The sequence below is a fragment of the Nonomuraea sp. B1E8 genome, from assembly GCF_039871515.1.
In the GTDB taxonomy this organism is placed as follows: domain Bacteria; phylum Actinomycetota; class Actinomycetes; order Streptosporangiales; family Streptosporangiaceae; genus Nonomuraea.
Genome location: NZ_JBDPLS010000006.1, coordinates 56,905 through 114,329 on the forward strand (window position 1 = coordinate 56,905; position 57,425 = coordinate 114,329).

49 protein-coding genes (2 of these 49 only partly in view) are annotated in these 57,425 nt (G+C 68.2%); 24 read left to right on the plus strand and 25 right to left on the minus strand.

Going from position 1 to position 57,425, the window contains the following annotated elements; all coding sequences use genetic code 11:
- Positions 1-727: the 5' portion of an RNA polymerase sigma factor RpoD gene (rpoD, locus tag ABGA98_RS20940; protein ID WP_347620040.1), read on the minus strand. Its footprint begins 410 nt before the window's first position; 727 of the gene's 1,137 nt are visible here — the first part of the coding sequence; it begins with the start codon at positions 725-727; its stop codon lies off the left edge, out of view.
- Between the two features lie 465 nt (positions 728-1,192).
- Positions 1,193-3,994, minus strand: a complete 2,802-nt coding sequence (gene dnaG / locus ABGA98_RS20945; RefSeq protein ID WP_347620041.1) for a DNA primase — start codon at positions 3,992-3,994, stop codon at positions 1,193-1,195.
- A gap of 182 nt (positions 3,995-4,176) precedes the next feature.
- Here dnaG and ABGA98_RS20950 point away from each other — a divergent pair, with 182 nt between their 5' ends.
- Positions 4,177-5,058, plus strand: a complete 882-nt coding sequence (locus tag ABGA98_RS20950; protein WP_347620042.1) for a peptidoglycan DD-metalloendopeptidase family protein — start codon at positions 4,177-4,179, stop codon at positions 5,056-5,058.
- Positions 5,059-5,118: 60 nt separating this feature from the next.
- On the opposite strand, the gene ABGA98_RS20955 is transcribed toward ABGA98_RS20950, so the two are convergent.
- A complete protein-coding gene (locus ABGA98_RS20955) occupies positions 5,119-6,339 on the minus strand; it encodes a deoxyguanosinetriphosphate triphosphohydrolase (protein ID WP_347620043.1) in 1,221 nt (406 codons plus the stop codon).
- An 80-nt stretch (positions 6,340-6,419) separates the two neighbouring features.
- On the opposite strand from ABGA98_RS20955, the gene ABGA98_RS20960 reads away from it, so the two are divergent.
- The gene (locus tag ABGA98_RS20960; RefSeq protein WP_347620044.1) at positions 6,420-8,477 is read left to right on the plus strand and encodes a M48 family metalloprotease; all 2,058 of its coding nucleotides are present in this window, start codon (positions 6,420-6,422) and stop codon (positions 8,475-8,477) included.
- Positions 8,478-8,895: 418 nt separating this feature from the next.
- Here the strand turns inward: ABGA98_RS20960 and ABGA98_RS20965 are convergent, their stop codons facing one another.
- The gene (locus tag ABGA98_RS20965) at positions 8,896-9,324 is read right to left on the minus strand and encodes a nuclear transport factor 2 family protein (RefSeq protein ID WP_347620045.1); all 429 of its coding nucleotides are present in this window, start codon (positions 9,322-9,324) and stop codon (positions 8,896-8,898) included.
- Positions 9,325-9,598: 274 nt separating this feature from the next.
- On the opposite strand from ABGA98_RS20965, the gene ABGA98_RS20970 reads away from it, so the two are divergent.
- The 4 genes from ABGA98_RS20970 to ABGA98_RS20985 all read left to right on the plus strand — a co-directional run bounded on the left by ABGA98_RS20970 (position 9,599) and on the right by ABGA98_RS20985 (position 12,055).
- On the plus strand, positions 9,599-10,483 hold the full coding sequence (locus tag ABGA98_RS20970; protein ID WP_347620046.1) for a sulfotransferase: 885 nt from the start codon (positions 9,599-9,601) through the stop codon (positions 10,481-10,483).
- Positions 10,484-10,535: 52 nt separating this feature from the next.
- Complete coding sequence (locus ABGA98_RS20975; protein ID WP_347620047.1) at positions 10,536-11,102, plus strand: GNAT family protein; 567 nt, start codon at positions 10,536-10,538, stop codon at positions 11,100-11,102.
- Positions 11,103-11,142: 40 nt separating this feature from the next.
- Complete coding sequence (locus ABGA98_RS20980; protein ID WP_347620048.1) at positions 11,143-11,541, plus strand: hypothetical protein; 399 nt, start codon at positions 11,143-11,145, stop codon at positions 11,539-11,541.
- A gap of 94 nt (positions 11,542-11,635) precedes the next feature.
- Complete coding sequence (locus ABGA98_RS20985) at positions 11,636-12,055, plus strand: ester cyclase (RefSeq protein ID WP_347620049.1); 420 nt, start codon at positions 11,636-11,638, stop codon at positions 12,053-12,055.
- Here the strand turns inward: ABGA98_RS20985 and ABGA98_RS20990 are convergent.
- The 4 genes from ABGA98_RS20990 to ABGA98_RS21005 form a co-directional block, all read right to left on the minus strand.
- Positions 12,052-13,422, minus strand: a complete 1,371-nt coding sequence (locus tag ABGA98_RS20990) for a condensation domain-containing protein (protein WP_347620050.1) — start codon at positions 13,420-13,422, stop codon at positions 12,052-12,054. The genes ABGA98_RS20985 and ABGA98_RS20990 overlap by 4 nt on opposite strands.
- Before the next feature lie 177 nt (positions 13,423-13,599).
- Positions 13,600-14,412, minus strand: a complete 813-nt coding sequence (locus ABGA98_RS20995; protein WP_347620051.1) for an ABC-2 family transporter protein — start codon at positions 14,410-14,412, stop codon at positions 13,600-13,602.
- Positions 14,409-15,209 carry an ABC-2 family transporter protein gene (locus tag ABGA98_RS21000; protein WP_347620052.1) on the minus strand — a complete coding sequence of 267 codons (801 nt, stop codon included), beginning with the start codon at positions 15,207-15,209 and terminating at the stop codon, positions 14,409-14,411. Before ABGA98_RS21000 ends, ABGA98_RS20995 begins: the two co-directional genes overlap by 4 nt.
- Positions 15,210-16,190 carry an ATP-binding cassette domain-containing protein gene (locus tag ABGA98_RS21005; protein ID WP_347620053.1) on the minus strand — a complete coding sequence of 327 codons (981 nt, stop codon included), beginning with the start codon at positions 16,188-16,190 and terminating at the stop codon, positions 15,210-15,212.
- Positions 16,191-16,561: 371 nt separating this feature from the next.
- Here ABGA98_RS21005 and ABGA98_RS21010 point away from each other — a divergent pair, with 371 nt between their 5' ends.
- The 6 genes from ABGA98_RS21010 (at position 16,562) to ABGA98_RS21035 (ending at position 24,322) form a co-directional block, all read left to right on the plus strand.
- On the plus strand, positions 16,562-17,509 hold the full coding sequence (locus ABGA98_RS21010; protein ID WP_347620054.1) for a PHP domain-containing protein: 948 nt from the start codon (positions 16,562-16,564) through the stop codon (positions 17,507-17,509).
- Positions 17,506-19,161, plus strand: a complete 1,656-nt coding sequence (locus ABGA98_RS21015; RefSeq protein ID WP_347620055.1) for a carbamoyltransferase N-terminal domain-containing protein — start codon at positions 17,506-17,508, stop codon at positions 19,159-19,161. The genes ABGA98_RS21010 and ABGA98_RS21015 overlap by 4 nt, the downstream gene beginning before the upstream one ends.
- Positions 19,162-19,219: 58 nt before the next feature.
- Positions 19,220-20,362, plus strand: a complete 1,143-nt coding sequence (locus ABGA98_RS21020) for a PLP-dependent aminotransferase family protein (protein WP_347620056.1) — start codon at positions 19,220-19,222, stop codon at positions 20,360-20,362.
- A 300-nt stretch (positions 20,363-20,662) separates the two neighbouring features.
- Entirely contained in the window at positions 20,663-21,802 is a 1,140-nt protein-coding gene (locus ABGA98_RS21025; protein ID WP_347620057.1) for a radical SAM protein, read from the plus strand.
- Positions 21,799-22,866 carry a Gfo/Idh/MocA family oxidoreductase gene (locus ABGA98_RS21030; RefSeq protein ID WP_347620058.1) on the plus strand — a complete coding sequence of 356 codons (1,068 nt, stop codon included), beginning with the start codon at positions 21,799-21,801 and terminating at the stop codon, positions 22,864-22,866. The genes ABGA98_RS21025 and ABGA98_RS21030 overlap by 4 nt, the downstream gene beginning before the upstream one ends.
- Before the next feature lie 112 nt (positions 22,867-22,978).
- The gene (locus ABGA98_RS21035; protein ID WP_347620059.1) at positions 22,979-24,322 is read left to right on the plus strand and encodes an HAD-IA family hydrolase; all 1,344 of its coding nucleotides are present in this window, start codon (positions 22,979-22,981) and stop codon (positions 24,320-24,322) included.
- Between the two features lie 57 nt (positions 24,323-24,379).
- Here ABGA98_RS21035 and ABGA98_RS21040 read toward each other — a convergent pair whose 3' ends face one another.
- Complete coding sequence (locus ABGA98_RS21040; protein ID WP_347620060.1) at positions 24,380-25,222, minus strand: LLM class flavin-dependent oxidoreductase; 843 nt, start codon at positions 25,220-25,222, stop codon at positions 24,380-24,382.
- A gap of 86 nt (positions 25,223-25,308) precedes the next feature.
- Between ABGA98_RS21040 and ABGA98_RS21045 the strand changes: the two genes are divergently transcribed.
- Together ABGA98_RS21045 and tyrS are read left to right on the plus strand one after the other, a co-directional pair.
- Positions 25,309-26,187 carry a sugar phosphate isomerase/epimerase gene (locus ABGA98_RS21045; RefSeq protein WP_347620061.1) on the plus strand — a complete coding sequence of 293 codons (879 nt, stop codon included), beginning with the start codon at positions 25,309-25,311 and terminating at the stop codon, positions 26,185-26,187.
- Positions 26,188-26,264: 77 nt separating this feature from the next.
- Positions 26,265-27,416 (plus strand): tyrosine--tRNA ligase, encoded by a 1,152-nt coding sequence (gene tyrS, locus ABGA98_RS21050; RefSeq protein WP_347620062.1) that lies wholly within the window; start codon positions 26,265-26,267, stop codon positions 27,414-27,416.
- Here the strand turns inward: tyrS and ABGA98_RS21055 are convergent.
- Both ABGA98_RS21055 and ABGA98_RS21060 read right to left on the minus strand, forming a co-directional pair.
- Entirely contained in the window at positions 27,361-28,425 is a 1,065-nt protein-coding gene (locus ABGA98_RS21055) for an aminotransferase class I/II-fold pyridoxal phosphate-dependent enzyme (protein WP_347620063.1), read from the minus strand. The genes tyrS and ABGA98_RS21055 overlap by 56 nt on opposite strands.
- Positions 28,422-29,768 (minus strand): nucleotidyltransferase family protein, encoded by a 1,347-nt coding sequence (locus tag ABGA98_RS21060; RefSeq protein ID WP_347620064.1) that lies wholly within the window; start codon positions 29,766-29,768, stop codon positions 28,422-28,424. Before ABGA98_RS21060 ends, ABGA98_RS21055 begins: the two co-directional genes overlap by 4 nt.
- Before the next feature lie 35 nt (positions 29,769-29,803).
- Between ABGA98_RS21060 and ABGA98_RS21065 the strand changes: the two genes are divergently transcribed.
- Complete coding sequence (locus ABGA98_RS21065; RefSeq protein ID WP_347620065.1) at positions 29,804-30,496, plus strand: nucleoside monophosphate kinase; 693 nt, start codon at positions 29,804-29,806, stop codon at positions 30,494-30,496.
- 51 nt (positions 30,497-30,547) lie between these two features.
- Here ABGA98_RS21065 and ABGA98_RS21070 read toward each other — a convergent pair whose 3' ends face one another.
- Both ABGA98_RS21070 and ABGA98_RS21075 read right to left on the minus strand, forming a co-directional pair.
- Entirely contained in the window at positions 30,548-31,912 is a 1,365-nt protein-coding gene (locus ABGA98_RS21070) for a hypothetical protein (protein WP_347620066.1), read from the minus strand.
- Positions 31,913-31,966: 54 nt separating this feature from the next.
- Complete coding sequence (locus ABGA98_RS21075) at positions 31,967-32,236, minus strand: acyl carrier protein (RefSeq protein WP_347620067.1); 270 nt, start codon at positions 32,234-32,236, stop codon at positions 31,967-31,969.
- Positions 32,237-32,649: 413 nt separating this feature from the next.
- Between ABGA98_RS21075 and ABGA98_RS21080 the strand changes: the two genes are divergently transcribed.
- Positions 32,650-34,044: a condensation domain-containing protein gene (locus ABGA98_RS21080; protein ID WP_347620068.1), complete on the plus strand. Its 1,395-nt coding sequence runs from the start codon at positions 32,650-32,652 to the stop codon at positions 34,042-34,044.
- A 61-nt stretch (positions 34,045-34,105) separates the two neighbouring features.
- On the opposite strand, the gene gltX is transcribed toward ABGA98_RS21080, so the two are convergent.
- A complete protein-coding gene (gltX, locus tag ABGA98_RS21085) occupies positions 34,106-35,521 on the minus strand; it encodes a glutamate--tRNA ligase (RefSeq protein ID WP_347620069.1) in 1,416 nt (471 codons plus the stop codon).
- A 171-nt stretch (positions 35,522-35,692) separates the two neighbouring features.
- On the opposite strand from gltX, the gene ABGA98_RS21090 reads away from it, so the two are divergent.
- The 6 genes from ABGA98_RS21090 to ABGA98_RS21115 all read left to right on the plus strand — a co-directional run bounded on the left by ABGA98_RS21090 (position 35,693) and on the right by ABGA98_RS21115 (position 42,026).
- Positions 35,693-36,652: an LLM class flavin-dependent oxidoreductase gene (locus ABGA98_RS21090; protein ID WP_347620070.1), complete on the plus strand. Its 960-nt coding sequence runs from the start codon at positions 35,693-35,695 to the stop codon at positions 36,650-36,652.
- Entirely contained in the window at positions 36,649-37,314 is a 666-nt protein-coding gene (locus ABGA98_RS21095; RefSeq protein ID WP_347620071.1) for a nucleoside monophosphate kinase, read from the plus strand. Before ABGA98_RS21090 ends, ABGA98_RS21095 begins: the two co-directional genes overlap by 4 nt.
- Before the next feature lie 318 nt (positions 37,315-37,632).
- Positions 37,633-38,838, plus strand: coding sequence for a phytanoyl-CoA dioxygenase family protein (locus ABGA98_RS21100; protein ID WP_347620072.1), 1,206 nt, complete (start codon positions 37,633-37,635; stop codon positions 38,836-38,838).
- A 77-nt stretch (positions 38,839-38,915) separates the two neighbouring features.
- Positions 38,916-39,938, plus strand: coding sequence for a hypothetical protein (locus tag ABGA98_RS21105; protein ID WP_347620073.1), 1,023 nt, complete (start codon positions 38,916-38,918; stop codon positions 39,936-39,938).
- Positions 39,928-40,524 (plus strand): hypothetical protein, encoded by a 597-nt coding sequence (locus ABGA98_RS21110; RefSeq protein ID WP_347620074.1) that lies wholly within the window; start codon positions 39,928-39,930, stop codon positions 40,522-40,524. Before ABGA98_RS21105 ends, ABGA98_RS21110 begins: the two co-directional genes overlap by 11 nt.
- On the plus strand, positions 40,521-42,026 hold the full coding sequence (locus ABGA98_RS21115; RefSeq protein ID WP_347620075.1) for a class I SAM-dependent methyltransferase: 1,506 nt from the start codon (positions 40,521-40,523) through the stop codon (positions 42,024-42,026). The genes ABGA98_RS21110 and ABGA98_RS21115 overlap by 4 nt, the downstream gene beginning before the upstream one ends.
- A gap of 84 nt (positions 42,027-42,110) precedes the next feature.
- On the opposite strand, the gene ABGA98_RS21120 is transcribed toward ABGA98_RS21115, so the two are convergent.
- Complete coding sequence (locus ABGA98_RS21120) at positions 42,111-42,716, minus strand: hypothetical protein (protein ID WP_347620076.1); 606 nt, start codon at positions 42,714-42,716, stop codon at positions 42,111-42,113.
- 200 nt (positions 42,717-42,916) lie between these two features.
- Between ABGA98_RS21120 and ABGA98_RS21125 the strand changes: the two genes are divergently transcribed.
- Positions 42,917-43,642 carry a hypothetical protein gene (locus ABGA98_RS21125; RefSeq protein WP_347620077.1) on the plus strand — a complete coding sequence of 242 codons (726 nt, stop codon included), beginning with the start codon at positions 42,917-42,919 and terminating at the stop codon, positions 43,640-43,642.
- Positions 43,643-43,664: 22 nt separating this feature from the next.
- Here the strand turns inward: ABGA98_RS21125 and ABGA98_RS21130 are convergent, their stop codons facing one another.
- The 4 genes from ABGA98_RS21130 to ABGA98_RS21145 are packed head-to-tail and all read right to left on the minus strand — an operon-like array spanning position 43,665 to position 47,611.
- On the minus strand, positions 43,665-44,972 hold the full coding sequence (locus ABGA98_RS21130; RefSeq protein ID WP_347620078.1) for a M20/M25/M40 family metallo-hydrolase: 1,308 nt from the start codon (positions 44,970-44,972) through the stop codon (positions 43,665-43,667).
- Complete coding sequence (locus tag ABGA98_RS21135) at positions 44,969-45,718, minus strand: hypothetical protein (protein WP_347620079.1); 750 nt, start codon at positions 45,716-45,718, stop codon at positions 44,969-44,971. Before ABGA98_RS21135 ends, ABGA98_RS21130 begins: the two co-directional genes overlap by 4 nt.
- A complete protein-coding gene (locus tag ABGA98_RS21140) occupies positions 45,708-46,628 on the minus strand; it encodes a PfkB family carbohydrate kinase (protein WP_347620080.1) in 921 nt (306 codons plus the stop codon). Before ABGA98_RS21140 ends, ABGA98_RS21135 begins: the two co-directional genes overlap by 11 nt.
- A complete protein-coding gene (locus ABGA98_RS21145) occupies positions 46,625-47,611 on the minus strand; it encodes a Gfo/Idh/MocA family oxidoreductase (protein ID WP_347620081.1) in 987 nt (328 codons plus the stop codon). The genes ABGA98_RS21140 and ABGA98_RS21145 overlap by 4 nt, the downstream gene beginning before the upstream one ends.
- 1,220 nt (positions 47,612-48,831) lie before the next feature.
- Here ABGA98_RS21145 and ABGA98_RS21150 point away from each other — a divergent pair.
- Complete coding sequence (locus ABGA98_RS21150) at positions 48,832-49,812, plus strand: ParB/RepB/Spo0J family partition protein (RefSeq protein WP_347620082.1); 981 nt, start codon at positions 48,832-48,834, stop codon at positions 49,810-49,812.
- Between the two features lie 58 nt (positions 49,813-49,870).
- Here the strand turns inward: ABGA98_RS21150 and ppdK are convergent, their stop codons facing one another.
- The 6 genes from ppdK to ABGA98_RS21180 form a co-directional block, all read right to left on the minus strand.
- Positions 49,871-52,507, minus strand: a complete 2,637-nt coding sequence (gene ppdK / locus ABGA98_RS21155) for a pyruvate, phosphate dikinase (protein WP_347620083.1) — start codon at positions 52,505-52,507, stop codon at positions 49,871-49,873.
- A 292-nt stretch (positions 52,508-52,799) separates the two neighbouring features.
- A complete protein-coding gene (locus ABGA98_RS21160; RefSeq protein ID WP_347620084.1) occupies positions 52,800-53,969 on the minus strand; it encodes a HAMP domain-containing sensor histidine kinase in 1,170 nt (389 codons plus the stop codon).
- Complete coding sequence (locus tag ABGA98_RS21165) at positions 53,966-54,628, minus strand: response regulator transcription factor (protein WP_347620085.1); 663 nt, start codon at positions 54,626-54,628, stop codon at positions 53,966-53,968. The genes ABGA98_RS21160 and ABGA98_RS21165 overlap by 4 nt, the downstream gene beginning before the upstream one ends.
- Before the next feature lie 10 nt (positions 54,629-54,638).
- Positions 54,639-55,610 carry a trypsin-like peptidase domain-containing protein gene (locus ABGA98_RS21170; protein ID WP_347620086.1) on the minus strand — a complete coding sequence of 324 codons (972 nt, stop codon included), beginning with the start codon at positions 55,608-55,610 and terminating at the stop codon, positions 54,639-54,641.
- Complete coding sequence (locus ABGA98_RS21175) at positions 55,589-56,530, minus strand: VWA domain-containing protein (protein WP_347620087.1); 942 nt, start codon at positions 56,528-56,530, stop codon at positions 55,589-55,591. The genes ABGA98_RS21170 and ABGA98_RS21175 overlap by 22 nt, the downstream gene beginning before the upstream one ends.
- A protein-coding gene (locus ABGA98_RS21180) for a DUF58 domain-containing protein (protein WP_347620088.1) crosses the window boundary here: on the minus strand, positions 56,527-57,425 show its 3' portion. 76 nt of this gene lie beyond the right edge of the window; 899 of the gene's 975 nt are visible here — the last part of the coding sequence; the start codon falls outside the window, past its right edge — the gene reads right to left on this strand; its stop codon occupies positions 56,527-56,529. The genes ABGA98_RS21175 and ABGA98_RS21180 overlap by 4 nt, the downstream gene beginning before the upstream one ends.

The window sequence follows — 57,425 nt, forward strand, 5'->3', positions numbered from 1 at the left end:
GGCCGAGGTCCTGGTGGAGCTGGCGCTGCACGCGGACGAGCTTGTTGATCGTCTCCACCATGTGCACCGGAATGCGGATGGTGCGCGCCTGGTCGGCGATGGCCCGCGTGATCGCCTGCCTGATCCACCAGGTCGCATAGGTGGAGAACTTGTAACCCTTCGTGTAGTCGAACTTCTCGACCGCTCGGATGAGCCCGAGGTTGCCCTCCTGGATCAGGTCCAGGAACAACATGCCGCGGCCCACGTACCGCTTGGCGATCGACACCACGAGCCTGAGGTTGGCTTCGATGAGCCGCTGTTTGGCCCGGGTGCCCTGCCAGATGAGCTCTCTGAGCTCCGGGAAGGCCAGACGCGAGACCCCGCTGGCCAGCCTGTCCTCGGCGAACAGACCGGCTTCGATCGACTTGGCGAGCTCCACCTCCTCCTCGGCGGTCAGCAACGGGACGCGGCCGATCTCCCGCAGATAGATACGGACGAGATCGCTGGTCGGCGCCCGCTTGCCTACGTCTTCCTCATCGGCGCGGGCAGGCTCCTCGTCGCCCTGGGGCTCGAGGACCTCCACGCCATTCTCGGCGAGCATCCGCACGACGCGTTCCAACGCGTCGGACGGCAACTCGGATCGGTCGAGCGCGGCTGCGACGTCATCGACGGTTACGCTCCCGCGCTCCCTTCCTTTCGCGACGAGGTCCGCCACCTGATCTACCGATGGCGGTCCGCTTGGCAGCACCGATGCACCCACGGGAGACAGTCTGCAGTATTGGTTCCATCAAATGGCAGACCCATTTTTGTCACCGAAGGTAAGGCCGCTGTCCTTACCGAATTGAGATCGCCTAAAGGTTTGGGCCGAGTTTGATCAGGAAAGTAAAGTCAATTACGCGCTCTGGATTCACGCGCCCGGCGACGCCGCCAGCCGGACGCACCTCTTGCGCTGCCCCGGAGCGCCGCCCGCCGCGCTCCGCCGCCGATTGGACCGCGCCACATCCCCGGTCAACCGCCCGGCATTCCAGCCCCCGATCGCAGCCGAACCGTTATCTGCCCCCGCCGCCCCATGACGGGAGTGAGGCGTCCCCCGACCTCCCACGGGCCATGCGTGCGTTGCGCAGCCGCCGCGGTCCGCCCGTCCCGCCCGGACCGGTCGCCGCGCGCACGGACCGGCGCAGGTCCGGGCCTGGCAGGTGCCGGGGATGCCTGGTCAGCTGCCCGCGAGCCGGTCGCGCAGGACCCTGCGCTGCTGCTCCAGCGCCACCAGCTCCCCGAACAGCTTGTTGTACTCCTGCTGCTCCTCCACCGGGTTGAGCCGCTGGATCCGCGACTTCACCTGCGCGATGGCCCGATCGACCGGCATGGCCTCGACCGCCGCCATGATGTCGCCGGCATAACGCTCCTCGGTGTGCGTGTCCGTCTGGATCGCCTCCACCGCGAACCGGGTCACCAGCGCCCTGGCGCCCTCCTCGTGGGCGTGCTCGAGCAACCGGTCGACCCACTCCCGCCCGCCGGGCCCCGCCGCGGCGACGCCTCCGGCGGCGGCGATCACCTTGTGCACCGTCGCGTGGTCGGGAGTGGTGAACGCCTGCGCGTCGAGCGCGTCGAAGCGCGGCCCCAGCAACGCCGGCCGCTGCACGGCCAGCTTGAGCAGCTCGCCCTCGACCCGCACGCTGGGATCGGCGGGCGCCGCCCTGGGCGCCCGCCGGCCGCGGCCCTGCTGCGCGCCCGACACCTCGGAGATGCGCTGCATGACGAACCGCTCGTCCATGAAACCCAGCCACCGGTCGAGGTCGATGGCGTAGCGCTTGCGCAGCCCCACGTCCTTGATGCCGGCCACGATCGGGGCGGCCGCGTCGAGAGCGGCGATCTTGCCCTCGTTGCTGCGCAGGTCATAGCGCGAGATCGTGCTCCTGATCGCGAACTGGAACAGCGGCTCCCTGCTCGCGATCAGATCGCGCACGGCCGCGTCGCCCTGCTTGACCCGCAGGTCGCACGGGTCGAGCCCGTCGGCCTGCACCGCCACATAGGTCTGGGTGACGAACTTCTGCTCGTCGGCGAACGCCCGCAGCGCCGCCTTCTGGCCCGCCGCGTCGCCGTCGAAGGTGAAGATCACCTCGCCTCTGAACTCGGCCTGGTCGAGCAGGAACCGGCGCAGAATTTTGATGTGCTCCTCGCCGAACGAGGTGCCGCAGGTGGCCACGGCGGTCGGCACGCCGGCCAGATGGCAGGCCATCACATCGGTGTAGCCCTCGACGATCACCGCCTGGGACCGCTTGGAGATCTCCCGTTTCGCGAGATCGATGCCGTAAAGCACCTGGCTCTTCTTGTAAAGCGGCGAGTCAGGCGTATTCAGATATTTCGGGCCATCGTCGGAATCGAGCAGCTTCCGCGCGCCGAAACCGATCACGTCGCCCGTGGCGTCCCTGATGGGCCAGATCAGCCGCCCGCGGAACCGGTCGATCGGCCCCCGCCGCCCCTCCTTGGCCAGCCCGCCCTTGACCAGCTCGTCGGCCGAGAACCCGCGCCCCATGAGATGGCGGACGAGCGCCTCCCACTCGGCCGGCGCGTATCCCACCCCGAACATCTCGGCGTCGGCCCGCTCGAACCCCCGCTCCGACAGGAACCGCCGCCCGGCCGCCGCGTCGGGGCCCAGCAGCTTGTCGGCGTAGAACTCGGCCGCCGCCCGGTGCGCCTCGACCAGCCTGGCCCGCTCGCCGTGGTCGCGCCTCGGGACGTAGCCGCCCTGCTCGTACTGCAACTGGATGCCGGCCCGCTGCGCCAGCCGCTCGACCGCCTCGCCGAAGGGCAGGTGCTCGATCTTCTCGACGAACGTGATCACGTCGCCGCCTTCGCTGCAGCCGAAGCAGTTCCCGGTCAAAATATTGTCTTCCAGGACAAACGCGTGCCCATGGTCGACAGTGGCGCAGAACACTTCCTCAACCCGATCGGTTTCCTCGACGGACTGCACCACCCAACCGCGCCGCGCGAACGCCTTCGTTGTGCCGGTGAACCTCAACCGGTGCTCGTCGATCAGGAAAAAGTCTTCGGTGAGATCATCATTGATGATGTGCACACGGAAGATCGAACTGGGCTCCCTTCCCGGGAAGCCCTCTCTGACCTGCTCGGTGACGCCGTACGTGCCGATCCCGAGCTTGGTGCACGCAACTCGGACGAACTCCAGGGTCGCCTTGTCCGCGCAGTGCAACATGACCGTGCCGTCTTTGGCGACATGCCCGTCAGCGGCCAGGTAGCCCGCGAGCCAGCCGTACAGATAGGGCACGGACTCGTCGAGCGAGGGAAGCTCCTTGAAGAACCGCGGCAGGTGATGGACCAGGAGCTGCCTGCTCTTTCCCGACGACCCTCCCACGCTTTCCGTCACGTAGCTGAGGGGGAACCACTTGAGCAACTGGGCATCCTTGACGGCGTCGAGCGTTGCTCTGCTCCCCGTGGCCGCTCGTGTACCGTCACCGAAGGTGATCCCGTGCGCTATGCCGAAGGGCGACGGCGTCGTGCGCTTGATGCGGGTGCCCGGGAACACCGAGACCAGCCGATGACGCCGCTTCAAGTCTTTGGTGATGACCTCGGCGCGTTTGTCCTGTTTCCGTCCAGATCGTACGAACCAACGGTGCTCGGGCGTGGCGAAGATCTCCTTTCGCTGCCCGTTGCGGCTCAAGACGATCTTCATGAGCGGCTGGACGCCGAATGACATGAAGGGCGCGTCCACCCACGTGCCGTCGGACGCGAGCACCCGATGCGTCCCGCCCGCGAGCTCGGCGATCGGACGCACACCCTCCCAGGTCATGACCCTGGTCTCCGCCGCCAGACAGTAGAACATCCCGCGCTCGGGGGTGACGTTGAACGACGGGCTCTTCTCGTCGTGGAACGGGCACAGCCCTTTGAGGTTGCCGCCTCCGGCGTTGCGCAACTGGATGTGCTCGCCGATCACGTCGGCGATGGGTGAGCGCTCGCGAACGAGCGCTATGTCGACATCACGGATCCGTCCAGCCACGCCCGTGAGTCTATTCCGCCCCGCCGACGGTTCCCGCCCCCGCGGTGCGCATCCTGGCGCGTGCGGCCGGGGGAAGAGGGGCATTACCTGTGGGTTGCTAAAGCGGGAAAGCCGCTGTACGCGGACCCCTGGTCGGCTACAAAGGTAAAGGTCGTAGGGAAACGGTGACACGGGTGGAGACCATGCAATCGGGGCATATCGCGCGATGGGCGGCCGTCATGGGCGCCGTGCTGCTGACCGGCGCCTGCAGCCAGGCGACCGGGCTGGCCGGCGTCGGCGCCACCCTGCGCTCCGCCGTACCCTCCGGCCCCGCGACCGGCGCGGGCACGGCCGCCTCACCCGCGGACCCGACGCCGACCCCGACGGCCGGGAAGCAGGCCGGCGTGGAGCCGCCCGAGGGCGACGACCCGGTCAAGGTGCCGCCGCCGAAGTTGTCGAAATACACCTACACGTTCCCCGTCAAGGGTTGCGAGGTCACCTACTCGCGCAAGCTGCTCGTGCTGCCCAAGACAACGATCTGGGCGCAGGAGGGGTGCGCGTTCGTGGCGCCCGTCGACGGCGTCGTGGACGAGGTGAACACCAGGAACCGGTGGCGCCCGTCCACGGACGCGGGCGCCGACCGCGAGGGCAGGTTCGTCACGATCATCGGTGACGACGGCGTGCGCTATCTCGGCGGGCACCTCGACACGGTGGCCGGCGGCATCAGGCCGGGCGTCCGCGTCAAGGCCGGCCGGCTGCTCGGCCGGGTGGGCAGGTCGGGCAACGCCCGGGACACCGCCGCCAACCTGTATTTCGCGATCTCGTGGAAGACCGGCTCGACGTTCTGGTGGGTGCGCAGGGGCATGGTCAAGCCGTGGGACTACCTCGACGCCTGGCGTACGGGCAACCGCACGCTCTCCCCCAGGGAGGAGACGCTGAAACTGCGCGCGAAGCTCGGGGAGACGCCGCGCTGCACCGTGTTGTGCGCGTCGAAGAAGCCGAAGACGACGCCGCAGGCGGCCAGGAGCGAGCCGCCGTCCGTCGATGACGACGGTGACGGCGGCGTGGTCAGCGTCACCCCGTAGGCAGCTCCTTCTGGTCGACGACGGCGCCCGACCTGATGAGGGCCTGGATGTCGGCCTGGCTCACCGGGTGAGCCGCCTGTGCCAGGCCACCGCCGAGGTGTCGGTGAGCGAGGCGATCTGGTCGATCACGACCCTGACGCGGGCCGCGTCGTCCGGGGCCTCCTGGTACGCGGGCCGGAAGGCGGGCTCCAGCGTGCCGGGCGCGCCGCGGGCGATCAGCGCGGCCAGTTCGGTGATGAGGTCGCGCTGCCTGGCCTGGTTGGCGTGGTGGTCCCTCGTGGTCATGACGTAGTGGGCGACGACGCCCTTGAGCAGCGCGCACTCCAGCCTCGTGGCGGGCGGCACGACGAGGTCGGCGCGGTGGCGGCTGCCGTACACCTCCTTGGTGGCGGCCTGCGCGGAGCGGCAGAAGCGGCCGATGAGACCGCTGGTGAGGGCTTTGAGGCCGGCCAGGTCGGCGAGCGTGCCCGTGAAGCTGCGGGGCCAGAGCGGATCGGTGATCAGTTCGGCGAAGACGGTGTCCAGCTCGTTCAGGTCGGCGCCGGGGGCGTACCAGGTGCGGGTGATCTCGCACACCTGCCTGCGCTCCTCGGCGGACTGGAGCGCTTCCGGGGTGACGTGACCGAGGTGCAGGGCGTCCTCGAGGTCGTGCACGGAGTAGGCGACGTCGTCGGCCCAGTCCATGATCTGCGCCTCGAAGCTCACCCGTCCGTCCGGCGCGCCCTCCCTGATCCACTCGAACACGGGAAGGTCGTCGTCGTAGACGCCGAATTTGGGAGACTTGTCACACGTCCAGGGATATTTGATCGAGGCGTCCAGTGCCGCCCTGGTCAGGTTGAGACCGGCGCTCCTGCCGTCCTCGGTGAGCACCTTGGCCTCGAGCCGGGTGAGCAGGCGCAGGCTCTGCGCGTTGCCCTCGAAGCCGCCGCACGACTCCGCCAGCGCGTTGAGCGCCACCTCCCCGTTGTGCCCGAACGGCGGATGTCCCAGGTCGTGCGCCAGGCAGGCGGTCTCCACGAGGTCGGGGTCGACGCCGAGGGTGGCGCCCATCTCCCTGCCCACCTGGGCGCATTCGAGCGAGTGGGTCAGCCGGGTGCGCGGGATGTGCTGGCCGCCGCCGAAGGTCTCGCCGGGGCCGACGACCTGCGTCTTCGCGGCCAGCCTGCGCAGCGCCGCACTGTGCAGCACGCGGGCCCTGTCACGCTCGAACGCCGAGCGATCCGGATTGCCGGGAGGTTCCGGAACCCATCGGTCCTGGTCGTGTTGGTCGTAGTACGACATTGGTGCAGCGATTTTATCCAGTTTCCCGTCTCCGCTAGTGTCGAGCCTCGCGAGTACCCCTTCCCCGGGAGCCCTCCCCCATGACGACAGCGTTCCGAGCGGTGCTGGCTTTCACCCTGCTCGCCGGCTTCTACGTTCTGGTCGGTCTGATCCTCGCCGCGGCGGTCTTCTTCGACGTCCTCTTAGTGGTCGACTTCCACGTCAACCTCATCAAGTTCGCGGCCGTGCTGACCCTGGCCGCGCTCGCGCTGGTCCGGGCCTTGATCATGGTGAGCCGCCGCCGGGGCGGCGAGCAGCCCGGCGTCGCGGTCACGCGCGAGGACGAGCCGGTGTTGTGGCAGACGGTCGAGGAGCTCGCCCAGCGCGTACGCACCGCGCCGCCCGACGAGATCCGGCTGGTGGCGGAGGTGAACGCGGCCGTTTCGGAGGACACGCGGTTCCTGGGCATGAAGGCGACGCGGCGGCGCATGTTCGTCGGGCTGCCGCTGCTGCAGACGCTCACCGTGGACGAGCTGCGCGCGGTGCTCGGGCACGAGCTCGGCCACTACAGCGGCGCCCACACGCGGCTGGGCGCGCCCGTCTACCGCGGGCGCGTCTCGCTGATCGCCACCGTGCAGGGCCTGCGCAACCACCCGTTCGTCCAGCGTCTGTTCACCTGGTACGCGAAGCTCTACCTGCGGGTGTCGCAGGCCGTATCGCGCAAGCAGGAGCTGGAGGCCGACCAGTTCGCCGTCGCGATCGGCGGCCGGCAGGCCATGGCGGGCGCCCTGCACAAGATCCACACCACCGCGATCGGCTGGGACCTGTACGTCAACGCGTACCTGTCGATGACGGGCGCGGGCGGCACCAGGCCCGCGTCGGTGTTCGGCGGCTTCCACGCCTTCATGAGCGACGCCGAACGGCAGGCCGAGCTGGCCAGGCTGAGCGATCAGCCTGAGGAGGTCTCCCCGTACGACTCCCACCCGAGCCTGGCCGACCGCCTGGCCGCCATCGAGCGCCTGCCGGAGCCGCAGCAGGTGCCCGACCCCCGCTCGGCCCTGACCCTGCTGCGCGACCCGAACGTGGCCGTGCAGGCGGTCGAGCAGTCCATGTGGTCGTCCGAGGCGCTGCTGACGTTGCGGCCGGTCTCGTGGGAGGAGCTCGTCGCGCACGGCATGTACGCCACCCGCAACGCCGACGCCCTGCGCGACCTGGCTCTGGCCGGGCAGCAGGTGATGGGGGCGTCACGGCCGTACCTGGACGCCGCCTTCGAGGCGATCGCGCGGGGGCGGCAGGCGGAGCTCGAGTACAAGCTGCGCGAGCTCGGCTGGAACCCGTCGGACACCCTGCTGGCCGGGGTGCTCGGGCAGGCGCTCGAGGCCGTTATGATCCAGCTCGGCGAGGCCAGGTGGACGCTGTCCTGGTCGGGGCCCGCGCGGCTGCTGTTCGACGACGGGGAGGAGGTGGCGTTGTCGGAGTACGCGGCCCGGGTGGCGGCCGATCCGTCGGCGGTGGGCGGGCTGCGGCAATGGCTGGGCGACCACGGCATGCGCCACGACTACGTCCCCGTCGAGCAACCGCCCCCGCTGGGCGCCCTGCCCGCCGCGGAACCCGGTGCGGGACCCGCCCCCGGCCCTGCTGCGGGACCCGGTGCGGGACCCAGCTCCGGCCCCGCTGCGGGACCTCCCTCCGGTGCGGGACCCGCCTCCGGGCCCGTTGCGGGACCCGCCTCCGGGCCCGTTGCCGGGCCCGCCTCCGGGATCCCGGGCCCGCACGCTCCGGGGCCGTTCGCGCCGCCCTCCCCGGGACCATCCGCTCCCCCCGCCCCGGGAGACCAGTCCCCCCACTTCTCAGGACCCGTCCCCCCGCACGCCTCGGGCCCCGCCGTCCCCCACACCCCGGAATCCGAGACCACGCAGACCTGGGGACCGGCCACCCCGCACACCCCGGAGCCCGCCGTCCCCCACACCCAGGAGCCCGCCGTCCCCCACACCCCGGAACCCGCGACCCCGAACACCTGGGGACCCACCGCCCCAGAACCCGGGGCTCACGAGTCCGGCCCCGCCGCCCCGGACACCTCCGGAGACGCCTGGTTGTTCTCGGACGGAGAGCCGGTGCCGCACACGTTGGGCGACCCGAACCCGGACGCCCCCCGTTAGCGGGCCGTGGTCAGCGCAGCGGGCGTTCCAGCTCGGCCCGGACTCGGCGACCCAGTCGGCGTCCCAGCCTGCCCCGATCAGGCCGGGGGGACGCCGCTCCATCGGCCGGGCCCCGGCTTCGAGGACCGGTTTCCGTGTCCGGCCGGCGCGCAGGGGCCACTCCGGAGGGCACCGCCCCGGCAGTCGCGTGATCAGCGCCGGACGCCGTCGTTGTCAGGGAATCCTTCATTATTCTGCGGGTACCACGCCAGGAAGTGGCTTGGAGAACCAGTGGATACTTTCAGGGCTGGACGTTATTCTCATGGAATCCATGATCAGCCACGAGGCGCACCCCCGCCTGAACGTGCTCCTGCACACCGTGACCGTGCGCTGACACCCGCCGCGACCGGCCGCGAGCCCGTGAGCGGGCTCGCGGCGGTCAGGCGGCGCCCAGGGCGCGGGCGACCGTGAGGCTGTCCTCGAAAATGTGGTAACGGGTGATGAGGCCGTCCTCGACGGTGAGGTGCAGGGCGAACGGCGACGTGTACGCGACACCGCTTTCCCGCACGGTCTGCACGATCTTCCCGAGCACCACGGCGTCCGCACCGTCGACCAGGATCCGGGCGACCGACGTGCCGTTCAGCTCGGGCACGTGGTGCGCGTCCAGCGCGCGGAAGTGGTCCGCCACCTCGGCCCTGGTCGATCGCGGCCGGATCCAGGGCACTTCGGGATGCCCTTCCGCGGGCCAGCTGAGCCGCCAGTCGATCTGCTCGGCGAACATCCCGGCCGCGCCGTCGTGGTCGCCCCCGGCGATGCGCCGCAGCAGTTCCTGCACGATGTCACGGGTGTTCCGCATCTCGTACGTCATGCCGCACAGCCTGCCCGGCGCGGGGTAAGCCCGTCGATTACCCGCGAGGTAACCGTCAGCCATGGGCGGCACTGGGACGCCTCCCCGACCGCCCGCCGGCCGGCTCGCCACCGCCCGTCCCTGAGAATGCGCTGTGAACCTGCGCCAATGCCTTTCTGACCCCGCCCCCTTACGTTACTTTTGTCCGGCTACGGCGGCCGTTACCCCGGGTTTCGGCTGCTCATTCCCGGAGGGAATGAGGTAACGCGCGGTAACGAAAGGGCTGCAGGCGCGCATGGGCGTTGTGAGAACCGGCATCAAGCGAAGAATTCGGCTGCTGAACGAGGCGCTGCGCCCACCACGCCAGCTGTCGGCTCCAGAGCCGAGCCCGCTGCTCAAGGCCTCCCGCCCGCGTCCCCCGAAGCGCACGCACGTCGTCGACTACGCCATCCCGATCCTGCCGCGGCAGGTGGACTCCCCGGTCTTCGTGATCGCCTCGGTGCGCTCCGGCTCCACGCTGCTGCGCATGTTGCTCAACAGTCACTCCCGCATCCGCGCCCCGCACGAGCTGCACCTGCGCACCGTCGAGGTCCACCTGACCCCTGACTTCTCCGAGCAGTCCATGCAGGAGCTCGGGCTGGACAAGGTGGAGCTCGAGCACGCCTTGTGGGACCGCATCCTGCGCCTGGAACTGGAGCGCAGCGGCAAGGAGATCATCGTCGACAAGACGCCGGGCAACGTCTTCATCTGGGAGCGGCTGCACTACGCCTGGCCGAAGGCGAAGTTCCTCTTCCTGCTGCGCCATCCGGAGGGCGTGGTGTCGTCCCTGGAGAACCGCAAGACCAACACCTCCACCCGCGAAGCGCTGGAGGCGAACGCGCTGAAATACTTCAAGCCCCTGGAACAGGCCCGCCGTACCCTCGACGGCCTCACACTGCGCTACGAAGAGCTGACCGCCGAGCCGGAACGGGTCACCCGCGAGGTCTGCGAATATCTGGGCGTGGCGTGGGAGCCGGAGATGCTCGAGTACAGCAAGCACGACCAGGGCCGGTTCGTCCCCAACCTGGGCGACCGCAGCGACACCATCAAGTCCGGACGGATCCAGCCCGCCCGCACCTTCGACAACACCGCGCTCCCACCCGGGCTCGCCGAGTACGCCAAGGCCTGGGGCTACCGCTGACCTGGTGGAAAACCGGTATGACCGGCGGGCTGTCGTGTGGAAAGATCCGGCAATGCGCATCGAGTTCTCCCCGTTCTCGTCCGACGGCATCGACCCGCTGGTGGACTTCCTGACGGGAAACGACTGGCCCTTCCACGCGGGCACGCAGGACGCGGAGACGGTCAGGCGGCGGGCCGCCGACGGGCTCTACTGGAACGACGAGAACCGGACGTTCTGGGTGCTGGCCGACGGCGAGCGCGCAGGCCTGGTGCGGCTGCAGGACCTCGCCGACGACACCCCCATGTTCGACCTGCGGATCCGTGCGGCCCGGCGCGGTCAGGGCCTCGGCACGGCCGCGGTCGCCTGGCTGACACCATACGTCTTCACCGAGTTCCCCCACGTCATGCGGATCGAGGCCACGACCCGCCAGGACAACCACGCCATGCGCGCGATCCTGCGCGGCAGCGGGTACGCCAAGGAGGCGCACTACCGCGAGGCCTGGCCGAGCCGGAACGGCGGCACCCTCCACGACTCGGTCGGCTACGCCGTGCTCCGGCGCGACTGGCTCTCCGGCACGGTGACGCTCCCCGACTGGCACGACGAACCCGCGACCCGTCTGGGCGGCGAGCGCCCGAGTTGACCGACGAGCCGCCCAGCGGCCTGGCACGGAAGGTGAGGCGTTGCGCTGGTTCTGGTGGCTGGGGGCGCCGGTCCTCGCCGGGATGTTGCTGGTCCTGGCGGCGCGCGACATCGTGCCCGCGTACACCGCCCAGTTCGGTTCCGGCGTCCCCGGCGTCTTCACCGCCACCGAGCAAGATTGCGGCGGCCGGACGTGTACGTGGGTGGGCTACTTCGTCGCCGACGACTCGCCGGTCCGGCGTCGCGTCACGCTGGCGACGGGCGACGGCCTAAAGCGGGTGGGCGACAGCGTTCCGGCCGAGGACACCGGCAACCCGTACATCGTCTATCCGGTGACCGGCTCCTCGGACTGGCTGCTGATCACCCTTCTCGGGACGGCGAGCGTCGTGGTGCTCGGCTTCTGGATCAGGGACGTGATCCGCGCACTCCGCCGGCCGTGAGGGCGCTGCCGCGTCACATTCCGCGGCGATGCGTCGTCGGACTGGTGGGATACCGTCCAGCCGCCACCGGCGGCCCAGCCGATCCGAGGAAAACATGTCCAGCAACAGAGCGACGTTCCAGCGCTTCCACGAGGCGGTCAACAGCGGCGACGCGGAGCTCATCGCGACGGTGATCGACGAGGTCGTCGACCCCGGCCTGATCTTCCACGCGCCGGTGCCGACGGACCTGCCGGGGCCGCAGGCGCTCAAGCAGGTGTGGGCGGTGCTTCTTCGCGGATTCCCCGACATGCGCGTCGAGGTCGAGGACGTGATCGCCGAAGGCGACAAGATCGTCTCCAGGAACACGGTCACCGGCACCCACCGGGGCGAGTTCAGGGGCCTTCCGCCGACCGGCCGGTCCGTCACGTACAACGAGATCTTCATTTTCCGCTTCGCCGGCGGCCGGATCGCCGAGATCTGGGGCGTCGTCGACCTCCTGACGCAGCTGAGGCAGCTCGGCGCCGTCCCGTCCTAGCCCGGCCGCAGGGCATCGGAATCCCGCTCGGCCTCGTCCACCAGAGTCGCCTCGATGAGCCGGGCGGTGGCCTCTATCTGCTCGGGCGGAAAATAGCCGGTGTCGCCGATCACCTGGTACGAGACGCCGCGGAACACGCTCAGGAACAGCCTGATCCGCTCGTTGTCGAATTTGCGGTGCCATGTGAAGGAGCTGTCCTGGAGGAGGTCTCGCGGCCTTGCTCCCTCGGGCCATTCCGGCCCTCTCTGGTCGCCGGCGACGGCCGCACCATGGGAGACCAGGTTCAAGGTGACCAGGTCCGGGATGACGTTCGGCTGATGTATCTCGTCCAACACGCCTTTGACGTCGTCGGGGTCGTACTGACTGCATTGGTAGGCCCTCAACGCCGCCTGGTGCGCCGAGCGGACCAGCTGGGGAAACGGTGCTCCCCCGTTCTCCAGCAGCACCGGGGTGTTCTGGCACAGGTACAGGAGTGACCGTTTGACCTCGGGGGCGAACCGGTTGCTCACCCGGAGCAGAACCGGAAGCGTGTCACGACCCGCGTATTCGGTCAGGACGCGCGCCGCCGCGGCCAGGAAGACCGATGTCTGGCTCACCCCGTGCCGGGCCGCCAGCAACTGCGACGCGTACGAGGACGCCTTGGACAGGTAGGAGCCCTGCCAGAACCGTGGCGTCGCCGGCTCAGCGCGTAGGGTGAACGCTTCATCCCCCAGCGGGCATGTGCTCAGCACCTTGCGCCAGTGGGCCGGCACCCGCGTGCGCAGGCGGGGTGCGAGCACTTCCCGCTCGTAACGGGCCTGCTCGATGGGCTGCCTGGTCACCGGCGGCAACGCACGCGCGCCGGCCAGCAGCGCCGCGAGCTCTTCCTGCAGCAGCAGACTGGCCCAGCCGTCGACGACCAGATGCGACAGGCAAAGGACGACGGTCCGCACCCGGTCTCCTGCCATGGCCAGGCCCACGCGCAAGGGCAGATCCACTTCCAGGTCGAAGCGCCTGGCGCCGAGACCGGACTGCGCGTCGGACAACCGGCGCACCGCGTCGGGCCCCGCGGCCAGGGTGACCGGTATGGCGCCCTGCCCTGCCATGGTCTGGACCGGCTGGCCGTCGTCGCCGCGGCGGAATGTGGTGCGCAGTGCGTCGTGCCTGGCGACCAGGGTGCGGAGCGCTGTCAGCACCCGGTCGACGGAAGACCCGCCGTCAGGCACGTCCAAGGTCAGCGTCACGTTGAGATGCTGGTCATCAGGGGTGAGGGCACGAATGTTGTTCCACATGCCCTTCTGCGCCCAGGCGAGCGGGCCGCTGCCGACCCGGCACTCCGAGAATTCCAGCGGCAGTGAGTCCATGTGCTCCACAAGGTCCACCGACATCAGCCGTATCTCCGTTCTGTCGTGCTGCCGCAGCGTGCATGAGGCCGCCGTGTTCGGGCGGGTATGGGTTCGTACGGCGCCGGGTGCCGGCCCTGTGAATGCGTCGTTCACCCGGGCGATCGGTCAGCGCCGTCGGCTGGGAGACATGAACGTCGGTGTGAGAACCGCGCCAGAAAATCAGTTTCCGCTGGACGAATAGTAGCGAGTTTGTGACTGCCAGAAAAGATATGCCAGACCCGCCAAAATCACCCCTACGGCAGGCGCGGCCACCGCGATCCACGGAAGGACCCACAGCTCGCCGGTCCGGCCGAGGAGAACGGCCGCCGGAAAGTAGGCGGCGAAAGCCAGCGGAAACACGGTGGTCAGGCTCCACCGCGCCACCGGCCCGAAGATTTTGATCGGGTAATTGCCGAAGCTGTTGAAGACGCTGTCGAGAGTGAGCATCATCTCGGTGGCGCCGTGCAGCCGGAACGCCAGGCTCGCCAGCACCAGTTGGAACGACATCTCGGTGAGCGCCCCGCCGACGAGCGCGGCGGCCAGCAGGAGGACGTTCACCGGAGTCCAGTCGACCCCCGAGCTCACCATACCGGCCGCCAGGATCGCCACACCGCCGACGAGATGGCCGATCGTCACGATGGTCATCCGACGTGTCATGAGTTGTATCAGCGGATTGAGTGGCCGGACAAGGTACCGGTCGAACTCCGCCGAGCGCACCACGTGGGTGATCTGGAACAGCGAGGCGAAAGGAATCACCCACAGGGCATGGGCCGTCAGGCGCATGCCATAGAGCAACAGGATCTCGCGGAAAGTCCAGCCGCCGAGATCCCCGAACCGGCTGAGAATCGTCGCGATGAACACGAGGCCCAGCGCCTGCACCGCGAGCCCACCGAGCATTCCGAAAAAGAAGTGCACGCGGTGCTGCATCTCCGCCCGTAACGCGGCACGGGCCAGAATCGCCCACATGCGCAGCGCCCGTATCAACGTGGTCACCCTCCCTGCACGACCATCCGGCGGATCGCCCGAGACCACACCAGGCGCGCGGCGAACCACAGGACCACGACCCACAACACCTGGACGGCCATCGCCATCACCACGTCGCCGCTGTGCATCCTGCCGAGATAGATCGCCGTCGGCGTGTGCATCACCGCTTGGAGCGGCAGGATCTCCACCACGATGCGCAGGGCGTCCGGCATGAACCACAGAGGCACCAACGCGCCGGACAAGAACTGCACCGCCATGCGGTAGACCAGGAAGAGCCCGTCGAGCTCCAGCGTCCAGAAGGTGATCAGCCCGACCAGGGCGGAGAGAATGGTGATGACACAGTAGCCGAGCGCCAGGCTGACAACGTAGGCGATGATCACCCCGGGTGACGAAGGCGGTTGTGCTCCACCGACGAAACCAGCGAAGGGCAGCGCCACCACCGCGAACGGCGCCATCGCCGCGGTGCGGCCGACCTGGCTTGCGACCACGTGGCCGAGGAAGTTCACCGGCCGCGTCAGATCGATCCCGACGAGCCCGTCCCTGACCCGTTCAGGAATCAGCGAGAAGACCCATGGGCTGAACAACCAGTTCTGCAGGTTGCCCAGCGTCAGGTACGTGATGGTCACCGAGAACGGCACCCCGTCGACCATGGTCCGGCCTGCGTAGATCGCCTCCCAGACAACCCGCAGGAGCAGGATCTGGAACAGGAGCCGCACAAGTCCCGCCACGTAATCGACGCGATACCGCATGACGGTGCGCGCCTGCATCCTGCCGATGGCCGCATACCCCGCGAGACTCGTCCGCATCTAGGAGGACCGTTCGCCGTAGATGTCGGCGACCACATCTTCGAGCTTCGGTCTGACGATGGACAGGTCCGTTACCTGGTGGACGGCGAGCACGTTGCCGATGAGGTCCGCGGCCGCGATGCGGGACGGGTCGAACGTCAGGGTGAGCAAACCGTCCTCCCATCGTGTTCGCCGCACGCCGGGAATTTCGACGTCGAACGTCGGCTCCGCCACATGCACGATCACGTCGTGGTAGGGCGCATGCTGTCTCTTCAGCTCGGCGACATCACCGTCATAGAGCACCTTTCCGCGGTCGATCAGGATGACGCGCGTGCACAGCTCCTCGACATCGTCAAGGTCATGAGTGGTGAGAATGACGGTCGTACCGACCTCACGATTGAGCTGACTCAGGAATTCACGGATGCGCCTCTTGGCGACGATGTCCAAACCGACGGTCGGCTCGTCAAGATAGAGAATCCGCGGCTCATAGAGCATCGCCGCCGCAAGGTCTCCGCGCATGCGCTGGCCCAGGGAGAGCTGCCGCACCGGCACGTCGATGAACTCATCGAGGCCGAGCATGCCGGCAAAGGTCTCGAGATTCGCCAGATATCTCTGACGAGGCACGTCGTAGAGCGTACGAACGAGTTCCAGCGAGTCGCGCAGCGGGAGGTCCCACCACAGCCCGGTGCGCTGCCCGAACACCACGCCGATCTGACGAGCGTTTCGCTCGCGCTCGCGCCACGGCACCACACCGGCGACTTCGACGGTGCCGGAGGTGGGCACCAGAATGCCGGTCAGCATCTTTATCGTCGTCGATTTGCCAGCGCCGTTGGGCCCAATGTAGCCGATGAGTTCCCCGGGTTCTATGCTGAAGTCGACGCCATCAACCGCTCTGGTCGACACATAATCGTTGCCGAACAGCGTGCGGAGTGCGGTGAAGCGCCCAGATTTCCGTTTGGACCGGCGAAACTCCTTCACCAACTCCCGCACTTTGATCGTCATGGCGCGCCATCATACAGGCGAGATCACCGGACCACGCCATGTCCCTGTGCACGCCGCGTCGAAGAAGCCGGGCGCGGGAGGCCGGTCCCCGGGCCTGCCGGCACGGTGTGCAAGTGAGGACAATCATCAGTTGCACGCCCGCTCGGAGAGGCAGGTCACGGCACCGCAGAAAGCCACGTGAGTTGTTTACCGACGATGCGGCCTATTGGCTCGGTCCAGAAGTCAGGCCTGTCACTTCTAGGATATTCTCGTTCGAAGTCTCGACACCCTCCGTCACATGTGTTCGGGGTGGCAGGGGCATTTCTCGGGCCATCACAAGAACAGGCCGACCGCATGCTTCAGACAAGATCCGAAGTTCTTGAGGTGCTCCAATGACTCGTTCCGCATGCGACGACACCGCAGGCCAGGCATTCTGCGACCTCCATCTGCACACCACGAACTCCGACGGCCTGATGTCACCGGAGGAGGTCATCGAACGGGCGGGGCGAGCGGCACTGCGGGTGATGAGCATCAGCGACCATTCCCGCACGACCTACGATCCCGGGCTGGAGGCCCTGGCGGCGGGGCACGGCATCATCCTGCTTCCCGGGCTCGAGATCAGCACGATGCGCCACGACCGCAAATATCACGTGCTGGGCTACGGCCACGGCGTGCTCGACGCCAAGGTGCAGGAGTTCGCCTTCCGGCCGACCGCGATCAAGAACGACGTCTATGGCCGGGTGCTGGCCGGCCTGCGCGCCACCGGCACGCCCCTCCCGCCCACCGAAGACATCCTCGCGGGCGTCCAGGAGGACGGACCTCCGCTGCATCCACGCAAATGGATGCTCAGTGCGACGCTCATCGGCCGGTATCTGGCACGCCCGCTCGCCGTGGATCCGGTCCAGGCGGCGGCCGTCGTCAGGGAACGGTACAACGCCCTGAAGAGCTCCGAACGGGACCGGTACGTGCCCACCGAGCGCGCCATCGCGATGGTCCGCGACGCCGGCGGAATCCCGGTGATAGCGCACCCCTTCTGGGAGTGCCACTCGGGCAGGAATTCATGGGATGGCGTGGTCGGCGACCTTCGCAGGTTCACGGCCGAAGGGCTCGCGGGCGTGGAGGTGAGCTCACGACACGACTCGCCCGCGGACGAGAACCGCCGACGGGAGACAGCACATCGGCTGCGCCTGGTTCCTTTCCGCAGCTCGGACTTCCACGGGAACGGCAAGACCGCGGTCGGGCAGTTCCCGATGCCCGTCGAGCACCTGCTCGAGGCGGCGGACCGCTGTGGTGTGGACATTCCCCTGCACTGGCCAGGAAAGGCAGATGACGGCGAATGAGGTTGTGCGGCATCAAGATCACCCACGACGGGGCCGTGGCGGTCGTCGAGGACGGCCGTCTCGTCATGTCCTGCGAGAGCGAGAAGATCGCCAACCGGCCTCGCTATTCGCGTATCGACGAACTTGGCGACGTGGAGGTTCTGCTCGGCGAATTCGGTTACTCGCTGGACGACATGGATCTCGTCGCCTTCGACGGCTGGCACGAGCCGTACAAAACCCGGCGGTGGCGCGGGATCGATGTCGAGGTCCGGCTGGGACCGTACGTGGAAGGCATCAGGTCGAAGACCCTCATCAACCCGGTCCGGGAAAGGACGCTCGACCTCGAGTATGTGACGTTCCCTCACTACGCGGGCCATGTCGCCGCCGCGTACTGCACGAGCCCGTTCGCGGTTGCGGCCGAGCCCGCCCTCATCCTGAGCTGGGACGGCTTGATGTATCCGTACCTGTACGACTGCCGCGGCGATCTCACGAAGCTGCGGACGGTCGGAGCTCTGTTCCCGCTCGTGGGCAACGCGTATTCGGTGCTTGCCGGGTCGTTCCCGCCGTTCGACCAACGGGCCTCGGGGTTCGAGAATCTCGGGCTGGCGGGCAAGATCATGGCGTACGCGGCGCTGGGTACGCCGAACCGTGCCGCGATGGCCACGCTGGACTCCGCTCTCAAGGAACGTCATGCCGCGTGCTGCCGCGAGTCACCGTTCGGGACAGACGACGCCTTCCGGTTCGAGGCGGGGGTGGCACAACTGGAGGCGCTGGCGCCGGCCATGCACCTCGCCGACGTCTCACCGGTCGACATGATCGCCTCCATCAGCCGTTATCTGGGTGACCGGCTGGTGGAGAGCCTCGATCGGGCGCTCCAGACGATTCCCGACCCGCCGCGCAACCTGTGCCTGACGGGCGGCACCGCGTTGAATATCAATTGGAACAGTCAGATTCGTGAAAGCGGATTGTTCGACCACGTCTGGGTCCCGCCCTTTCCCAATGACTCAGGAGTCGCGCTCGGCGTGGCCTGCTGTGCCATGGCTGTGGCGGAGGGACGGTCCCAGGTGGAGTGGGACGTCTACAGCGGGCAGCGGCTGGGTGCGTCGCCGGTTGATCCGGCGTGGAAACCATCTCCGTGCTCCCTGCCGCAGCTCGCCCGGCTCCTGGACGAGACCGGCGAACCTGTCGTCTTCCTCACCGGCAGGGCGGAGCTCGGGCCGCGCGCTCTCGGCCACCGGAGCATCCTCGCGCCGGCCACGGACAGAGCCATGCACGACCGCTTGAACGAGATGAAGGATCGCGAGGCCTACCGTCCCGTCGCACCCGTGTGCCTGGAGGACGCCGCACCCGAGATCTTCGATCCGGGAACCCCCGATCCTTACATGCTCTTCAGCCACCGCGTCCGGGATGTGTGGCGCGACCGTCTGCCTGCCATCTGTCACGTCGATGGAACCGCACGGCTGCAGACCGTCAACAAGGCGCAGTGCCCAGAGCTGGTGGAGCTTCTCACGGCATATCGCGAAGTCAGCGGCATGCCGGCGCTGTGCAACACCAGCGCGAATTTCAAGAACTGCGGCTTCTTCCCCGACGTTGCCAGCGCGATGAAGTGGGGGAAGGCGCCTTATATCTGGTCAGACGGGACGATCTATGAACACCCAGAAGTATCATCGTGAATCCCTGGAAACTACCTCACGCGCCGCTGTCAACCCGTCGACAGGTCAGGAGCCGGGCATGTCACCAGGGAAGGTGAGGTGGCCCCTCGACCTGGGGCTGCCCGACGCGACGACCTTTCCGAGCTCGGAGTTTCTGGAACTCACCGAACGCACGCTGGCGGAGTCCGAGCCGTCCCTGTTCTACGGCGGACCCGGCCGGGCCGGAATCGCGCGGGGACACGCCGGGCTGCGGTCGGCCCTGGCCGAGCGCATCGGCGCGGCTCCACCGAGTGCCGCCGGGATCGACGGCATCATGCTGACGTCGGGTGCCGCGCACGCCATCGAGCTCGTGTGGCGGGCGTTACTCCGCGACGGTGACGTGTTCGTGGTGGAAGCTCCCACATGGGGAGCCTCGATCCGGATCGGCCGCGCCCTCGGCGCCGAACCTCTCGCCATCCCGATGGACCGCGACGGAATGCGCGTCGACATCCTCGAACGCAGGCTCGGCGAGCTGAAGGCCGCGGGCCGCCGGTGCAGGCTGGTGTACGTCATCGCGGACTACAACACCCCTACGGGATGGTCGCTCTCGCTCTCCCGCCGCCGGCAGTTGCTGCGGCTCGCGGTCGAGTACGACTTCCTCGTCATCGAGGACCGCGTCTATGCCGAACTGCGGTACGACGGACCGCGGTTGCCGCCGATGTCGACGCTCGAAGGCAGCGACCGGCTGATCACCGTCGGAAGCTTCAGCAAGACGCTGGCCCCCGGGCTGCGCTGCGGATGGCTCAGCGCGAGACCGGATCTCGTCGATGTCGTGGCAGCCCCGCGAGAAGATCTCGGCTCAAGCCAGCTCACCGCCCGCATCCTTGAACACTTCGTGCGCAGCGGTCGGTACGACGAGCATCTGTCTCGAGTCACGCGAAGTTACCGAAGCAAGCGTGACACCGTCGTCGCGAGCCTGCGCGAGCACTGCGGCGACACGGTTCGCTTCGACGTGCCACACGGCGGCATGTTCCTCTGGATCGAGCTCGCCGGCCACGTCAAGGGAGATCTGGTCATGCACCACAGCGCTCAGGAAGGTGTGCTCTGCAGACCGGGCGATTCGTTCTTCGGTGACGGTGGAAACCACCAGCAGTGGTTCCGCATGGCCTTCACGATGGTGTCCGAGCCTGAACTGGTGCGCGGAGTCCGCGTGCTCGGCGAAGCCATCCAGAAAAGCACGTAGCGGCCACCTGCGCAGGGTGGCCCTCCCGCGTGAAGGTGCGCACCGCCGTCTCGCGAGACGGCGGTGCGCGCCTTCACGCGATGGACACGGTGCCGGCACCCTGATGGAGCCGGTCCGCCCTCTTTCGCCATTGTCCGGACGTCGAGCGGAATGCCGGCCGCAAATGTATCTGAATATCATCACACACATTCCTGGTAATTACCCTGCGTGCGCGTGCCCTTGCTGATCGGACACCGTTGTCACCATACTGGCCCATGGATAGAGTCGCATTGACCACCCATTGAGGAGGGCCGGATCGGAATGACCGAAAGCAGGGCCCGGGCGGACGAAGCTGTTGCCACCGGCACGGCGGACCGAGACGAAAGCTGTCCACACAACGGCGAGGTGATCCGCTCCATCGGCGAGCGGCCCGAGCTGTTCGAGGGAGAGGAATTCTGGAACAGCAATATCGTGAGATTCGACGCCGAGACGTATGTGGTGAGTCACCGTGCCATTCTGACGCTGGTGGTCGTGGCGAAATGCAATGCCGCGTGCAAGTTCTGCTCCAACGAGATCACATTCACCCCCGCCGGACCATACCTGAGCTGGGGACCTCAGCTGCGGCGCGTGAAAAGCTTCGCGTTGACCGCCGGCGTGCGGAAGGTCGCCTACACCGGCGGCGAGCCCACGCTCAGCCCTCAGAGGCTCCTTGACCTGACCCGGTCCGTGAATCCCGGCTTCGACAAGTCGCGGCTGCACACCAACGGCATCGGCCTGGGCAAGAGTGTCCAGACGCCCACCGGCCAGGCCACCCTTCTCGATGGGCTCATCAGCGCGGGACTGTCAGGCGTGTCGGTCAGCGTGGCACATTCCGATCCAGACCTGAATGCCGCGATCATGAGATTCGGCCCCTCGTGGAATGGCATGACGGATGCCGATCACCGGAATGTCACCCAACGCAGCTCAACGCATTTCACCCCACGGCTCAGTTGCGTCATGACGCCCGAGGGCGTCTCCACCGTTCCGGACATGTTCACCTACATGAAGTGGGGCCGCGAGCTCGGCTACCGCCGATTCATCTTCCGGTCCTGCTCGGAGATTCCCGAAGCGTTCCGCAAACCCACCGATTACTCGGCCTACAACGCGGAGGGCCATATTCCGATCGACTCGCTCGTGGCCGAGCTCGACCAGATGCCCGAGCTCGAGAAGACTTTCGTGCAGCGCAAGAGCGACTCAAAGGTCGACTGCTACCGCTGGGGCGATATCGACTTCGACGTCGACGAATCAAGCGAAGAGCCCAATCCGGACCGCAAGGTCAGACGCCTCAACGTCATGCCCAACGGTGTCTCATACGTGTGCTGGATAGACCCGCTGGCGGTGCTGTTCGAAGACGAGAGGCCCATCGCCGCCGCATCGATGAAGCGCGAGTTCGGCGGTCTCAAGATCCTTGACCAATCGTGAGCCGCCGGGTGCGCGTGGGCGTGATCGGCCTCGGGAGAGTCGCCCAACTCCACCATCTTCCGAACCTCGCCCAGTCCCGGCGGGCGGAGATCTCCGCCGTCTGCGACCTGTCCCCCGGCCTCGCCGCCGCCGTCGCGCACGAGTACGGTCTGCCCGCCCACGCCGTCGCGCCGTCCGCCGGCGACCTGGTGTCCCGCGACCTCGACGCGGTGTTGATCGCCAACCGGCACCACGCTCCCCTGGTCCAGCGTGCTCTCGAGGCGCGGTTGCACGTCATGGTCGAGAAGCCGGTGTGCTGGGGGATCGAGGAGGCGACCGCGCTGGAGAAGCTGGAGCGATCCTCCCAGGCGTCGGTGGTGGTCGGATACATGAAGCGGTACGACCCGTCATTTGCACGGCTCCTGGGCAGCGAGGCGGCACCCATATTCGTGCGCCTCCACGTCTTCGCCGGAGCGCGGCACAAACAGGAGAGACTCCACCCGCGCATCAAGGGTCACCACCTCACAGACCACGACGCCGAAGCCGAAAGCGCGGCGGTCGACCTACAGATCGCCACGACGCTCGGCGGCGATGCCGCCGCTCGTGTGGAGGACGTGCGAACCCTGACGGAGCTGGCTGTACACGACCTCAACCTCGGGCGCGCGCTGATCGGGCCGATCGGGGTCCGCGAGTCCTTCCGGTTCGACACGCCCTTCGGTCCCGGCTTCCTCGCCGTCATGCATGCGAGCGGCATTCCGGTGCACCTGGAAGTCGTCCCCGACTTCCAGACCGCGGGTGCTTGGGACGAGACTCTCACCGCCTTCTATCCCGGGGCGGCAACCGAGCTGCGGTTCGGATCCCCGTTCCTCCGTTCCGCGCCCACCGTCACCCACGAGCGGTGCACGGTCGGAACCGATGTGGTCAGGCGCGAGGTGATCACCTCGTATGACAGTGCTTACCGGCTTGAAGTCGAGCATTTCATCGACTGCGCGTTGGAGCTCGCGGCGTCACGTACCCCGATTTCCGACGCCGTGGCCGACCTGGCCCTCATCTATGAGATCGCGGCCACGCTGCGCGAGCTCTGAACGTTCGACTCGTTCCTTGGCGAGCATGAAGTGATGCGGCGGGCTGCGCGGAAACGCAGCACGATCCGACACGCCCCATCGCCTGGCCGGAGCACGTGAGGATGAGCACCTGATGACGCCTGCCCCACCGGAGACGACGACCTCCGCGGAGAACGCCCCATGGCTCGTCCTCGATGTCGACGACACCTTGGTCGACACGTACACGACAGGATGGGCGAAGTGCCAGGAGGTCGCGCGGGTTCTCGGGCTGGAGCCGCCCGACGAAAGGGTGTTCGCCGGCCACTACGGGCACATGAGTTTCGCGGAGTGCGTCCGGCGCCTCCACGCGGAAGTGGATCTCGCCCGCTACTCGTCAGCATACGACGCTCTCGCCGCCCGGTATCCGCCCGTGCCCTTGTGCGACGCGCGCCGGCTCGTACGAGCCGCGACCTCGGCCGGAATGCGCTGCGGCATCCTCACCAACGGCCCGGGCGTCAAGACCTGGCGTAAGCTCCGCGCGTGCGGGCTCGACGTGACCGCATTCGATTTTGTGGTGCACGGCGACAATGCGGCCGAGCCGAAGCCCAGCGTGCGCTCCTTCACCGCGTTGCGGGCCAGGGGGGTCGACCCGGGCAAGGCGTGGTACGTGACCGATTCGGCGGCGGAGTGGCGGGCGGCCGAAGCCGCCGGATTCCGGACCGTGGGCGTGTTCACCGGCCGGTCCGTCAGCTGCGGACACCTGCCCACGCTGCTGCTGCCCGGCAGCGCCGCCCTGCCGGACATCGCTCCTCTCCTCGCCGCGGTGACGGGACCGCCCTGCCCCGGACCGCCCGCCGCCGTCACGTTCGATGCGGGATTCACGCTGATCGAGCACGTCCGCGACCCTGCTCGCGTGGTACGTGACCAACTTGCCCGGTCAGGCACCGCCCTCCCGATGTCCGAGGTGAGTGCAGCCATGGCGAACGCGACCGGCGTTCTCAGGTCTGCGGACTCGTGGTGGGCGGATCCGTTCACCGCCGAGGCAACGCTTCGGCGCTTCTATGGGGATGTCCTGGCCGGGCTCGGCCACGCCTCGCCGTCCGGGGCGGCGAGTGTGCTCGACGCGTACACCGCCCCCGGCAACTGGCGCCCCGCGCCAGGTGCGCGAGAGATGCTCGCCGCGGTGCGAGGAGCCGGGCAGCGCATCGGGGTTCTGTCCAACTGGCAGCCCTCTCTCGTGGACGTCCTGGCCGCGACAGGGCTCGACACGTACGTGGACGTCGTCATCCCTTCGACGACCGCCGGCGTCGCCAAACCCTCCCCCGCGGCGTTCTTCAAGGCGGCGGACGCTCTCGGCGTGAGCGCGGAACGCCTGCTCCACGTCGGTGACCAGCTCGTTGACGATGTCTTGGGTGCGCTGCGCGCCGGCTGCCGGGCCGCCCTCGCCACACAGCCGCTGCGCGCGCTCTCCGCGGCGTTCCGCCTCACGGCCGGGTGACCCGCCGCCGGGGACTCTCGCCGACCGGTGACGCCTCCGCCGACGCCCGTTCCGGCGTCAGCGGAGCGGCTCCAACGCCGTCGCCAGTCGCTCAAGTCTCGCCGCCTCGTGAGGCGGTCGAATCCGGAGAATGACCAGATCAGCACCTGCCTCCGTGAGCCGAGCGACGTCCTTGACCATTCTTTCCGGCGCGGAGTCCTCTCCGTGAATGGTCGCCGAGGTGATGATCTCCGAGGGGTCACGGCCGAGCTGCGCGCAGCAGCGGAGCAGGAGCAGACGCTTGCGGGAGAAGTCCTCGACACGTCCGCCCGGATGGTTCCAGTGCTGCGCCCACCGCGCGGCGGTCGGCAGAGTCCGCCGCTCGCCACCGCCGCCGATGCAGAGAGGCGGGTGCGGTCGCTGTACGGGAGGAATGTCGCATCGTGCCTCCGTCAGCGTGAAGAAACTTCCGTGCGCGGAGACCGTGTGGCCGGAAAGAAGGCGAACCAGGGCTTCGCATCCTTCGTCGAGCCGGTCCGCGCGGGACGCAGGCGTGCCGAAGGGAACGCCCTGCGGAAGGTGATCCAGCTCGCGCCATCCCGCGCCGATGCCGAGTTCGAGCCGGCCCTCGGAAATCGTGTCGAACGTCAGGGCCATCTGTGCGAGCAGCGCCGGATGCCGGCGCGCGACCGCGAGGACCATTGTGCCCAGGCGGAGACGGCTCGTCGCCTGGGCCAGGGCCGCCATGACCGTCCATGTCTCGTAACACGGGCCTGACATGTCGACGGCGGCCGACGACGAATGATCGAACAGCCACCCGGATTCAAAGAATTCCATCTCGTCAGCGGCCTGGAACATTGCCAGCAGCCGCGGCCAGGACGACGGTTCATGAGAAAGGACGGGCATGAATGCGAATCGCATCAGCACATTGTATCCGGGGGTCGACCGGCGCCGGGCTCCACTTATTCTTGTTTACATATCCCGGCCCGTCTTGCAGAATCACGAGCATGTCCATACCAGGCGGGCCCGCGGTGGCCGCGGATTTGCGCATATCATTCAACCAGCTGACCGCGCGGGACCTTCCCCTGGCGACGGCCGCTCGTGCCGCGCGCGAATCCGGGTTCGACGGCTTCGGGGTTCTCCCGTCGGCGATCGCCGAGCACGGTGTGAATGGCGTACGGTCCGTGCTGGACGGAGAAGGGCTGCAGCCGACCAGTGTCTGCGCCTTCATAGGCCTCATAGATCCGAGCCCCGCGGTCCGTGCCGAGCGGATGGCGAAAGCCGAACGATGCCTGGCCCATGCCGCCGAGCTCGGTGTGCCACTCGTCGTGGTGGTCGGCGGCCCGCGCGCAACCCTCGGGCGAAGGGAGGCGTGGAATCAGGCGGCCGCCGCGGTCGACATGCTGCTGCGGCGAGCCGCACGAGAGGGAGCCGACCTGCTCGTCGAGCCGCTGCATCCCGTTCTGGTCAACGAGTCGGTCGCGACGTCCGTGGCGGACGCCCTCACGCTGGTCGAGCAGGGACAGACCGGGGGCATCGTCGTCGACACCTGGCACGTCTGGTGGGACTCGCGGCTACGCGAACACCTGCTGGAGGCAGGCAGCAGAACCCGGATCGTGCACCTGTCGGACTGGGCGGCCGGCCCCGCGGGAAACCTGGACCGCGCGCTTCCGGGCGATGGATGCGCCGACGTGCCGGCGATCTGCAGGGATCTGCTCACCGCCGGCTTCGATGGGTGGTGGGAGCTCGAAATCCTGTCCGAGACGTTGTGGGCGGGTGACCAGATCTCTCTGGTTCGCGCATCATACGCATCGGCGCTCAGGACCCTGGAGAAAGCGTTGTCCATGGCGGCGACAACGAACGAGCATGTGGAGTCCATGCAGTGAATTCGCAAAAGGCGATAGACGAGGCTGACAATATCCTGCAAGGCGCCGAGTTCACCCAGCAATCCTTCGCGCGGACGATGCGGCGCGAACTCATCGAACGGTTGGCCGAGTCCCATCGCACCGGAGTGCCGCTGCGTGTTTTCGCCGGCTACGACGCGAGCCGGCCGAACCTCCACCTGGGACACACCATCACGATGCGGAAGCTCCGCTTCTTTCAGGAGCTCGGGCACGACGTCATATTCCTGGTGGGCACGGTCACCGCTCAGATCGGAGATCCTTCGGATCGGCTGTACGAGCGGCCCCGGATCCCTCTCGACAAGGTCGTGAGCGCTGCCTCGACCTTCGTCGAGCAGATGTCGCTCGTTCTCGACCCGGATCGTACGACGGTCATGTACAACGGCGACTGGCTGAGCGACCTGCCCCTCTCTGACGTCCTGGCCGTCGCGTCGGCGTTCACCGTCCAGCAGGTGACCAGCCCGGCGGCCGTGAGAGACCGGATGAAGTCCAGCAAGCCGGTCGGTCTGCATGAGCTTCTCTACCCGCTCATGCAGGGCTACGACGCGCTCCACCTGCGGGCGGACGTCCAGCTCGGCACGGTCGGCCCGATCTTCAACATCCTGGCGGGCCGCCGGCTGCAGCGACTGTACGGGCAGCGGCCCTGCGTCGGCATCACCTACCCGACCCTGTGGGGGACGAAGGGCCACCGGCGGATGTCCAAGCGTGAAGGCACCCACATCGCCCTGGCCGAGAAGCCGAACGAACAGTTCGCGAAGGTGATGAGCATCGACGACGAGACGATGCGGCAATGGATCACTCTTGTCTCGTCGTGGCCGCCGGACGAAGTGCGCGCGCGGCTCGAACGCTGGAGGACGGGAGAGCTGCATCCCATGGCGTTGAAGCAGGACCTCGCCTTCGACATCGTACGCGTCTACCATGGCGAGGCGGCGGCGGCCAAGGCCAAGGAGAGTTTCTCACCCGGGCATCGCGGCGATCCCGACCCGTCGATGGCCGTGCCGCTGATCGCGGACCCCGGCGGAATACTGGATGTTCTCCACGCCACAGGCTCGGTCCCGTCCAGGCAGCAGGCGCGCCGGCTCCTCCTGTCCGGAGCCGTCCGGGTCAACGGCGGCAAGGTGTTCGAGGAGGATCACCAGGTCTCCACCGGAGACCTGATCAGTGTCGGACCCCGCCGTCTGTACGTTCTGCAGCCGGGTGAGACCCGGCCTTGAACGGGGCGTCGGCGAGCAGGCGCATCCCGATGGTTCGAGCCGCGTGGCGAGCGTCGGCGCCGGAGACGCCGGCGAAACACACGCGGACACTGGGCGACGGTGCGAGGAAGTCATCGCCCGGGCCTACCCGGATGCCGTCCGCGGCGAGCCGGCCGACGAAATCCTCCGTGGTCGTATGCGGGACGGGCAGGAGGAAGAACGGGGACCCGGCGACCGCGTCGGGACAGTACTCCGTGCCGGCAACCCGTACCAGCTCGTCGAGAAAGGCGCGGGAGGCCTCGGCCGTGGGCCGGACCGTGTGGTCGATGAGCATGTCCAGGCCGCCATGTGCCAGGAAGTAGGCCCAGCACCGTTGCCAGAACAGGCTGGGCCTGGCGTGCTGCCGCCGGGCCAGGTCGGCCATGCCCGTGCCACGGATCCATCCCAGCCCTGCCCCGCTGCCGGCCAGCTTGGACAGCGAACCGGTCATCCAGACACGGGCGGGCCGGCTCGCCCCCTTCCCGAACCAGCGGTATACCTCGTTGACCACGACCTGGCACGTCTGGGCGACGGCTTCGACGCGGCGCCAGCCGTCCGAGGTCAGGGTGGCGCCGTCCGGGTTCCGCCACGGATCGGTCAGCCAGACGACGCCGGCGGATCCCGTCCCGCCCTCATGCCGGCGCTCCAGGAGCTCGGCCCAGGGATGGAGGTTCACTTCCCGGCGGCAGGAACGGAGCACCGTAACCGTGCCGGTGAACGAGGGCTGTTCATGCGAGAAGCCCGCGCCGACCTGCGCGATGACCGACGCGCCGGCGCGTACGCCGCTTGTGATCAGCACGTCGTCGGGGTCCTCGCGCAGCAGGGCGCCGAGCACCTCACGAAGGCCGCGATCTCCCTGTGGCGGCGGCGGATGCCACGAGTCAGGCAGGCCGAGAACGTGGTCGGTGGCCTCTCGCCAGAGTCGCAGCCCGGCGGACGGCCACGTCGCCTGCGGCCCCGTGAGGTCGACGGGGTGCTCCGTCCCGCTCATTTCGCGCCCTCGTTCAAGCGCTGCCAGGGATCATCGACATGATAGACGGCAGGCACGAAATCGCCCAGGCGAGTACGGATGATGTCGCCGACAGGGGAACGGATCGCGGTGAGCTCCGCCGACAGTGACCGCTGGGGCCCGCGCACCGGAAGGAAAGAGGCGCCGACCGCCGCGCCGTCGTCCCCGCTGCGCAGGCGTTTCACCATCGCCGCGGGAATCAGGCGCACACACGTCCAGTTGACCAGCCTCGGCAGCCGCGGCCCCGGGCGGATCGCCCGTGATCTGACCTTGACCACGCGATGGCCCCAGTAATAGCGAGCTGCCGAAAGCGTGGTCACCGTGGCACGGGCGTAGGAGTGGCGCGCGCCAAGAGCGTAAGCGTGCCTGACGGTCGCCGCCCACCGCCGTTGCCACATCAGGGAAACCCGCGGCGCCGGAGTCTCCGCCCGTACGTTCCTCAGTCGCGGCGGCAGGACACTGTCACGGTAGAGCGGCCGTAGCGGGGTCGCGTCGAGTTCCCCGGCCATACGCTTGAAAAAGCCAAGGAGCTTGATCGCCTCAAGCTCGCGGAGCAGTTGATCCCAGTCCACCGATGGATTCCGAAGCGCCAGGGCGAAATCGTTGAGGTCCTTGGTGGTGATGTCGTGGTCACCGGCCGCGTTCGCGACGAGGAGCGGCATGTTCTGCTGAATGTCGTAGTAGCTGAGCCCGGGTTTCCGTTCGCCCGTTGCCAGCGGATGAAAACCGCAGTGCCGCACCGAATATCCACCGAAATGCAGATCAATGGTCGGACGGTTTTCGAGGGCGCCGTCATTGAGGTTGAACTGTCCATAGATCACGCCGGACTCCAGGGACCTCTTCACCCACGGCCATTCCAGGTTGTCGAAGTCGTAGCCGGCGTCCCGCAGGCGTGCGGTGAGCCTGACGGCGTCGTCCACGGTCGCGACCATCAGATCCAGGTCGCCGAGATCCCGCACCGTGCGCTCAGGGTAAGCGCCCTCGGCCGCCAGTCCCTTGATGGCCCAGACGCTGATCCCCAGTTCCCTGGCCTGTCGGTCCACCATCGGCAGAACCTCGTCCTTATGACGTTCGACCGCCTCGATCCGCGCCCGGGCCTCGGCGAAGCGCGCCTGGCCATGGAGGCCGCCGACGAGCCCGGCCCCGCTTCCCTTCAGTCGTTCCAGAACCAGCGAGGAGACCTTCTCGTCGATGAGCGCGTCCGACAGGAGAGCGACCGGCACGTCGCCGAGGCGGGCCAATGCCTCGTTATCCACAACCGAATCACCATAGACACCGGCGCTGCGAACGGCTGCTCTCGCGGCATGCATGGAATGCTTGCGCATGGAGGTCTCCAATTGACGCGTGCTAATATGCCGACGTGGCGCAGTCATCGACGGAAACGGCGGAAACGGATCTGCCGTTCGTTATTGTGCTAGGTCCACCGGCTTCCGGCAAGAGCACCCTGGTCAGGGAAATCCTGGCCGATCACGCTTCCTTCCGCCGCTTTGTGGTCCGCCACCAGCTCGCTCGGGAGAAAAACAACGGAACACCGCTCTGGGAGTCGATCAGAAAGTCTGTGGAGAAGGGAAGCTGGATTCCCGACTCCCTTGTCGTCGAATTATTCGCCCGGCAGCTCCAGGCATATCCGTCGGCAAGAATGGTGTTGCAGGGTCTTCCCGCCAACGGCGCTCAGGCGGTGATGGTCAGGGACCTGATCCATGCCCATGGCGTCCGGACCAAGCTGGTTCTCTATCTCGACGCCTCCGACGACGTCTGCACCATGCGGATGCGCCATCGGACGGTCTGCACGACCTGCGACGACGGCAGGGCGCCGGCCGTCGCCGCTCCGAAGGCTCCGGATCGCTGCATCACGTGCGGCGGGTGGCTCGAGCGCCGTCCGGACGACAACGAGCCGGTCTTCTCACAGCGGCTGCGTACCCACCGTCGCAACATCCCCGCCATCTTCGCCGCTTTCCGACCGGAGGAGATCACGGTTCTCGACGCGAAAGCCACCCCGGAGGTTGTCGCGGCCTCCGCGCGCGTGGCGCTGCGGACCGTCCGGGGCGGCTAGAAAGCTCGTCCCTCACGTAGACCAGGGCCTTCGCCCTCTTACGCGGTTGCACTACCCGGCCAGGTGAGCACCAGGGCCGCCCGCCCCGGCGCACTGGATCTGCCGCAGCAGTCGCTGGGCGATCGCTCTGGCGGACGAAGCCGGTATGTGATCCACACGGTAGTTGACCGACAACTCGTGACGGTTCGAGAAGTCGCAGGTGAGCCTGAGATCGGGCTGGCCGGGCCACGACGGCGGCGTGAACGTGACGATGGCGTCCTCGTCCGGACGGTCGATTTCCTGCTCGCCCTCGTCCTCGAAGAGCTCGATCCGCCCCGGGCGGGGGGCCGGCCCGCCGCGTCGGGGCCTGATCAGGACGTCAGCCGCCAGCCGGGGCACGCTCTGCAGCACTTCGCGTGCTCCAGGCAGGGCCTGGATGAGCGCGGCCGGCGGTGGCGTGCTGGTGAGAGTCTCCTTGAGGCTCGTCGAGACCTCGCGGACCGCGGCTGCGAAACCCGCTTCGACCGACGCGAAGATGTACTGTGCGTCGGCGAACAGGCCGACGGACCCACGCGCCTTCATCGAGCGGTTCGCGTGGGGCGTGAGCAGCGCAAGTCGGCGCCAGCCGAATTCCGCCGCCACGGCATGGGCGAACAACGCGATGGCCACCCCCAGCCGGCTGCTTCCGGCCTGCGCGTTGAGTGCCTCGAAACGACGCGTCGATTCTGAACTCAAGGCGACGACGAAGGATTCGACGGAAGCCGGGCCGGACAGACTCCCGGAGATCTCGGACAGGGGACTCATATCGAGTGCCGTGATCTTCTCGCCGAGAGCCTTGGTTCTGTCCTTCAACACGCCGGAGGTCCACATCGAATAGAGCTCACCCGCGAACGCGCTGAACGGATAGGTCTCCCCCGTGCCTGCCGGCGCCCCTGCCATGATCCGCCGATATGAACGCTCGATGTCGCGTTGCAGCACGAAGAGTGACCATCGGTCGCAGAGAGCGTGATCGGTGAGGATTCTGAGTTTCCGCCGCGCAGGCCCTTCGATGAGTTGGAAGCGGAAGACCGGGAGACGTCCGGGATCCGCCCGTAGTCCGGGAAGCCATCCTGGCTCCCCGTGGTCGGACCGCAAGGTGTGCGCTGGAGCGATCATGTCCAGCGCTTCCACCGGCCGTTCGGCGACGACGTTCCGGTAGCCGAGCCACAGGGACTCAAGCGGCGAGGAAGGCGATCCGGGCTCCCCGTCGACGATCACCGTCCGCAGGACCTCATGCCTCTGGTACACCTCGGCAACCGCCTGGCGCAGCAGCGCGGTGCTCGCCTGGGGGGCGATCGGCCGCTCGTACACGATGGTCGTCAGCCCAGGACCGGTGCGGTCGATGGCCCTGAACGCCGACTGCGACGGGATAGCCGGATATGAAAAGGATGGCGACACCCTGACCTCTTCCAGATCGTCCCCGGTCAGCCGTCACGAGGCAGGCATCCCGGCCTACCGGCCACCGGCGGTGAGTCCCCGGGCCTTCTGAACGCAGTCCTCGACTATGCGGATGATGTCGGAGGCGCTAGGCGCCTCCCATACGGACTCCAGCGGCACTTCGATCTCGAATCCCTCTTCAATCTGCGTGCATATCTCCAGCAAAGTCAGGGAGTCTGCGCCGATGTCGAAGAGGTTGTCCTTCATATCCACGGATTCCACGAGCAGGGTGGCTTTGATGATCCTCAGTACGTCGTCGGCGATGTTCCGTTCCTCGTGCACCATAAGACGATTCTCCCTTGCTGAGCAAAATATGCTTCGGGCGATCATATGACAAGTCAAACCGGACCCGGAGAAAGGCACCGTACAAGACCTGGGATAGAGAAACCCGTGGTGCAGAACCGGCGCGCGGATGACCAATGGGCGGTGAGAGTTATCGGTCCAGCGTGACGGACGAATCGTCTATCGTCCATACGTGCTGCGTCGCACGCCTTGTGCGGTATCCGCGCGCGTGCCAACCTGAAGAAAATGGCCGCCGGCAGAAGTGGGTCACTGCTGTGCGGCGATCAGGATCCCGGACCCGCCCGTCGCCCGGCTTGTCCCGTTCGCGCGAGTCCTCCGCCAGAGGCGCGGCACCACCGGGCGCGATTCGCCGGCGCGTGTGGCCGGAACCGCGCATCTGCACGCGAGGAGCGGAAGTGCCTGTGATCGATGGCTCGACGTCCTGCCTCGTTGAGTTTCGCGGGACGCGATCATGTTCGTCCGCGATGACCTGGGGCCAGCAATGGATGTGGCGAGAGGCTGTCTGGTTCGATGGTGATCACGCCCACCTCAATGTGCCGTTCACGGTGGAGCTGCCGCACGGCACGACCTTGCCCACCGCCCTGACAGCGGTACGCGCGCTCGTCGAGCAACACGAATCCTTGCGAACGACGTTCGTGGAGACGACGGGCGATCAGCCGCGACAGGCCGTCGCCTCGGCCGGATCGTTGCGGGTGAGTGTCTGCGAGGCGTCACCCCATCCGGCGGATCGCTGGCGCGACCAGGTCGAAGACGCACTCATGGGTACGGCGTTCCAGTTGGACGAGTGGCCGGTACGCGTCGCGATCGTCACCCAGGACGGCGAGCCGCGGTATGTCGTGGTCGTCCTGTTCCATCTGGCGGTTGACGGCTGGGCCGTCGCACAGCTGCGCGACCGTCTCGTCCATCTGCTGCGCGCCGAGCAGTCTCCGGGGGTGGAGATCGGCCTTCAGCCCCATGACCAGGCGACGTACGAGGCGAGTGACCGTGGACAGCAGGTCGCGGTGTCGTCACTCGCCTACTGGGAGCAGCAGGTGGCGGGCCTCTGTGCCGAGCATCCTTTCCCGGCTTCCGCTGGTGACGGGCCGGCCACCTACCGCGAGATGTACATGGAGTCACGCGCCCTTGCCGAAGCCGTGTGCGGGCTGAGTGAGGTGTACCGGGTAGGCGCGCCGACGCTGATGTTGACGATCTGGGCGGCGCTGCTCGGCCTGCGATCGCCGGCCAGGACGTGCGAGTCGATGATCTACTGCAGCAACCGCGTCGGTCCCAGGCGCAGGGCAGCCGCCGGGACCTTCGTTCAGGACGCCCCGTTCAGCGTCGACGTGCGTGGCCTGAGTTTCCCCGAGCTCCTCAGCGCCACGGTGAAGTCCGCGCTGTCGGCGTACCGGCACGGGCAGTACGACCCGCGTGCCGTGGCCCGGCTCGTGTACGGCCCCGCCGGCGAAGCCCGCCATTGCGTGGGCCTGCCCTTCTCGATCAATCTGAACCTCTCGGGCGAGGTGCCCTGCAGGGCTGCCGCCGGTGGCACACCCACCAGTTCGCCGGGCGACACCATCCTCCGGTGGACCCGGGACCTGTCTCAGGATCGTATGGGGCGGCGGGTCTACCTCGTGACCTTCGCCCGCCCGCCGGCGCTTGGTTGTCTACTGCGGGCCGACACGTCACTCCTGTCACCAGCGGAGATCGCCGGCTTTCTCCGCGCGATGGAGTCCCTCGCCGTGGCGGCCGCCGCCAGGCCGCGTCTGACCGCCCAGGACATGTCCGGTGTGGTGCGGGACCTCACAGCTTGACCGCCGACGTGGCCACCCGCGCCGGCGGGCACCGCGGGCGCGGGTGGCCGGCTGCGCAGCGTCACGGCCCGGTCAAGCGCGCGAGCGCGGCGTCCAGGCGTTGCACCGTCCGGTCGCGGCCAAGGACTTCGAGTGATTCGAACAGTGGCAGACCTACCGTCCGCCCCGACACCGCCACCCGGACCGGGGCCTGCGCCTTCCCCAGTTTCAACCCGTGGCGCTCGCCCACCTCGGTCAGGACGTTCTTCAGCGTCTCCGCCCGCCATGCCGCGGCGGCGTACGCCGTCCGCGCATCGCGCAGCAGCTGCGCGGCGCCCGGCTTCATGGCTTTGGTCCACGACGCCTCGTCGAAGACGGGCTCGTCGAGGAACAGGAAATCCACATAACCCGTGATCTCCGACAACAACGTCAGCCGGGTCTGCGCCAGCGGCGCCACCGCCGCGAACACGCCCGGGTCGAAGGCGTCCGGTCGCCACGGCACATGGGGCCCGGTGAGCCATGGCGCGCATGCGGCGACGAACGCCTCTTCAGACAACGCCCGGATGTATTCACCGTTGAACGCGCTCAGCTTCTTCACGTCGAAGAACGCCGGCGAGGTGTTGACGTCCTCGATTCTGAACAGCCGCTCCATCTCCGGATATGGCATGATCTCCCGATCGTCGCCCGGCCCCCAGCCGAGCAACATCAGGTAGTTGACCAGGGCATCCGGCAGGAACCCTTCTGCCAGATAATCCTCCAGCGCCAGCTTGTCCCGCCGCTTGGACAGTTTCTGCCGCTTGTCGTTGACGAGGACCGGCAGATGAGCCCACATCGGCGGCGCCGAGCCCAGGGCCTCCCACAGGAGCTGCTGCTTGGGCGTGTTGGACAGATGCTCCTCGCCCCGGATCACGTGCGTGATGCCCTGGTCCAGGTCGTCGACGACGTTGGCCAGGAGAAAGACCGGCGACCCATCGCCCCTGGCGATGACGAAATCCTCGATCGCGCTGTTGGGGAAGGCGGGCTTGCCGCGGATCAGATCCACGACCAGGGTCTCGCCGTCATCCGGCGTCCGAAACCGCAACGCGCGTCCCCGCGCGGGCTCCAGCCCGCGCTCGCGGCAGAATCCGTCATATCCCAGATGCTCGGACTCGCGCCGCTCCGTGAGCTGTTCACGCGTGCAGTCGCAGAAGTATGCCCGGCCACTCGTATACAGCTGGAGCGCCGCCTGCCGGTGCCGATCGGCACTCTGCGACTGCATGTAGGGACCCTCGAAAGCGGGATCCGAGGAATCGATGCCGATCGCGGCCAGAGCCTGGATAATGCCTTCCGTCCACTCTGGGCGATTTCGCGCCGTGTCGGTGTCTTCCACCCGCAGCACGAACTTGCCGCCTGATTGTCGCGCTACCGCCCAATTATAGAGAGCCGACCGCGCGCCTCCAACGTGAAACATCCCTGTGGGGGAAGGCGCAAAACGTGTGCGAACCGGAACTACAGACACGCCGAGCAGTCTACCCGCGGAACGGCAGGCCGTTCACGGGCTCAGCTGCATACCCGAAATCAACGGTGAAATGGTGACGTGCGCGAACCGGTGGTTCATCACGTCCACGCACGTGCCGGCCGCCGGTGTGGAAAGACGACGAGTGGCCTTGCCCAGACGAGGATGCTTAGCATGTGCGGCGCGGGACAGGCGATGAAGTTACCCCGGTCCAACGGAGGAGATGTGGAAAGACCTGTAGTCGGTCTGAGCGTGTCCATGCACCCTATCGGCGACGCACACCCAGTAGACGAGGCAATCGAGGCGGAAAGACTGGGATTCGATTTCGTTTCGGTCGCGGACCATCCTTTCGGAGGCAGCCCCACCAACGAGCCGTTGGTGACGCTGGCCTCGATCGGCGCCTCGACGCGGCAGATCGGGCTCGTCACCCGCGTTCTCGGAGCGCCGTTCCGCCATCCGGCGCTCGTGGCGAAGATGGCCGAGACCATCAACCGTCTCGCCAACGGCCGTCTCGTGCTCGGGATCGGCGGTGGCGGCGCGGACGGCAAGATGCGTTCCGTGGGCATTCCCCCGCCGTCCGCCCGGGGGAAGATCGACGCCCTCGCCGAGGCGACGGCCATCATCAAAGGCATGTGGCGCGACGGGAAGTTCACCTTCTCCGGCCGGTACCACGACGTCGCCGACGCGGAGATCAGCCCACGGCCGGCGAGCCGGATACCTGTCTGGCTGGGCGTTCTCGGCGTACGCGGAGCCGAGGTGGCCGGCAGCATGGCGGACGGCTGGATCCCGTATCTGCGTTACACCTCGGTGGAGCGGCTGACCGAGTGCAGGTCCCGCCTCTTCGCCGCGGCGGACGGCGCGGGACGCGACCCGTCGACGATCACCTGCGTCCTCAGTCTCGAGGCTCATGTCGGTCCACTGGCCGAAGCGCCGGCGAATGCGATCACCGGTCCGCCGGAAGCCGTCGCCGACCAGCTCGCGAAGCTGCAGGACCTCGGTTTCGACGGCTTCAACGTCAGCGTGCTCGGCCCTGACCGCGCCGAGCAGCCCGCACGTTTCGCGGAAGAGGTGTTTCCGCTGCTCGGGAAGGCCCTCCCGCCGGCCGGCGCCACGGCTTCCGGAGGCGCACGATGAGCGCGCGAACGGTCTCCAAGACGTCCCTGCTGGTCTTGCTCGGGCCTCCGGGGTCCGGCAAGAGCACCCTGGTCGCGAGCATCCTGGACGCGACTCCCGGCCTCGGGCACTTCGCCGTCCGGCGCCAGTTCGTCGAGGAGAAGCGGAAGCAGACAGATCTGTGGCTCGCGGCCGCCGAGTCACAGGAGAAGGGGCAATGGCTCCCGGACGAGGTCGTCATCGAGGCATTCTCCCGCCGGCTGGACGCGCAGCTGCCAGGAGGAATGCTCATCGAGGGCCTGCCCGCCAACGCCGAACAGGCGCGGCTCATGATCGGGGTCGTGGCCGGCCGCGGCCGGCAGGTGGACCGCGTTCTCTATCTGGACGCCCCGGACGAGGTGTGCATGGCACGCATGCGCAAGCGGTCGGTGTGCGTCACCTGTGATGGCGGAATATCGCAGGCAGCCGTCTCGGAGGCGGATCCCGGCCGGTGTGCGCGGTGCGGGTCCGCGCTCGGCCGTAGACGGGATGACGAGGACGAGCCGTTCGCGGAACGCCTTCGCCTGCACCGGCACCACATCCGCGGAATCCTCGACGAGCTCCGTCACGACCGGGTGACTGTCCTGGACGGAACGGCAGATCGAGCCGAGATAGCACAGGCCGCGTTCCGGCACCTTTCCTAGCCGGCACCGGCCGGAATTCGCCGGCATCGGTACGGACACGCGGCCACCGCGTGCGCCGTGTGCAAGTGTGGATCGTCCTCACTTGCACACCGCCCGCCTCCCGGCATCGCGGCCGTCATCCACAGCCGAACGCGTCACGGCTGAAAGTCCGCGGGTGAAGTGCCGTCGGCGCACGTCTTTATGTGTTCATTCGTGTTGTTGCAATCCTGGTGAGTCCCGGCCAACATCGGTGAGGAACTCGAACGGCTTTTCCCTGACACCCGCATATGGCAGCCATATCGAAATAATTGCGTCGCCAGCTCCCGCGGAGGTGCTCGAATGACAATCGACATGCGCACACGCACCAACAGCGACGTCCGGGCGATAGATCCTCGCTCGTTCTTCGAGGAACTGCCGGATCTGCTCAGGGCGACCGGACCGCAGGCCGCTCGGGCCGCGGCGCGGCTCGGGCTTGGCCGCCTTTCGCTTCGGGTCGGCGACATCATGCGGACTTTGGTCCCGGAAACAGACACCATCGCCGTCGTCGACGACGTCACGAGCGGGGAACTGGTCGTCGACATCAGCGAAGCCGCGTTTTCCGAGTGGGTCCAGGAAGTGCGCACCATGCTGGCCCTGCTGGTCTCAGGTGACGCCCAGGTGAGCAGCGGCGACTCCAACGCGGCCCTTGCCTGGGATGTGGTGCTCCGGGCGATGGTCGACGGCCGCCCGATGTACGAGCCGGGATCCATATCGCTGACGAATCTGGACGGCTCGCCGCTCGATGTCGACCGGTCGTTCACGCCCGATGACGATGACGCCGAAATGGGAAGGTTTCTCGAGCAGGCCGGGTTCCTCGTGCTGCGCGGCTGGGTCGGCGCCGATGCCGTCGCCGCCATTTCAGCCGACATCGACCGCGGTCTCGCCTCCGCCCGAAGGGACGACCCGCACCGATGGTGGGCGAAACTGGAGAACGGGCAGGAGACCTGTGTGCGCCTCAAGCACTTCGACCGGATATCGGAAGCCGGCAAGAGGGTGGCGGAAAGCGATCCGCTCCGGCGCCTGTGCAACCTGACCGGAGACTCCCTGGCGTTTCCTCCGTCCTGGGTGGAGTCCCTCGTCAAGCCCACCGGTGTGGTGGAAGGGCCGTCGGAGATCCGCTGGCACAAGGACTGCTGGCAGGGGAAGCACTCGTACTTCTGCAACGGCGTGACGATCGGGGTCTTGCTGGCGCCTTCCAACGAAGTGACCGGGGGCATCCGGGTCATGGCGGGCTCTCATCGTACGAACTTCCCGGCGGTCGATCACAACATCGACGAGGTGGACCTGCCGGTCCGGGCTCTCTACGGCGAACCGGGAGATCTCACGGTTCACCTGTCGTGCGCGATGCACGAGACCGTCGCCCCCCAGCGTGGCGAGCGACGCCTGATGTACGCGGGTTTCTCGCTCGTCGACCCCGTGTCCGGCACCGGTGTCGACAATCGGTACGCCATCAAACACGCGGACTGGTCGAACGCCGTCTCGTCGGCCTGGGACGTCTACGCGTAGTGCGCGCACGTCTCTGACCCGACCGCCGCCATCGATTCCAACCGTCAACAGCGCAAGCCTGGGATGGGACCGGTTCCTTGGATGATCGCACTGCGATAGACCTGATCTGCCGCAAAGCAGGAGAAGACGCGTGGGCCCGGTTGTCCGCCTCGATCACCGAGGAAGAGGTCCTCGTGGTCTCGGGCTCCCTGTTCGAGGGCATCGGCAACGTACGGTCCGACCTCGACTTCTTCGTGGTGAGCGACAACCGCCCGCGCGACGTGCCCGTGCGCATGGCGTTCGCCGGAGCAAGCTGGTTGGACATCGAATATGTCCACACACGGGAGGTGGAGGACCTCACCAGGAAGCTGGCGACGACCGACCCGAAGGACATCGCCCAGGTTCTGCGGCTGTCGCGGCCGGAGCTCGATCGTTATTACCGGCTTGCCATCGGCGCGACCGTCAAGGGCGCGTACCCCCCGAGCGTGGTGTTCTCGCTGGAGGCGTACCGCCCCGTGCTCAGATCGTGGGCGGTTCTTCACGCCGGCGCCTTCTCCGCGCGGGCGACGATCGCTCTGAACAGCGGGGACGTCACCGCCGCCACCCTTTACGCCGGTTATGCCGCCCACCTTTGCACGATGGGGACCCTGACCGACGTGGGGGAGCTCTATCCGTCGCCGAAGTACACCCTCGAGAAGGCGATCCGGGCCTTCGGCGCGGAATCCGCCGAGGTCAGCACGATCGCGGCGCTGCTCCATCCCTCGGATGACCCGGTGCGTCACGTCCGCGCGGCGGTCGAGCACATCGACACCGTGCTGGCCGAATGCCTGTCCGGAATGCACGCCGATGACCTCGTGACCGAGGCGGCGGCGCCGATCGAGCACGACCGCCGTCACCACGTCTCGACCCTCATGACCCGCAAGGCGGCGTACGACGTGCTGCCGGAGGACACGGCGGCGATCGCCACGCTCCTGCCGGATCCGGATCCGGATCCGCGGGAAGCGGAGAACGGCCGGAAGCAGGAGCCCAGCGTCTGGCAGGCCCAGGCACACCGCCTCGTCCTGCGGGAGGCACTGATCGATGCCGGACTGCTGAGGGAGGTGAACGGCCATGCGCGGTGAGATCGCGAAGGCGGTGCCCATGCCGGTCGCGCTCCGGCGATCCCACGACGAATCCTCCGGCCGCCTCGAGATCATGGCGCTGATGTACGACCTCGACGGCGCCCTCGAGGCCGGTCAGCTGGGATTGGCGCGGTATACCGCCGCCAGCCTGATCGACGCGTCGATCGCCGTGTGGCTCCGCGAGCGCTGCACCGTGTTGCCGCCCTTCGAGCACGCCACGGCGAGAGCCAGAGTCGCGTTGTCGGTGCTCAGGGCCGTCAATCCCGACCTGGCGGACAGGGTCTCCGCCCTCTACTGCGCGGTCCTCCCGCTGGACGTGGACGCGGTCACCGCGCACTGCCGGGCGGTTCTCGGCCTGGTGGGCGACTTGACGGGCCATGGAGACGACGGGCTGGCCTCGGCGGTGCGCGCCTGGGTGGAGAGCGCGCGGGTGACCCGTGACCTGTGTGAGCGGCTTGGCGTGCCGGTGGGTGACTTCTATTGGGCGCCTCCGGATGCCGATACGTGGCACAGCGATGTTCTGGAGCACGCCGCCAGGGAGGCCTCCAAGCCCGCATCGAGCACCTCGCACCGGAATGTGCCATGAAGGTGGCGGAGCGGCGGGCGAGCGGCTGGAACGGCGAACTCCTGCGACGCGTATTCCTCCACCAGAACGGCCTGGCGGCCATCACCGCGCTGGCGACCTTGGAGGCCTCGGGAAGCCTCGATCGGCTCAGCAGGGAACGCCTCAGGTGCGCGGACGTGGTGAACGACTCGCCGTCCCCTTGCGCGGTGGCGGCCTCGATCGTGGCGGCGTGCGATGCCGGCTGGCTGAGCGTGCATGATGACCGCGGCGCCGGCTCTGTGGTGTCACTGTCCGCGTCGAACGACGTCGCCTTCGCCCTCGACATCCTCCTCGACGCTCACCGCGCGATCCGCGAGCACGATCGTGGCCGGCCGTGGTCCGTGGAGAGCACCGTGGCGCGTCTCCTCGGCTGCGTCGACGTCGTGACCTCGGCCAAGGCATCGGTCAGCAGGCGAACCTCCCTGCCGGATGCGGCGGCTGACCTTCTCCTCCGCCTGCTGGAAGGCCTGCTCGCCGTACCGCTGCTGCCTCGGATCGACCGCGATCACGATCGGGCGGACCTCGCGCCGTTGTTCGCCGCGCTCGATCTGGGAACGTCGGAAGCCGACATCAAGCGGGTGTTGTCCTTCTTCGCCCCCATGTACGGACTGGCTGGTTCGTACGCGAAGACGCTGATCCGGCTCCCGGATCGGGTGGAGGCCGGTGAGACGATCTCGCCCTTGGAGGTCACGCGACAGATCGACCGCAGTATCAACGTCCGGGCGAGCGCGGCCGCGCACCGTGGCTACTTCCACGCGGCGACCAGGCTCGTCGCCAGGCACTTCGACCAGGTGCCGCTCGCGGAACAGCCCCGCGCGATCCTCGACATCGGCTGCGGCGACGGATCGTGGCTGCGCGAACTGTACGAGTTCATCTGCGGCTCGACGTCACGCGGCCGGTCCCTTGCGGAGCACCCCCTCGTCGTCCTCGGGGTCGACATGGACCCGGTGGCGCTGGAGATCAGTGAGCGCAACCTGTCGAACCTGCCGGCGATCTGCCTGCTCGGAGACGTCGGGCGGCCGTCGGAGGTCGCCCAGGCAGTGGCGTCAGCCAGTGGCATCAGCATGGACGACATCATGTCCGTCCGGGCTTTCGTCGACCACAACCGGTCGCTCGGGCACATGGAGGGCGAGAACGGGAACGTGCACCTCACTGACGGCGTGTACGCCACGCCGTCAGGGTCGATCATCTCCGCTGAGGCGGTGCGGCAGGACTGGGCAGAGCACTACGCACAGTGGAGACAGGTATGCGGACGTCACGGCCTGGTGGTCATCGAGGCACACACTCCCGGCATCGCGACGGTGCGAGACCGGCTCGAAAGCAGCCACACGCTCGCTCTGCGCTTTTACCACGCGCTGTCCGGGCAGTCCCCCATCCCGTACGAGGCCTTCCGCGGAGCGGTGTCCTTCGCGGGATTCTCCTCGCGGCGCTCGGTTCTTTATCCGGAAACGTCGCCGACCACCAGTATCAGCTGGCTCGCTTGAACGCCGGCGGGGAGGGGAGCGCGGCACGCCGGTGTTCGCGGCACGGGATGGGAGACCCGTCCGGCCGCGAGCGCGTCGCGCCGGTCAGGCGTACCGGGTGAACAGCAGGTCCAGCGCCTCGCGTACCAGGGGCTCGATCTCTCGGTTCCGGTTCTCGGAGATCCGCGCGAGCCGCGCCCGCTCGCCTTCGGACGACGCGAATTTTCTGGACGCCAAGGCGAGACCGTCCTCTGCCCCTGCGCCGACGTGGCCGGACAGGCCCGTCCTTGCGGCGGCCAGCCGGAGCAGGTCGGCGGGATCGCCGGCTTCGCTGCCATGGGCCGCGCCATGGCGGAGAGGGATGTCACGCACCTGGTTGTGCGCGGCGACCGCGTCGGCGGCACGGCGCACCAATGCGAGCGTGGGGGCGTCCATCACCCAGACGAAATTCGCCGGCCCGTGCCAGTGGGGGGAGGCTCCTTCCGCGCGGAGCAGTTCGTCGATCTCCGCCATCCGGCGCAGTGGCGCCGCGAGATCGTCTCCCGCGCCGGCCAACCCCTGCGGGTCGGCACCGAACCAGGCGATCCCGAGGCGATCGCGTGCCGTGGAGAATCTTTCGGAGACATAGGCGATCGAGGCGACAACCGTGTGCTCGAGCACCTCACGCACGGCAGCGCTGGAATCGATGTCCAAAGCGCCCCATCTGGTCATGTCCCACGCTCCTCACAGGTAAGGCCGGCCGGCGGATCGCATTTCGGAAAGAGAAATGACGACTGGCAGGAAAGCAGCATTAATATTGACGACAATATACCGACTTTTCTCGCTGTACACGGCCATGACGGCGGAGTGAAATTAGACGGGATAACGCGCATCAACTGCCCTGGCGAGGCACGACAGAGGAGATTGCCGGCATGTCGTTCAACGGAGAGCCCCAGGCCGGAATCCCGGCCGGGAAAGGCCGCCGTCCGGCGATCCACGGGATGAAGCAGCGCTGGGCGGCGGCCACCGTCGAGCGCGGCCTGGTCCGTGACAGCGCCGCGTGGTTCGTCCTTCCGGAGCAGGCCGATCGCGGCGAGCTCGAAAGGACGTTCGCGGCAGCGGTCTTCCTCGCGCTGGCTCCGGCCACTCGTTCCGCGCTGGCCGCCATGACCGGCCGGGGCGCCTACAGTTCCTTCTTCGCATCGGCGGCGGAACTCATGCCGGCGTTGCTCTGCTTCTGGGACGAACCGACAGGGCGTGAGGAGTGGCACCGATATCTCTGGCCCGGCCCTCCGGCGCCCGGCCTCACGTGTCCGTACACAAAGGTGGCCCGGGCCGCGCGCTCCATACCCTGCCACCGGGAGTTCTTCCTTCTCGAGCCCGCCCACGCCGCCGTCCAGCGAGCCGAGAGCAGCGTCGATGCCCGCCCGTCCAGCACCACCCCTCCTGCCCATCTTCGAAGATTCACCGCGAACACCCCCTTCCACACAGGTTCCCCCGTCGCGAACAGCGACAAGCTGACACGCTTCTGCGCGAGACTCGCCGCTGATCTTCTCGTCACCGCCGGTGAATGGATCGACGCCGCGGCCGATCACGAGAGCGACATGAACGACCGGTGCCGGCGGCGCGCGCCTCGCTCCCCGCACCGGCCATCATGACGTGGGAAGGTCAGATGAGAGGTCACCCCTGCCCGTCGCATGCGCCGCTGCCGATGGAGGTGATGACGTGGCGATAGAAATCAACCTGAAGGCCCAGGTCTGACAGGGGCATTCGCTCGTCCGGCCCATGGACGGACCGGGCCGCCTCGGAGGTCGTCATCTCGCGCATGGGAAAGAACCCGTACGCGACCGTGCCGTACCGCTCGCGCAGCCAGTGGGAGTCGGTGAAGCCGGCGTCACACAGCGGCAGCAACAACGATCCGGCATCGACGCGCCGGACGAAGTTCTCGATCGCCCCCCACAGCGGAGTGGCCGTCGGCGACCGGCTGCCCCCTCGGATCGGCCGCCAGGCTACGTGGTAAGGCAGTTCCACCGCCGCCGCTTCGAGCACGGTCTCGATCTCCTCACGGTCACCGCCGGGCAGCAACCAGCAGGTGAAGTGGATGTCGCAGACCGACGGCCGTCCGGCCGGGGACGTCGAAACGATCTTGACCGGGACGAGCGTGGCTCCCGTCAAGGGCGTCAGCAAGGTGCGCAGAGCAGGGTGGATGTTTCCCGCCGCGGCGGCGACCTCACCCGGTGGCCGTCCCGTCCCGGCGAGCGCGTCCATCACGACCACGGCCTCCTCGGCCGGCGTGTCGCCGATGTGCTGGCCGGCGACCTTGCTCACGAACCGGCCGGCCTCCGCGATGGCGTTCGGCTGCTCTGCCAGCATGGGCAACCCGGCGGGTGCGGTGATGGTGACGGTGAGCTCGGCGGTGACCCGCTCCGCGGTCGCGCAGAAGTAGACGGCGCGGTCGTCCAGGACCATGCGGTCCCCAGCACCGTGTGTGAGGGCGTAGTCGGTCCGCAGTGCCGCAGGATGCCGGTCCAGCAGCCACCGGGTGCCGAGCTCTGAGCCGAGCTCCTCGTCGGCGGTGGCGGCGAGGACGACATCGCCGTGGAAAGGGACACCTGAGCGCAGCAGCGAAGCGACCGCGACTGCCTGAGCCGCGGCCTGCCCCTTGAGATCCAGCGCGCCACGCCCCCAGACGCTGCCGTCGCGCACGATCCCGCCCCACGGATCCGACGACCACTCGGCGGGGTCGGCGTCGACCGTGTCCAGGTGCGACAGCAGGAGCAACGATGGACCGTCGCCGACTCCGTGGATGCGGGTGACGAGGTTGGCGCGCCCGGGCTCGGCTTCGTACACGGCCGGGTCGATGCCCGAACGGCGCAGATATGCGGTCAGGACCGCCGCAGCGGCAGCCGTGTCACCCGGCGGGTTGCACGATCGGGCCCGGATGAGCTCGGACAGGAGGCGCTGCGCCTCCGTTACCAGCTCGTTCACTCGAACTCGGCTCCGTGACGTGCCGGCCCACCGGGTGTCGGGCCGCGTTTCTCGACGATCCAGTGCCACCGTGGCGCGTGGTTCTCGAGCAGAAGTTGCAACGCCTCGTGGAACAGCGAGTCGTCCGAGCGGCCCGTCCGCCGGCTCAGCGCGGCGAGCCGGCGCTGCTGCTCGACGGTTATCCGGAAGGTCCGCGGCTCCACCGCAACGGGCGCGTCGGCCACGTACACCGCATCGCGGGTCAGCTTGGCCTGCCACAGGGCCTCGCCCACCGCCCAGAGAAGGTCCTGCCCGGTGCTGCCGTGAAGGGGCGAGCGGGCGACGCCCAGACTTGCCGTCAGCCGCACCTCCTCGCCGTCGATCAGGCGGAAGTCGTGGCCGCCGATCAGCTGGTGCAGCCGCTCGGCCAGCCGGGTGGGCTCATGGGGATCGTCAGGGGTGAGGACGATCCATCCCTCGTCGCGTGACCCGGAATCCAGGAACGTCGCCTTGTCGGGGAGCGCCGAACGCAGCAGCTCATGGAGTTGCACGACAAGGTGGCGCTTCTCTCTCACGCCGCGGCGGCGTACGACAGCCGACCGGTCGAGGTCGACGGCGATGATGAAGACGTCGGTTCCCTTCTGCAGAACGTCATCGACGAACTGCCGGGCGAAATCCACCCGCTTCATGTCGGCGAACATCCGCTGCAGATTGTGCTGGGGTTCGTCCCCCATCGGATAGGTGCTGAGACCAGCGTCAATTGTCATCCTGATCACCTGCCGTTGCGAGTAGGGCGCGAACGCCGTGGACGGTCGCGGGCCGGGACAGTGTCGTGATCTTCGTTGCGGCCACGGCCTGAGCGAAGAGGCATGCCTCCCGCAGGGAGCGCCCGTCACTCAGGGCTGCCAGCAAACCTGCGACCAGCGAGTCGCCGGCGCCCAGGGTGTTGACGGGACGGGTGGCGAATCCGGCCTGATGCGTGCTGCTCTCCGCGTCGCTCACCAGGCATCCCCGCGACCCGAGTGACGTGACGACCCCTGCGGCGCCCCCGGCGATGCAGGCCTGCGCCAATGCCCGGTTGTCGCCTTCGGAGAAGGACGCGCCGCTGCATATCGCGATCGCGACGCCATCGACGCGGGGCACGATGTTGTCGCGCGCCGTCACGGCGTCGGTCAGCCATGGACGGAACCCGAAGTCGCACACCACGCGTGCGCCTCGCTCGACCAGAGCCACCCGCAGTGGGTCATAACTCGGAAAGCCGGGCACGTAACACAGGGCGTCGCCCCGCACCCGGAGTTCCCGGACCAGCGTGGTCAGCGCCTCGCCGGGCCGGGTCACGCCCTCCTGGTTCACGATGACGCGATGGTCACCGCCTGATTCGACGAGGATGGCGACCCTCGCGGTGTCGCCCGCCACGGATGCCCAGTGCGAACAGTCGACGCCGGACGCGATCAGGCTCCTGCGCAGATGCTCGGCCAGGTCGTCCTCGCCCGCCACACCCACCATCGCGACCCGCCGTTCCAGCGCGGCCAGTTGCAGCGCCACCATCGCGGCGCTACCGCCAGGGTCCAGCTTCACGTCACCGGCGCAGAAATCACCCGTGCCGGACGACCGGACGGTGACGTGCAGGCACACGTCTCCGAAGACGACTATGGGCACGTCGGCGACGCCCGTCACAACGTCACCCGGACGCCGTCGGTGGCGGCCCGCTGGAGCGCGTCCGCGAACGCCATGGTGCGCAGGTTGTCGGCACCGGTCGGGCCCCTTGGATCCTGGCCGCCGAGCCAGCCGAGATACCACCGTACGAGCCGCGTGTTCAGGTCGGCCAGCGGCGTCGGCTGGGAGCGCGGCTCGAACACCACCTCGCCGTTGACCGTGACGCTCTCATCGACGACCCGCACGACGCCGTGGTCGAACTCGAGTTCCCAGCCGGAGTTGAGGGGCACCACGGCACTTCCGCGCGGCGCCCAGTTCGCCAGGTAGCGAACGACCGTGCCGCTGCGCAGCTCGGCGCACATCGTCAGGCCGGCCGGGCCGCGAAACTCACTCCATGGCGGGCTGAAGGCGTGCGCGACGACGGCTGCCGGCTCATCGTCGATGACCCAGCGCACGAGGTCCAGCACGTGCACGCTGCCCTCCCACAGGACGGGCTGGTCCATCGCCAGCCGCCAGGCGAGACCAGGTCGCCAGAAGGTGCCCTCGACGTTGAAGGTGATCGTCACGACTCCCAGCCGGCCCAGGGAGCCCTCGCCGATGAGGTCGCGTACTTTGAGGAACGCCGGCAGATAGCGCATTTGCTGGATGATGGCCAGACGCCGACCGGCCGCGGCGGCGAGGTCCATGATCCGTGACGCGTCCCCCAGGTTGAGGGCCATCGGTTTGGCGACCAGAAGATCCTTGCCAGTCCGGAACGCCGCCTCCGCGTGGCGAAGATGATGGCCGGGTGGTGTGCAATCGACCACGAGTTGTGCGTCGGTGTCCCACCACCGGCTCTCGTCGTTGTCAAAGACCGCCGACGGCGCCACCTCGTAGGTGCGCGCGGCGGCGGCCAGGGCGCCGGTGTCGTGATCGACCATGGCGGCGATCTCGATCCCGTTGGCCGCCAGGGCAGGGAGCACCTCGCACCCGAATCCGCCGACGCCGAGCACGATGCTACGCATGGTCGTGGACGCCCTCCGGGCAACGAACGAGGTGGGTCGGTGAAATGATCATGTTCTACTCCTCGTCGGGTGGACCTGCGTGTCCAGGAGTTGATCCGGCGAACTCGCCATCCGGATGACCGCTCCGGACGGCCTCTCTTGGCTCCACGGCACGAGCGCGCCGCAACCGGCGCGGTCGCAGAGCTTCGCAGCAGGCAAGAGACCGGATCGAGCGGATGGGCCTGCTCACCGATCGCATGCCGACATAGGGGAGGTCGATGGTGATGAATAATCCGCCGAGCCGGAATTGGCTATAACCGTAATAAGGATCAGTGAACCGTTCTGTCAAGGCACTCAACCGGGCCGCCGCCGATCTCCCACGCCGTGCGTGCCGCCGCCCTGGCGCCGGCCACGAGGAGGCGGCGGCACCTCTTCTCGCGGTCGGCGCGCCGGATGAGCCCGGCCAGGAGAAATTGCAGCCCTCCGACAAAGAAACGAATCTTTTTCCGGCAAGAGACCGCCAGGAAAAGACAGCTCCCAGGTTGCCGCAAGATTGGTCTAACGGTTGACCGGGATGACTTCCTATGTTTGCATCATGTCGTGCCTGCAGTCATAAGCACTTGGTCAACTCCGACCGCACACATCTCTCGCGAAGATCCCAGGGGCCCTCCATCTGACCAGTAAGGTCAAGCAGGCCACCGCTATTATCACGTCGTCGTTGTTCATCGAAGTATGCGCCGAGTTTCTGCTGTGCACGGGCCCACACGTCGATACGTGATCGGGCTTACCGCTGGCGCAGGAACGGCAGCGGCTGCCGGACGAAGCCGCCACGGCGAACTCCCGCACGATTCGGCGAGGTCCAGCCGATCCTTGCCTCGCTTGAGTGCGCCCTGGACCAACTGTCAAGCGTTCGCCTGACACGTCCGGATTCTCTCATCCATATGCTGTGCACAGCGGCACCGCAGGCCGGACATCCTCGATGAAGCCCGTACCTCCCGACCGAGACCTGTATCGAGACCACTCACGCGTCGCCCTCGGAAACGTCCCGAGAGGCCTCGGCGGCAATGTTGTCATGCGGCAAGAGGCGAGATCACCATACCGCGAAGACCACGCCCAGCCGACGGTCCTTGAGCAGCGGCCGCCCGATCACAGGCGGGCGACGTCACCACAGCGCTCACAGGAAAGGTGGTGCAATGTCTCAACGACTTCGCTCAGTAACATCTGGCCGAGCTCATGAGACGATGGCACGCGACTTCTCCCCCACTTCTGGCGACAACCCACCCGGAATCTCCCAAGAGATCGTCAGAATACGCACGAGCAAGCTCTGCATTTCCGACTCACCACGCCTCAATGGCATTGACCGCGACCACGTGCGCACCTTGGCGGAAGTCGACGATCCACTTCCCGCTATTATAGTCCACTACCCGACCATGCAAGTAATCGACGGCATGCACCGGCTTGAGGCAGCACTTCTCAAGGGCTTGACAGAAATTGATGCGCACTATTTCCACGGCAATGATGCCGAGGCTTTCCGGCTTGCGGTCGCCGCGAACATCGCGCATGGTCTGCCGCTCACACAAGCAGAACGCCAAAGGGCGGCAACACGCATCATACATTCCCATCCGCAACTCTCGGACCGATCGATCGCCCATACCACGGGACTGTCCGCGAAGACCGTTGCCCGCATTCGCCACGAGTCTCACAGCGGAATAGCCGATCAGCGGATCGGTCGTGACGGAAAAGTACGGCCGCTGAGCACCGCGGAGGGCCGGCGAATCGCTTCCCGCACGATCATCGACCGGCCGGACGCCTCCTTACGTGAGATCGCGCGGGAAGCAGGTGTCTCGGTCGGGACCGTGCGGGATGTGCGCGCGCGCCTGGCATCGGGTCAGGATCCGGTGCCCTCCCGGCATCGCACGCCGTACGAGCGAAACTCGCCGATCGCCGGCGGACCAGACGCGCAGCAAGCCGTGAGCACCCTGGACCCAGGGGTGATGTTGGATGGCCTGCGCCGCGATCCCGCGCTGCGTTACAGCGAGTCGGGCCGGCACCTGTTGCGTTGGCTGGGGACGCACGTCATCAGCTTCGCGCAGGCTCGGGCGGCCCTCTGCAACGTACCGCCGCACTGCGCCGTCGTCGTCGCCAGGATCGCTCGCGGGTACGCGGATGTCTGGAGCTCGCTCGCCATCGAGCTGGAGCGACAGGACGACAACGACAGGTGACGTCGGCCGGCACCTTTTCATGGCGCCGTAACGCCGGCCCTTCCTCATCACCGGCTCGTCAGCGGGTGTCGGAGTCGGTGTCCTTAAGCGCGGCGCGGCCGGCTTCCAGGCGGGCCACCGGGATGCGGAACGGGCTGCAGGAGACGTAGTCGAGGCCCACGTCGTGGCAGAAGTGCACGGAATCCGGGTCGCCGCCGTGCTCGCCGCAGATTCCCAGATGCAGGCCGGGGCGGGTGGCCCTGCCCTCCTCGACCGCGATCTCGATCAGGCGGCCGACGCCCTCCCTGTCGAGGGTCTCGAAGGGAGAGACGCCGAAGATGCCGAGGTCGAGATAGCGCGAGAAGAACGACGCCTCCACGTCGTCCCTGGAGAAGCCCCAGGACATCTGGGTGAGGTCGTTGGTGCCGAAGGAGAAGAACTCCGCGGCCTCGGCGATCCTGCCCGCCGTCAGCGCCGCTCTGGGCACTTCGATCATGGTGCCGATCAGGACCTCGACGCCGGCCTCCGCGAGGATCCTGACGGCCTCCTCACGTACGGACTCCAGCTCCTGTACGGCGGCCACCAGCGGGATCATGATCTCCGGCCGGGCACCCGGCACCTCCTTCGCCGCCTGGGCGATGGCGCGCACCTGCATGGCGAACAGGCCGGGGATGACCAGGCCGAGGCGTACGCCGCGCAGCCCGAGCATCGGGTTCTGCTCGTGCAGGCGCTTGACCGCGGCCAGGAGCCCGCGGTCCTTGTCGGTGACGTCCGGTGAGGTGGCGACCTTGACGGACAGGTCCACGATGTCGGGAAGGAACTCGTGCAGGGGCGGGTCGATGAGGCGGATGGTGACGGGATCGCCGTCCATAGCCTTAAATATCTCTACAAAGTCTGCTTTCTGGAGCGGTTCCAGGGCGTCCAGCGCGGCCTGGCGTTCGTCGTCCGCCGACGCCAGGACCAGGTCCTCCACCAGCCGCCTGCGCTCCCCCAGGAACATGTGCTCGGTGCGGCACAGCCCGATCCCCTGCGCGCCGAACCGGCGGGCCCGCGCCGCGTCGTCCGGGGTGTCCGCGTTGGCCCGCACGCCGAGCCGGCGGGCGGCGTCCGCGTGGCGCATGATCCGGTCGACGGCCCTGACCAGCTCGTCGTCCGGCTCGGCGCCCTCGAAGTATTCGACGACCGCCGAGTCCACCACCGGAACCTCCCCGAGGAACACCTCCCCCGTGGTCCCGTCGATGGAGATGAGGTCGCCCTCGGAGACGACCACGCCGCCCGGCGCGGTGAACCTGCGCTCCTCCGTGGACACCTCCAGCTCCTCCGCCCCGCACACGCACGTCTTGCCCATGCCGCGGGCGACCACGGCCGCGTGGGAGGTCTTGCCGCCGCGGCTGGTCAGGATGCCCCTGGCGGCGATCATGCCGCCCAGGTCGTCGGGGTTGGTCTCGCGCCGGACCAGGATGACGTCCTCGCCCTGCTCCGACAGCTCGACGGCCCGCTCCGAGCAGAAGACGGCCCTGCCGACGGCGGCGCCGGGAGAGGCGTTCATGCCCTTGCCGATCCTCTTCCTGTCGGCGTCCGCGTCGAAACGCGGGAACATGAGCTGGGCCAGCTGGTCGCCGGTGACGCGGGTGACGGCCTCGTCGAGCGTGATCAGGCCCTGGTCGACGAGCTGGGTGGCGATGCAGAACGCGGCCGCCGCCGTGCGCTTGCCGACGCGCGTCTGCAACATCCAGAGCTTGCCGCGCTCGATCGTGAACTCGATGTCGCACAGGTCCCTGTAGTGGTTCTCCAGGGTCTCCATGATCCCGAGGAGCTCGTCGTACGAGTGCTTGTCGATGCGTTCGAGCTCCTGGAGCGGGATCGTGTTGCGGATGCCGGCCACCACGTCCTCGCCCTGGGCGTTCTGCAGGTAGTCGCCGTAGATGCCCTGCCGGCCGGAGCCGGGGTCGCGGGTGAAGGCGACGCCGGTGCCGGAGTCGTCACCGTAGTTGCCGAAGACCATGGCCATGATGTTCACGGCGGTGCCGAGGCCGGCGGGGATGCGCTCCTGGCGGCGGTAGAGGATGGCGCGGGGTGCGTTCCACGAGTCGAAGACGGCCCGGACGGCCATGCGCATCTGCTCGCGCGGGTCGGCGGGGAAGTCGTCGCCGGTCTGCTCGCGGACGATGCCCTTGTACGTCTCCACGAGCCGCTGCAGTTCGCCCGCGTCGAGGTCGGTGTCGTTGCGCCTGCCCTTGACGGCGTCGAGCGCCCGCTCGAACAGGTCTCCGTCGATCCCGAGCACCGTCTTGCCGAACATCTGGATGAGCCGGCGGTAGGAGTCCCAGGCGAAACGTTCGTTGCCGCCCGCCTGCTTGGCCAGGCCGCGCACCGACTCGTCGTTGAGCCCGATGTTGAGCACCGTCTCCATCATGCCCGGCATGGAGAATTTCGCCCCGGAGCGTACGCTGACGAGCAGCGGGTCGTCGGCCTGCCCGAGTTTCCTGCCCATCCGGCCCTCGAGCGCGTCCAGATGCTCCGCGACCTCCTGCTCCAGGCCTCCCGGTGTCGAGCCTTCCGCCAGGTAGTGGCGGCAGGCCTCGCTGGTGATCGTGAATCCGGGAGGAACGGGCAGCCCGAGGTTGGTCATTTCGGCGAGGTTGGCTCCCTTACCGCCGAGAAGATCCTTGAGATTCCTGTTGCCCTCGGTGAAATCGTAAACGTACTTCGCCACCACAACTCCAATCCGACGCCTCTGAACCGGACTCTACCGGCGAAATTGATGACGAAACTTCACCCCTCCCCTAAGGCAACATTTATGCAGGTGAACGCCTGTAGACAGGTCTAATCCAATTATACGACCGCAAGTCGGGAAATTGGATTAGACCAATTGGTTTAAACCAATTTTTGGGAAAGAAGAACGGCAGGCGGGCCCGGATCGCGGTCCGCGATCACGCGATCCGGGCCCCCTCCCCACGCATGCCGAAGGCGCCCCCGCCCACCGGCGGAGGCGCCTCCGAACGGCGCTAGGCGAGCGGATTGTCCTCCGGCGGCGAGCCCGGCACCCCGTCACGCGGCGGCAGCCAGAGCACGAACGTCGCGCCCTCCCCCAGCCGCGAGTACACCGCCACCCGCCCTCCGTGCGACTCCACGATCTGGCGCACGATGGCCAGGCCGAGCCCCGTGTGGCGGTCGCGGCGGCTGGCCTCGCCGCGCCAGAAGCGGTCGAAGACGCGCTGCTGGTCCGCCTCACCCAGCCCGGGGCCGTCGTCGCGGACCGCCACCCACAGCCAGCCCTCCGCGCGGCCCGCCACCACGCGGATCGTGGCTCCGGGCGGCGAGAGGCGCACGGCGTTGGACAGCAGGTTGGCCACGGCGCGGCGCAGCGCGTCGGAGTCGCCGGTCATGTCCAGGCCGGAGCCCAGGTCGCGGGTGATCCGCACGTGCCGGGCGGCGGCCGGGGTGGCGTGTTCCTCGCACGCCTCCGCCGCCACCCTGGCCAGGTCGAGATCGGCGTCGGCGAACGCGGTGCCCTGGCGCCTGGCGCTGGCCAGCAGGTCCTCGACGAGCCGCGTCATGCGGGTGGTCGCGCGGTCCACGATGGCCACGGCCCTGGCGCGCTCCTCGTCGCTGGCGTCGGGGGCGGACAGCACGGCGTCCACGTTCGCCCGGATGATCGTCAGCGGGCTGCGCAGCTCGTGCGAGGCGTCGTCGATGAGCTGGCGCTGCGCGCTGAACGCCTCCTCCAGCCGGTCGAGCATGGTGTCGATGGTGTCGGCCAGGTCCTTGAGCTCGTCGCGCGGCCCGTCCAGCTTGATCCGCCGGGCCAGGTCGGTGCCCTGGATCTCCTCCGTGGTGCGGGTGATCGACCTGACGGGACGCAGCACGCGGCCGGCCAGCACCCAGCCGATGCCCAGGCTGGCGAGATAGAGCCCCACCAGTGTGACCAGCGAATAGTCGCGCAGCGTGGCCAGCGTCTTGACGTTGACCGCGTTCTCGACCTCCTGGACGAAGACGACCTCCCGCTTGCCCAGGTACTGGTCGCCCGAGTAGGCCTTGGCGTACTCGGTGGTGTAGGGGCGCTGGTCGGTGGATTTCGAGACGGCGAAATAGATGCCGCCGAGCACGAGCGCGGCCAGCACGAACAGCAGGCCCGAGTAGAGCACGGTGAGCCGGAAGCGGATGGTGTGGATCATGTCGGCTCCTTGAGCCGGTAGCCCCGGCTGATCACCGTCTCGATCAGGCCGTCCTCCTGGAGCTTGCGCCGCAGGTTGCCGACCGTGACCCGCACGGTGTTGGTGAACGGGTCGGCGTGCTCGTCCCAGACGTGCTCCAGCAACTCCTCGCTGGACACCACGTGACCCGGCCTGGTCATCAGGTAGTGCAGCACGCCGTATTCCTTGGGGGTGAGCGCCAGCGACCTGCCGTCCAGCGACACCTCCAGCCTGGCCGTGTCGATGCGCAGCCCGCCCACTTCGAGCACGGAGGTGCCGCCGCTCTCCCTGCGCAGCAGCGCCCGCACCCGGGCCAGCAGCTCGGGGAACGCGAACGGCTTGACCAGGTAGTCGTCCGCCCCCTCGTCGAGCCCGCGGACGCGGTCGTCGAGCCGGTCGCGCGCGGTCACCATGATGATCCGCACGCCCTGGCCCGCCGCGCGCACGGCGCGGCAGAGCTGGAAGCCGTCGCCGCCGGGCAGGTTCAGGTCGAGCAGGACCAGGTCGTACGCGTTGACCTGCAACTTCTCGTGCGCGGACGGCGCGTCGTACGCCACGTCCACCGCGTAGCCCGCGCGGGCGAGGCCGACCCGCAACGCGTCGACCAGGTCCTCCTCGTCCTCCACCACCAGCAGTCGCATGCTTGTGACCCTAATTTCGCATGATGCGTTCCGCGACGGGCGCGGCACGGTCGATGGGGATGGCGAAGCCGATGCCGATGTTCCCGCCCCCTCGGCCGGCGGCGATGGCGGTGTTCACCCCCACGACCTCGCCCCTGTCGTTCACCAGCGGCCCACCCGAGTTACCCGGGTTGATGGACGCGTCCGTCTGCACGGCCGTGCGCCGCGCCCCGCCCAGCCGCACCTCCCGGTCCAGGGCGCTGACGATGCCCGCGGTGACCGTGCCGGAAAGGCCCAGCGGCGAGCCGATGGCCAGCACCTGGTCGCCGACGGACAGGTCGGACGAACGACCGAGGGTGGCGGGCGTCAGGTCGCCGGGGTGGTCGACGACCAGCACGGCCAGATCCTCGTCGTCGTCCGCGCCGACCACGCGGGCGCTCAGCCTGCGGCCGTCGCTCAGCACCACGGTCGCCAGGCCGCTGTCACCGACCACGTGCGCGTTGGTGAGGATGTGGCCGCGCCCGTCCACCACGAAGCCGGACCCGCCCCGGCTGCCGGCCTCCACGGAGACCACGCTGGGCAGCACCCGCGCCGCCGTCGCGCTCAGCCCGGTCAGGCCGGACGACGGCGCGGGCGCGGCCCTCGGCAGGGCCGCGACGGGGGCCGGCTCGGACACCCCGGAGAGCCGGGCCCCCGCCGCTCCCGCCGCCCCGCCGGCGACCGCCGCGACGAGCGCGGCGACCACCAGCAGGCGGCCTCTCCGCACCGCCGCCTGCGCGGGCCGCGAGCCGTGCGCGGGCGGCCCCTGCCCGGGCGGCGGCTGCGCGGGCGGCGGGTGCGCGGGGGACGGCGGTCCCAGTATGGGCGGCGGCTGCGCAGGAGGTGGCGGGCCGGGCATGGGCGGCGGCTCCTGTACGGGGTCCCGGCGGGCGCCGGGCGGCACCGTACGGAAATCCGGCCCGCTCGGCCGGCCCAGGCCTCTCACGGCAGCCTCGAGAACCACACCATCGACGTCACCGCCGCGATCAGCCCGCAGATCAGTCCCGCCGCCACGAACCACTGCCATACCTCCTGCTGCTCGGTGCGGTAGCCGACCGACGTGCCGATGTCCTCGTAGACCGCCTGCAGTTCGCTGCCGCTGGCCGCCTCGTAGAACCCGCCACCCGCCGCCTCGGCCAGCCCGCGCAGCGCGGGACCGTCCACCGGCACCGGGACCTCCTGGCCGGAGAGGCTGATGGTGCCGTTCGCGGTGCCGTAGGCGATGGTGGTGACCGGGACGCCCCTTGAGGACGCCTCGGCCGCCGCGTCGTTCAGCGTGCGGCCGGTCGTGTTGGAGCCGTCCGACAGCAGCACGATGTGCGCGGGCGGCGCCTCCTCCTCCGAGTCGAGCGAGGCGATGGCCTCCAGCGAGGAGTAGACGGCCTCGCCGATGGCGGTGCCCGACGCCGTGCTCAGTCGGCCGAGCGCGCTCAGCACCGCCTGCCGGTCCGTGGTCGGCGGCACCGCCACGGAGGCCGACGACGAGAACGACACCAGGCCCAGATTGAACCGCTCGGGCAGCCCCTCCACGAACTGCCTGGCCGCCTGCCGGGCCGCCGAGAACCGGTCAGGGCTGACGTCGGTGGCGCTCATGGACGCCGACACGTCGAACGCCACCATGATCGTGGCCCGTTCCCTCGGCACCCGCACCTCGGCCGTCGGCCTGGCGAAGCCCACGACCACCAGCGCGAACATGAGCAGCAGCGCCGCCGCCGGCAGGTGCCTGCGCCACCCCGGGCTCCTCGGAGCCACCCTGTCGAGCAGGTCGAGGTTGGTGAACCGGACGGCGTACGCGCTGCGGCGCAGCGACATGAGCACGTAGGCGACGGCGAGCAGCGCCACGGGGATGAGCAGCAGCAACCAGACGGGCGAGATCAGCCTCACGCCACCTCACCTCCCGTGCCAGGCGTGCCGCCGCCCTGGGCGGGTCCCCGGGCGGGCAACATCGGGCTCGGGGCCAGCGCGGCCAGGCGGCGCTGCCGTACGACGTGCTGGACCAGGTCCCGCACCCAGTCCCGGTCCGTACGCAGCCGCAGGTGGGTGGCTCCGGCCCGGCGCAGCGCCCGCGTGATGGCGTCGCGCTGCCCGGCCGCCGCCTCCGCGTACCGGCGGCGCAGCCGGGCGTTGCCGGTGGCGACCTCCCGCCGCCGTCCCGTCTCCGGGTCGATCAGCGTGAGGATCCCCACGTCAGGCAGCGTCAGCTCGCGGGGGTCGACCACCTCCACGGCCAGCACCTGGTGCCGGGCGGCGAGCCTGCGCAGCGGCGGCTCCCACGTCTCCGGCGCGTCCAGGTAGTCGGACACGACCACGACGAGACCGCGCCGCCGTACGACCCGGCTGAGCTGTTCGGCCGCCACGCCGAGCAGCGGCTCGGCCACGCCGGGCGGGGTCCGCGGCAGTGCGAACGCCGCCTGCAGCAGCGCCATCAGGTGCGGCCGACCCGTCCTGGCGGGCAGCGTCCTGACGCCGCCGCCGTGCAGCAGGTGGGTGCCGATCCGGTTGCCGGTCCGCTGGGTGAGGAAGCCGACCGCCGCCAGCGCGGCCAGGGCGAGCTCCCGCTTCTCCAGAGCGGCGGTCCCGAAGTCCATGCTCGCGGTGGCGTCGAGCAGGGCCCAGATCTCCAGCTCGCGGTCGGCGACCAGATCCCGCACGTGGGGCTCGTTCGTGCGGGCGGTGACGTTCCAGTCCATCCGCCGCACGTCGTCCCCCGGCTGGTACGGCCGCGACTCCGCGGGCTCGCTCCCGGGACCTGGCACCAGCCCGAGGTGTTCGCCCTGGA

Excerpts from the sequence above, each read along its gene's own strand:
- ABGA98_RS21000 (WP_347620052.1), bottom strand. The coding sequence starts at position 15,209 with ATGCGGACGAGTCTCGCGGGGTATGCGGCCATCGGCAGGATGCAGGCG.
- ABGA98_RS20975 (WP_347620047.1), top strand. The coding sequence starts at position 10,536 with ATGCGCATCGAGTTCTCCCCGTTCTCGTCCGACGGCATCGACCCGCTG.
- ABGA98_RS21120 (WP_347620076.1), bottom strand. The coding sequence starts at position 42,716 with ATGACCAGATGGGGCGCTTTGGACATCGATTCCAGCGCTGCCGTGCGT.
- ABGA98_RS20970 (WP_347620046.1), top strand. The coding sequence starts at position 9,599 with ATGGGCGTTGTGAGAACCGGCATCAAGCGAAGAATTCGGCTGCTGAAC.
- ABGA98_RS21090 (WP_347620070.1), top strand. The coding sequence starts at position 35,693 with ATGTGCGGCGCGGGACAGGCGATGAAGTTACCCCGGTCCAACGGAGGA.
- ABGA98_RS21025 (WP_347620057.1), top strand. The coding sequence starts at position 20,663 with ATGACCGAAAGCAGGGCCCGGGCGGACGAAGCTGTTGCCACCGGCACG.
- ABGA98_RS21165 (WP_347620085.1), bottom strand. The coding sequence starts at position 54,628 with ATGCGACTGCTGGTGGTGGAGGACGAGGAGGACCTGGTCGACGCGTTG.
- ABGA98_RS21075 (WP_347620067.1), bottom strand. The coding sequence starts at position 32,236 with ATGGTGCACGAGGAACGGAACATCGCCGACGACGTACTGAGGATCATC.
- ABGA98_RS20965 (WP_347620045.1), bottom strand. The coding sequence starts at position 9,324 with ATGACGTACGAGATGCGGAACACCCGTGACATCGTGCAGGAACTGCTG.
- ABGA98_RS20950 (WP_347620042.1), top strand. The coding sequence starts at position 4,177 with ATGCAATCGGGGCATATCGCGCGATGGGCGGCCGTCATGGGCGCCGTG.
- ABGA98_RS21045 (WP_347620061.1), top strand. The coding sequence starts at position 25,309 with ATGTCCATACCAGGCGGGCCCGCGGTGGCCGCGGATTTGCGCATATCA.
- ABGA98_RS20955 (WP_347620043.1), bottom strand. The coding sequence starts at position 6,339 with ATGTCGTACTACGACCAACACGACCAGGACCGATGGGTTCCGGAACCT.
- ABGA98_RS21095 (WP_347620071.1), top strand. The coding sequence starts at position 36,649 with ATGAGCGCGCGAACGGTCTCCAAGACGTCCCTGCTGGTCTTGCTCGGG.
- ABGA98_RS21005 (WP_347620053.1), bottom strand. The coding sequence starts at position 16,190 with ATGACGATCAAAGTGCGGGAGTTGGTGAAGGAGTTTCGCCGGTCCAAA.
- ABGA98_RS21160 (WP_347620084.1), bottom strand. The coding sequence starts at position 53,969 with ATGATCCACACCATCCGCTTCCGGCTCACCGTGCTCTACTCGGGCCTG.
- ABGA98_RS21020 (WP_347620056.1), top strand. The coding sequence starts at position 19,220 with ATGTCACCAGGGAAGGTGAGGTGGCCCCTCGACCTGGGGCTGCCCGAC.
- ABGA98_RS21040 (WP_347620060.1), bottom strand. The coding sequence starts at position 25,222 with ATGCGATTCGCATTCATGCCCGTCCTTTCTCATGAACCGTCGTCCTGG.
- ABGA98_RS20990 (WP_347620050.1), bottom strand. The coding sequence starts at position 13,422 with ATGTCGGTGGACCTTGTGGAGCACATGGACTCACTGCCGCTGGAATTC.
- ABGA98_RS21100 (WP_347620072.1), top strand. The coding sequence starts at position 37,633 with ATGACAATCGACATGCGCACACGCACCAACAGCGACGTCCGGGCGATA.
- ABGA98_RS21110 (WP_347620074.1), top strand. The coding sequence starts at position 39,928 with ATGCGCGGTGAGATCGCGAAGGCGGTGCCCATGCCGGTCGCGCTCCGG.
- ABGA98_RS21035 (WP_347620059.1), top strand. The coding sequence starts at position 22,979 with ATGACGCCTGCCCCACCGGAGACGACGACCTCCGCGGAGAACGCCCCA.
- ABGA98_RS20985 (WP_347620049.1), top strand. The coding sequence starts at position 11,636 with ATGTCCAGCAACAGAGCGACGTTCCAGCGCTTCCACGAGGCGGTCAAC.
- ABGA98_RS21015 (WP_347620055.1), top strand. The coding sequence starts at position 17,506 with ATGAGGTTGTGCGGCATCAAGATCACCCACGACGGGGCCGTGGCGGTC.
- ABGA98_RS21115 (WP_347620075.1), top strand. The coding sequence starts at position 40,521 with ATGAAGGTGGCGGAGCGGCGGGCGAGCGGCTGGAACGGCGAACTCCTG.
- ABGA98_RS21145 (WP_347620081.1), bottom strand. The coding sequence starts at position 47,611 with ATGCGTAGCATCGTGCTCGGCGTCGGCGGATTCGGGTGCGAGGTGCTC.
- ABGA98_RS21055 (WP_347620063.1), bottom strand. The coding sequence starts at position 28,425 with ATGAGCGGGACGGAGCACCCCGTCGACCTCACGGGGCCGCAGGCGACG.
- ABGA98_RS21135 (WP_347620079.1), bottom strand. The coding sequence starts at position 45,718 with ATGACAATTGACGCTGGTCTCAGCACCTATCCGATGGGGGACGAACCC.
- ABGA98_RS20960 (WP_347620044.1), top strand. The coding sequence starts at position 6,420 with ATGACGACAGCGTTCCGAGCGGTGCTGGCTTTCACCCTGCTCGCCGGC.
- ABGA98_RS21150 (WP_347620082.1), top strand. The coding sequence starts at position 48,832 with ATGGCACGCGACTTCTCCCCCACTTCTGGCGACAACCCACCCGGAATC.
- ABGA98_RS21010 (WP_347620054.1), top strand. The coding sequence starts at position 16,562 with ATGACTCGTTCCGCATGCGACGACACCGCAGGCCAGGCATTCTGCGAC.
- ABGA98_RS21060 (WP_347620064.1), bottom strand. The coding sequence starts at position 29,768 with ATGCGCAAGCATTCCATGCATGCCGCGAGAGCAGCCGTTCGCAGCGCC.
- tyrS (WP_347620062.1), top strand. The coding sequence starts at position 26,265 with ATGCGGCGCGAACTCATCGAACGGTTGGCCGAGTCCCATCGCACCGGA.
- ABGA98_RS21125 (WP_347620077.1), top strand. The coding sequence starts at position 42,917 with ATGTCGTTCAACGGAGAGCCCCAGGCCGGAATCCCGGCCGGGAAAGGC.